The sequence below is a fragment of the Pseudomonas sp. FG35 genome, from assembly GCF_057809295.1.
Genome location: NZ_JBMDJR010000008.1, coordinates 113,193 through 167,221, shown reverse-complemented (window position 1 = coordinate 167,221; position 54,029 = coordinate 113,193). Strand labels below are relative to the sequence as shown.

General features: G+C 61.0%; 59 protein-coding genes and 1 tRNA gene (2 of these 60 cut by a window edge). 37 read left to right on the top strand and 23 right to left on the bottom strand.

Annotated elements, in window-relative coordinates; genetic code table 11:
* Positions 1-559, top strand: the 3' portion of a protein-coding gene (ung, locus tag ACODTD_RS17490) for a uracil-DNA glycosylase (RefSeq protein WP_201819588.1). It extends 137 nt beyond the left edge of the window; only the last 559 of its 696 coding nucleotides appear in the window; its start codon lies off the left edge, out of view; its stop codon occupies positions 557-559.
* A gap of 3 nt (positions 560-562) precedes the next feature.
* On the opposite strand, the gene ACODTD_RS17485 is transcribed toward ung, so the two are convergent.
* From ACODTD_RS17485 to ACODTD_RS17470, 4 genes are read right to left on the bottom strand one after another with little or no spacing between them, the layout of a single operon-like run.
* Positions 563-1,594: an AbrB family transcriptional regulator gene (locus tag ACODTD_RS17485; protein ID WP_201819586.1), complete on the bottom strand. Its 1,032-nt coding sequence runs from the start codon at positions 1,592-1,594 to the stop codon at positions 563-565.
* Positions 1,587-3,101, bottom strand: coding sequence for a tripartite tricarboxylate transporter permease (locus tag ACODTD_RS17480; protein ID WP_011332894.1), 1,515 nt, complete (start codon positions 3,099-3,101; stop codon positions 1,587-1,589). The genes ACODTD_RS17485 and ACODTD_RS17480 overlap by 8 nt, the downstream gene beginning before the upstream one ends.
* 1 nt (position 3,102) lies before the next feature.
* Positions 3,103-3,561: a tripartite tricarboxylate transporter TctB family protein gene (locus ACODTD_RS17475; protein ID WP_011332895.1), complete on the bottom strand. Its 459-nt coding sequence runs from the start codon at positions 3,559-3,561 to the stop codon at positions 3,103-3,105.
* Positions 3,562-3,617: 56 nt separating this feature from the next.
* Positions 3,618-4,595, bottom strand: coding sequence for a Bug family tripartite tricarboxylate transporter substrate binding protein (locus tag ACODTD_RS17470; RefSeq protein ID WP_011332896.1), 978 nt, complete (start codon positions 4,593-4,595; stop codon positions 3,618-3,620).
* 450 nt (positions 4,596-5,045) lie between these two features.
* Here ACODTD_RS17470 and ACODTD_RS17465 point away from each other — a divergent pair, with 450 nt between their 5' ends.
* Positions 5,046-5,717, top strand: a complete 672-nt coding sequence (locus ACODTD_RS17465) for a response regulator (protein WP_007957980.1) — start codon at positions 5,046-5,048, stop codon at positions 5,715-5,717.
* Positions 5,710-7,095: a sensor histidine kinase gene (locus tag ACODTD_RS17460; RefSeq protein WP_011332897.1), complete on the top strand. Its 1,386-nt coding sequence runs from the start codon at positions 5,710-5,712 to the stop codon at positions 7,093-7,095. The genes ACODTD_RS17465 and ACODTD_RS17460 overlap by 8 nt, the downstream gene beginning before the upstream one ends.
* Here the strand turns inward: ACODTD_RS17460 and ACODTD_RS17455 are convergent, their stop codons facing one another.
* Positions 7,096-7,917: an HDOD domain-containing protein gene (locus tag ACODTD_RS17455; protein ID WP_011332898.1), complete on the bottom strand. Its 822-nt coding sequence runs from the start codon at positions 7,915-7,917 to the stop codon at positions 7,096-7,098.
* 35 nt (positions 7,918-7,952) lie between these two features.
* Complete coding sequence (gene ygfZ, locus ACODTD_RS17450; protein WP_011332899.1) at positions 7,953-8,894, bottom strand: CAF17-like 4Fe-4S cluster assembly/insertion protein YgfZ; 942 nt, start codon at positions 8,892-8,894, stop codon at positions 7,953-7,955.
* A gap of 149 nt (positions 8,895-9,043) precedes the next feature.
* Between ygfZ and ACODTD_RS17445 the strand changes: the two genes are divergently transcribed.
* Both ACODTD_RS17445 and ACODTD_RS17440 read left to right on the top strand, forming a co-directional pair.
* On the top strand, positions 9,044-9,298 hold the full coding sequence (locus tag ACODTD_RS17445) for an FAD assembly factor SdhE (protein WP_007957989.1): 255 nt from the start codon (positions 9,044-9,046) through the stop codon (positions 9,296-9,298).
* On the top strand, positions 9,282-9,734 hold the full coding sequence (locus ACODTD_RS17440; protein ID WP_011332900.1) for a protein YgfX: 453 nt from the start codon (positions 9,282-9,284) through the stop codon (positions 9,732-9,734). The genes ACODTD_RS17445 and ACODTD_RS17440 overlap by 17 nt, the downstream gene beginning before the upstream one ends.
* Here the strand turns inward: ACODTD_RS17440 and nadB are convergent.
* Complete coding sequence (gene nadB, locus ACODTD_RS17435) at positions 9,703-11,319, bottom strand: L-aspartate oxidase (protein WP_011332901.1); 1,617 nt, start codon at positions 11,317-11,319, stop codon at positions 9,703-9,705. The genes ACODTD_RS17440 and nadB overlap by 32 nt on opposite strands.
* 559 nt (positions 11,320-11,878) lie before the next feature.
* Here nadB and rpoE point away from each other — a divergent pair.
* The 4 genes from rpoE to ACODTD_RS17415 all read left to right on the top strand — a co-directional run bounded on the left by rpoE (position 11,879) and on the right by ACODTD_RS17415 (position 15,705).
* Positions 11,879-12,460 carry an RNA polymerase sigma factor RpoE/AlgU gene (rpoE, locus tag ACODTD_RS17430; protein ID WP_003172477.1) on the top strand — a complete coding sequence of 194 codons (582 nt, stop codon included), beginning with the start codon at positions 11,879-11,881 and terminating at the stop codon, positions 12,458-12,460.
* A 31-nt stretch (positions 12,461-12,491) separates the two neighbouring features.
* A complete protein-coding gene (locus ACODTD_RS17425; RefSeq protein ID WP_011332903.1) occupies positions 12,492-13,079 on the top strand; it encodes a sigma-E factor negative regulatory protein in 588 nt (195 codons plus the stop codon).
* Positions 13,080-13,087: 8 nt separating this feature from the next.
* Positions 13,088-14,050: a MucB/RseB C-terminal domain-containing protein gene (locus tag ACODTD_RS17420; RefSeq protein ID WP_011332904.1), complete on the top strand. Its 963-nt coding sequence runs from the start codon at positions 13,088-13,090 to the stop codon at positions 14,048-14,050.
* Positions 14,051-14,256: 206 nt separating this feature from the next.
* Positions 14,257-15,705 (top strand): DegQ family serine endoprotease, encoded by a 1,449-nt coding sequence (locus ACODTD_RS17415; protein WP_011332905.1) that lies wholly within the window; start codon positions 14,257-14,259, stop codon positions 15,703-15,705.
* A gap of 78 nt (positions 15,706-15,783) precedes the next feature.
* Here the strand turns inward: ACODTD_RS17415 and ACODTD_RS17410 are convergent, their stop codons facing one another.
* A complete protein-coding gene (locus ACODTD_RS17410) occupies positions 15,784-17,217 on the bottom strand; it encodes a M48 family metalloprotease (RefSeq protein WP_285356858.1) in 1,434 nt (477 codons plus the stop codon).
* Positions 17,218-17,314: 97 nt separating this feature from the next.
* On the opposite strand from ACODTD_RS17410, the gene ACODTD_RS17405 reads away from it, so the two are divergent.
* Together ACODTD_RS17405 and ACODTD_RS17400 are read left to right on the top strand one after the other, a co-directional pair.
* Positions 17,315-17,554, top strand: a complete 240-nt coding sequence (locus ACODTD_RS17405) for a sulfurtransferase TusA family protein (protein WP_011332907.1) — start codon at positions 17,315-17,317, stop codon at positions 17,552-17,554.
* A 32-nt stretch (positions 17,555-17,586) separates the two neighbouring features.
* A complete protein-coding gene (locus ACODTD_RS17400; protein ID WP_085700599.1) occupies positions 17,587-18,657 on the top strand; it encodes an AI-2E family transporter in 1,071 nt (356 codons plus the stop codon).
* Positions 18,658-18,691: 34 nt separating this feature from the next.
* On the opposite strand, the gene ACODTD_RS17395 is transcribed toward ACODTD_RS17400, so the two are convergent.
* Positions 18,692-19,165: a peroxiredoxin gene (locus tag ACODTD_RS17395; protein ID WP_011332909.1), complete on the bottom strand. Its 474-nt coding sequence runs from the start codon at positions 19,163-19,165 to the stop codon at positions 18,692-18,694.
* A gap of 11 nt (positions 19,166-19,176) precedes the next feature.
* Positions 19,177-19,737: a glycine cleavage system transcriptional repressor gene (locus ACODTD_RS17390; protein WP_007958014.1), complete on the bottom strand. Its 561-nt coding sequence runs from the start codon at positions 19,735-19,737 to the stop codon at positions 19,177-19,179.
* 313 nt (positions 19,738-20,050) lie between these two features.
* Between ACODTD_RS17390 and dapA the strand changes: the two genes are divergently transcribed.
* From dapA to ACODTD_RS17365, 5 genes are all read left to right on the top strand, one after another.
* Positions 20,051-20,929 carry a 4-hydroxy-tetrahydrodipicolinate synthase gene (gene dapA / locus ACODTD_RS17385; RefSeq protein WP_007958015.1) on the top strand — a complete coding sequence of 293 codons (879 nt, stop codon included), beginning with the start codon at positions 20,051-20,053 and terminating at the stop codon, positions 20,927-20,929.
* Between the two features lie 17 nt (positions 20,930-20,946).
* Positions 20,947-22,062 carry an NlpB/DapX family lipoprotein gene (gene bamC / locus ACODTD_RS17380; protein ID WP_221615174.1) on the top strand — a complete coding sequence of 372 codons (1,116 nt, stop codon included), beginning with the start codon at positions 20,947-20,949 and terminating at the stop codon, positions 22,060-22,062.
* Positions 22,063-22,066: 4 nt separating this feature from the next.
* Complete coding sequence (locus tag ACODTD_RS17375) at positions 22,067-22,828, top strand: MBL fold metallo-hydrolase (protein ID WP_011332911.1); 762 nt, start codon at positions 22,067-22,069, stop codon at positions 22,826-22,828.
* 28 nt (positions 22,829-22,856) lie between these two features.
* The gene (gene purC, locus ACODTD_RS17370; RefSeq protein ID WP_007958019.1) at positions 22,857-23,570 is read left to right on the top strand and encodes a phosphoribosylaminoimidazolesuccinocarboxamide synthase; all 714 of its coding nucleotides are present in this window, start codon (positions 22,857-22,859) and stop codon (positions 23,568-23,570) included.
* Between the two features lie 84 nt (positions 23,571-23,654).
* A tRNA-Ser gene (locus ACODTD_RS17365) sits at positions 23,655-23,744 on the top strand.
* A gap of 74 nt (positions 23,745-23,818) precedes the next feature.
* Here ACODTD_RS17365 and ACODTD_RS17360 read toward each other — a convergent pair.
* Positions 23,819-24,715, bottom strand: a complete 897-nt coding sequence (locus ACODTD_RS17360; protein ID WP_489105048.1) for a DUF2950 domain-containing protein — start codon at positions 24,713-24,715, stop codon at positions 23,819-23,821.
* Positions 24,712-26,112 (bottom strand): DUF3300 domain-containing protein, encoded by a 1,401-nt coding sequence (locus tag ACODTD_RS17355; RefSeq protein WP_489105047.1) that lies wholly within the window; start codon positions 26,110-26,112, stop codon positions 24,712-24,714. Before ACODTD_RS17355 ends, ACODTD_RS17360 begins: the two co-directional genes overlap by 4 nt.
* 257 nt (positions 26,113-26,369) lie before the next feature.
* On the opposite strand from ACODTD_RS17355, the gene ppk2 reads away from it, so the two are divergent.
* Positions 26,370-27,194, top strand: a complete 825-nt coding sequence (gene ppk2, locus ACODTD_RS17350; RefSeq protein ID WP_285356870.1) for a polyphosphate kinase 2 — start codon at positions 26,370-26,372, stop codon at positions 27,192-27,194.
* A gap of 59 nt (positions 27,195-27,253) precedes the next feature.
* On the opposite strand, the gene ACODTD_RS17345 is transcribed toward ppk2, so the two are convergent.
* Positions 27,254-27,445: a YegP family protein gene (locus tag ACODTD_RS17345; protein ID WP_011332915.1), complete on the bottom strand. Its 192-nt coding sequence runs from the start codon at positions 27,443-27,445 to the stop codon at positions 27,254-27,256.
* Positions 27,446-27,721: 276 nt separating this feature from the next.
* On the opposite strand from ACODTD_RS17345, the gene ACODTD_RS17340 reads away from it, so the two are divergent.
* The 6 genes from ACODTD_RS17340 (at position 27,722) to ACODTD_RS17315 (ending at position 33,303) form a co-directional block, all read left to right on the top strand.
* Positions 27,722-28,690 (top strand): glycosyltransferase family 2 protein, encoded by a 969-nt coding sequence (locus tag ACODTD_RS17340; RefSeq protein WP_041475168.1) that lies wholly within the window; start codon positions 27,722-27,724, stop codon positions 28,688-28,690.
* A 3-nt stretch (positions 28,691-28,693) separates the two neighbouring features.
* Positions 28,694-29,404, top strand: a complete 711-nt coding sequence (locus ACODTD_RS17335) for a class I SAM-dependent methyltransferase (protein ID WP_011332917.1) — start codon at positions 28,694-28,696, stop codon at positions 29,402-29,404.
* Between the two features lie 20 nt (positions 29,405-29,424).
* Positions 29,425-29,787 carry a GtrA family protein gene (locus tag ACODTD_RS17330; RefSeq protein WP_011332918.1) on the top strand — a complete coding sequence of 121 codons (363 nt, stop codon included), beginning with the start codon at positions 29,425-29,427 and terminating at the stop codon, positions 29,785-29,787.
* A complete protein-coding gene (locus ACODTD_RS17325; protein ID WP_285356874.1) occupies positions 29,784-31,880 on the top strand; it encodes a DUF6311 domain-containing protein in 2,097 nt (698 codons plus the stop codon). Before ACODTD_RS17330 ends, ACODTD_RS17325 begins: the two co-directional genes overlap by 4 nt.
* Positions 31,881-31,953: 73 nt before the next feature.
* Entirely contained in the window at positions 31,954-32,880 is a 927-nt protein-coding gene (locus tag ACODTD_RS17320; protein WP_011332920.1) for a LysR family transcriptional regulator, read from the top strand.
* Positions 32,881-32,937: 57 nt separating this feature from the next.
* Complete coding sequence (locus ACODTD_RS17315; RefSeq protein WP_285356876.1) at positions 32,938-33,303, top strand: 5-carboxymethyl-2-hydroxymuconate Delta-isomerase; 366 nt, start codon at positions 32,938-32,940, stop codon at positions 33,301-33,303.
* Between the two features lie 3 nt (positions 33,304-33,306).
* Here the strand turns inward: ACODTD_RS17315 and ACODTD_RS17310 are convergent, their stop codons facing one another.
* Together ACODTD_RS17310 and ACODTD_RS17305 are read right to left on the bottom strand one after the other, a co-directional pair.
* Positions 33,307-34,242, bottom strand: a complete 936-nt coding sequence (locus ACODTD_RS17310) for a LysR family transcriptional regulator (RefSeq protein WP_236192108.1) — start codon at positions 34,240-34,242, stop codon at positions 33,307-33,309.
* 198 nt (positions 34,243-34,440) lie between these two features.
* Entirely contained in the window at positions 34,441-35,625 is a 1,185-nt protein-coding gene (locus ACODTD_RS17305) for a cyanate transporter (protein ID WP_489105046.1), read from the bottom strand.
* Positions 35,626-35,922: 297 nt separating this feature from the next.
* Between ACODTD_RS17305 and ACODTD_RS17300 the strand changes: the two genes are divergently transcribed.
* The 4 genes from ACODTD_RS17300 to ACODTD_RS17285 all read left to right on the top strand — a co-directional run bounded on the left by ACODTD_RS17300 (position 35,923) and on the right by ACODTD_RS17285 (position 40,165).
* A complete protein-coding gene (locus tag ACODTD_RS17300) occupies positions 35,923-37,572 on the top strand; it encodes a phosphoethanolamine transferase (RefSeq protein WP_285356882.1) in 1,650 nt (549 codons plus the stop codon).
* Positions 37,573-37,702: 130 nt separating this feature from the next.
* Positions 37,703-38,836: a ribonuclease D gene (rnd, locus tag ACODTD_RS17295; protein ID WP_007958043.1), complete on the top strand. Its 1,134-nt coding sequence runs from the start codon at positions 37,703-37,705 to the stop codon at positions 38,834-38,836.
* Positions 38,833-39,126: a YcgL domain-containing protein gene (locus ACODTD_RS17290; RefSeq protein ID WP_039772642.1), complete on the top strand. Its 294-nt coding sequence runs from the start codon at positions 38,833-38,835 to the stop codon at positions 39,124-39,126. Before rnd ends, ACODTD_RS17290 begins: the two co-directional genes overlap by 4 nt.
* A gap of 106 nt (positions 39,127-39,232) precedes the next feature.
* The gene (locus ACODTD_RS17285) at positions 39,233-40,165 is read left to right on the top strand and encodes a D-2-hydroxyacid dehydrogenase (protein ID WP_007958054.1); all 933 of its coding nucleotides are present in this window, start codon (positions 39,233-39,235) and stop codon (positions 40,163-40,165) included.
* 53 nt (positions 40,166-40,218) lie between these two features.
* Here ACODTD_RS17285 and ACODTD_RS17280 read toward each other — a convergent pair whose 3' ends face one another.
* Positions 40,219-40,812 (bottom strand): nitroreductase family protein, encoded by a 594-nt coding sequence (locus ACODTD_RS17280; RefSeq protein WP_221615185.1) that lies wholly within the window; start codon positions 40,810-40,812, stop codon positions 40,219-40,221.
* Between the two features lie 279 nt (positions 40,813-41,091).
* Here ACODTD_RS17280 and ACODTD_RS17275 point away from each other — a divergent pair, with 279 nt between their 5' ends.
* Positions 41,092-41,541 (top strand): YcgN family cysteine cluster protein, encoded by a 450-nt coding sequence (locus tag ACODTD_RS17275; protein WP_007958058.1) that lies wholly within the window; start codon positions 41,092-41,094, stop codon positions 41,539-41,541.
* Between the two features lie 20 nt (positions 41,542-41,561).
* Positions 41,562-42,791, top strand: a complete 1,230-nt coding sequence (locus ACODTD_RS17270) for a hypothetical protein (protein ID WP_285356888.1) — start codon at positions 41,562-41,564, stop codon at positions 42,789-42,791.
* 3 nt (positions 42,792-42,794) lie between these two features.
* Here the strand turns inward: ACODTD_RS17270 and ACODTD_RS17265 are convergent, their stop codons facing one another.
* The 4 genes from ACODTD_RS17265 to ACODTD_RS17250 form a co-directional block, all read right to left on the bottom strand.
* Complete coding sequence (locus ACODTD_RS17265) at positions 42,795-43,172, bottom strand: YgaP family membrane protein (RefSeq protein WP_011332928.1); 378 nt, start codon at positions 43,170-43,172, stop codon at positions 42,795-42,797.
* A gap of 81 nt (positions 43,173-43,253) precedes the next feature.
* The gene (locus tag ACODTD_RS17260) at positions 43,254-43,724 is read right to left on the bottom strand and encodes an RNA methyltransferase (protein WP_007958066.1); all 471 of its coding nucleotides are present in this window, start codon (positions 43,722-43,724) and stop codon (positions 43,254-43,256) included.
* Between the two features lie 98 nt (positions 43,725-43,822).
* Positions 43,823-44,194: a YajD family HNH nuclease gene (locus ACODTD_RS17255; protein WP_007944009.1), complete on the bottom strand. Its 372-nt coding sequence runs from the start codon at positions 44,192-44,194 to the stop codon at positions 43,823-43,825.
* Between the two features lie 48 nt (positions 44,195-44,242).
* Positions 44,243-44,929 (bottom strand): spermine/spermidine synthase domain-containing protein, encoded by a 687-nt coding sequence (locus ACODTD_RS17250; protein WP_011332930.1) that lies wholly within the window; start codon positions 44,927-44,929, stop codon positions 44,243-44,245.
* Between the two features lie 79 nt (positions 44,930-45,008).
* On the opposite strand from ACODTD_RS17250, the gene ACODTD_RS17245 reads away from it, so the two are divergent.
* On the top strand, positions 45,009-45,293 hold the full coding sequence (locus ACODTD_RS17245) for a hypothetical protein (RefSeq protein WP_039772629.1): 285 nt from the start codon (positions 45,009-45,011) through the stop codon (positions 45,291-45,293).
* Here ACODTD_RS17245 and ACODTD_RS17240 read toward each other — a convergent pair.
* On the bottom strand, positions 45,290-45,763 hold the full coding sequence (locus ACODTD_RS17240) for a cyclic nucleotide-binding domain-containing protein (RefSeq protein WP_007956482.1): 474 nt from the start codon (positions 45,761-45,763) through the stop codon (positions 45,290-45,292). The two genes, ACODTD_RS17245 and ACODTD_RS17240, sit on opposite strands and share 4 nt — an antisense overlap.
* A 108-nt stretch (positions 45,764-45,871) precedes the next feature.
* Entirely contained in the window at positions 45,872-47,926 is a 2,055-nt protein-coding gene (locus ACODTD_RS17235) for a S9 family peptidase (protein ID WP_011332931.1), read from the bottom strand.
* A gap of 99 nt (positions 47,927-48,025) precedes the next feature.
* Here ACODTD_RS17235 and ACODTD_RS17230 point away from each other — a divergent pair, with 99 nt between their 5' ends.
* From ACODTD_RS17230 to ACODTD_RS17220, 3 genes are read left to right on the top strand one after another with little or no spacing between them, the layout of a single operon-like run.
* On the top strand, positions 48,026-48,526 hold the full coding sequence (locus ACODTD_RS17230; RefSeq protein ID WP_011332932.1) for a hypothetical protein: 501 nt from the start codon (positions 48,026-48,028) through the stop codon (positions 48,524-48,526).
* A 16-nt stretch (positions 48,527-48,542) separates the two neighbouring features.
* A complete protein-coding gene (locus ACODTD_RS17225) occupies positions 48,543-49,319 on the top strand; it encodes a class II glutamine amidotransferase (protein ID WP_011332933.1) in 777 nt (258 codons plus the stop codon).
* A gap of 13 nt (positions 49,320-49,332) precedes the next feature.
* Entirely contained in the window at positions 49,333-49,875 is a 543-nt protein-coding gene (locus tag ACODTD_RS17220) for a DUF2937 family protein (RefSeq protein ID WP_011332934.1), read from the top strand.
* 34 nt (positions 49,876-49,909) lie between these two features.
* Here ACODTD_RS17220 and ACODTD_RS17215 read toward each other — a convergent pair whose 3' ends face one another.
* Entirely contained in the window at positions 49,910-50,821 is a 912-nt protein-coding gene (locus tag ACODTD_RS17215; RefSeq protein WP_011332935.1) for a LysR family transcriptional regulator, read from the bottom strand.
* A gap of 146 nt (positions 50,822-50,967) precedes the next feature.
* On the opposite strand from ACODTD_RS17215, the gene ACODTD_RS17210 reads away from it, so the two are divergent.
* The 4 genes in view from ACODTD_RS17210 to ACODTD_RS17195 are tightly spaced (at most 60 nt apart) and all read left to right on the top strand, a layout consistent with a single transcriptional unit that may run on beyond the window.
* Complete coding sequence (locus tag ACODTD_RS17210) at positions 50,968-52,254, top strand: MFS transporter (protein ID WP_102685983.1); 1,287 nt, start codon at positions 50,968-50,970, stop codon at positions 52,252-52,254.
* Between the two features lie 60 nt (positions 52,255-52,314).
* Complete coding sequence (locus ACODTD_RS17205; RefSeq protein WP_011332937.1) at positions 52,315-53,067, top strand: 5-oxoprolinase subunit PxpA; 753 nt, start codon at positions 52,315-52,317, stop codon at positions 53,065-53,067.
* Positions 53,064-53,768, top strand: a complete 705-nt coding sequence (locus tag ACODTD_RS17200; RefSeq protein ID WP_011332938.1) for a 5-oxoprolinase subunit B family protein — start codon at positions 53,064-53,066, stop codon at positions 53,766-53,768. Before ACODTD_RS17205 ends, ACODTD_RS17200 begins: the two co-directional genes overlap by 4 nt.
* Positions 53,765-54,029: the start of a 5-oxoprolinase subunit C family protein gene (locus ACODTD_RS17195; protein ID WP_221615188.1), read on the top strand. The gene runs 650 nt beyond the window's last position; 265 of the gene's 915 nt are visible here — the first part of the coding sequence; the start codon lies at positions 53,765-53,767; its stop codon lies beyond the right edge, outside the window. The genes ACODTD_RS17200 and ACODTD_RS17195 overlap by 4 nt, the downstream gene beginning before the upstream one ends.

Here is a 54,029-nt window from a genome sequence, read left to right as displayed (position 1 = left end):
GGGCCCGATGATCTTCAACGCGCTGAATTCGACGCCGCTGGACAAGGTGAAAGTGGTCATCCTCGGCCAGGACCCGTACCACGGCCCGGGCCAGGCCCACGGCTTGTGCTTCTCGGTGCAACCGGGCGTGCCGGCGCCACCGTCGCTGGTCAACATCTATAAAGAGTTGAAGCGCGACCTGAACATCGACATCCCCAACCACGGCTATCTGCAGAGCTGGGCCGATCAGGGCGTGTTGATGCTCAACACCACCATGACCGTCGAGCGTGCCAACGCCAACGCGCACAAGGACAAGGGCTGGCAGTTCTTCACGGACCGGATCATTGAGGTGGTCAGCCAGAAACAACCGCATCTGGTATTCATGCTGTGGGGCGCTCATGCGCAGAGCAAGCAGAAGCTGATCGATGCCACCAAACATCTGGTGCTGACCTCGGTGCATCCGTCGCCACTGTCGGCCTATCGCGGCTTCCTCGGTTGCGGGCATTTCAGCCGCACCAACAAATTCCTCGAGCAGAACGGCGAAGCGCCGATCGAGTGGCGCCTGCCGCCGGTGGTCTGATGCTCAGGGCTGGCGGTTCCAGTATTTGAATAACGGTTCCGCCAGAAACAGCACGAACAACAACCGCATCACCTGCATTGCCGTCACCAGCGGCACCGACAGTTGCAGGGTTTCCGCCGTCAGGCTCATCTCTGCGATCCCGCCGGGCATCATGCCCAACGTCAGCGAGCGCAGGTCCAGATGGGTCAGCGCACTCAAGCCCAGCGCCGCCAGCGTCGCGATCAACATGGTCAGTGCCGTGCCGATCAACGTGCGTCCCATGAACGATGGTGCGCGGCGGAAGAACTGGCGGTTGAAGTGGCAACCCAGGCCGCTACCGATCAACCACTGGCCAATCTGACTGCCGCCATTGGGCAAACCGATGTGCAGATCCCAGCCGATGCTCACCGCCGCGCTGACCAGCAGCGGGCCGAACAGCCAAGGGTTGGGTTGACGCAAACGTTGCCAGAGCCAGGCGAGCAAGCCGCCCGCCGGAAAAAGAATCGCCAGCCAGCGCCAATCGACGCTGCCGGCGTGTGAAATCGGTGTGCCGTCACCCAGCAGATATTTGAACGCCGCCGGTACACACAACACCACCACCAGCACCCGCAGACTCTGCCCGGCCGCGACATGGCTGAGCAGCGCGCCGTTGCGGGCGCCGAGGTTGACCATCTCGCCGGAGCCGCCGGGCATGCTGGAGAAAAACGCTGTGGCGCGATCCTCGCCGGTGCGGCGCATCAGCCACACGCCGACCACCGCCGAGAGGCTGGTGACCAGTGCGCCGAAGAAGATCAGGCCGAAGTGGCCGAGTACCTGCTCCATCACCAGCGGGGTGAAGTGTAGGCCGATACCGATGCCGACGATCCACTGGCCGCACTTGCGGCCGCCAGGGATTTCTGTCAATTGCCACGGGGTCAGGCAGCGCACCAGGATGATCGCCAGCAACGAGCCGACCATCCACGGCAGCGGCCAGCCGATCTGGCTGGCGATGAAACCGCCAAGCAGACCGACCAGCGGGGTTCCCCACCAGGTTTTGAGGGAGAGCCGATCAGACATCGGCAACGGCGCGTTGCGCGGCCGAGCGTTTGCGCCAGATGCGCAGCAGCGGCATCAGCAACATGATCGCGGTCAGCACCCAGACGCCGAAGGTGATCGGGCTCGACCAGAGAATCTCCAGCGCACCGTTGGAAATCGACAGCGCCCGGCGCAGGTTCTGCTCCATCAGGCCGCCGAGGATGAACCCCAGCAGCACTGGCGACAGCGGGAAGTCCAGTTTGCGCAGGATGTAGCCGAAGATGCCGATGCCGACCATCAGGAACAGATCGAACGTGGTCGCGTGCACGGCGTAGACGCCGATCCCGGTAATGATCGCGATCACCGGCACCAGTGCCCAGTTCGGCACGGCGAGGATGCGGGTGAAGATGCGGATCATCGGGATGTTCAGGATCACCAGCATGATGTTGGCGATGAACAGCGAAGCGATCAGGCCCCAGACGATGTCCGGCTGTTGCTGGAACAGCAGCGGGCCGGGGGTGATGTTGTACAGCGACAGAGCGCCGATCATCACCGCTGTGGTACCCGAACCCGGAACACCGAGGGTCAGCATCGGTACCAGCGCGCCGCAAGCGGAGGCACCGATGGCGGTTTCCGGCGCAGCGAGACCGCGGGCGTCGCCCTGGCCAAACTTGCCGCTGGCACCGGCGATGCGTTTCTCGGTCATGTAGGCCACGGCGCTGGCGAGGGTCGCACCGGCACCCGGCAACACGCCCATGATGAAACCGAGCAGGCCGCAACGGATGTTCACCACGAACACCGACGCCGCTTCCTTGAAGTTGAACATCATCCGCCCGGTGGCTTTCACCGCTTCCTGGCCGCGGTGGGTTTTCTCCAGCAGCAGAAGAATTTCGCTGACCGAGAACAGGCCCAGTACCAGCACCACGAACTGAATGCCGTCAGTCAGGTGAATGTTGTCGCCGGTGAAACGGTACACACCGCTGTTGGCGTCGATGCCGACGCTGGACAGGAACAGACCGATCAACGCCGCGATAAAGGTTTTCACCGGCCGGTCACCGGCCATGCCGCCGAGACAGACAATCGCGAACACCATCAGTACGAAATATTCCGCGGGTCCGAAGGCAATCGCCCATTTCGCCAGCAGCGGGGCGAACAGCACCATGCCGCAGGTGGCGATGAAGGCGCCGATGAACGAACTCCACGCCGACAACGACAGCGCCACGCCGGCCAGGCCTTTGCGGGCCATCGGGTAACCGTCGAGGGTGGTCATTACGGTGGAGGCTTCGCCCGGAATGTTCAGCAGGATCGAGCTGATCCGGCCGCCGTATTCGCAGCCCAGATAGACCGCCGCCAGCAGGATCAGGGCCGATTCCGGCGGCAGTCCGAGGGCGAACGCGATCGGGATCAGCAGCGCCACACCATTGATCGGGCCCAGGCCCGGCAACAAGCCGACCACGGTGCCGATCAGCGTGCCGGTCAGGGCGGTGACCAGGTTGTACGGACTCAGCGCGACGCCGAAGCCCTGACCCAAATAACCGAGAGTATCCATATCAGTTCTCCAGAACGTCGAGCAGGCCGAGGGGCAGCGGTACGTCCATCACGCGGTCGAACAGCACGTACAGACCGATCGCCATCAGCGTTGTGACGATGACGCTCGGTAACCAGCGCCCGCCATACAGGCGCGCCATCGGAATGCCGATCAGAATGCTGCTGAGAATGAAGCCCAGCGGCTCGAACAAGCCGGCAAACACCAGCAGCAGGGCGACGCAGATCGCGATCTTGGTCAGGGTTTCGCGATCCAGCGGCGGTTCGTCATCGCTGTGTTTGATCGGCGCCGGGCGAAACACCATGTACAGCAGCGCCAGGCTCATCAGACCCAGCATCAACAGAGGGAATGCCCGAGGACCGACCGGTTCGTAGGAAAAAGCCGCCTGATACGGCCACGCCATCAGCGCCAGGCCGGCACAGGCCAGCAACAGCACCGAGGCAAAAATGCGTTGAATAAGCATGAGGGAACTCCTGCCATGGCCCCGCTGAAAGGGCCATGGACGCTAGACCGAGACGATCACTGAATCAGGCCGAACTCTTTGGCCAGTACCTTGTAGTCCGCCACTTGCTTCTTGACGTAGGTGTCCAGCTCGGGACCGGTCATGGCGAACGGGAAGAGTTCACGCTGATCACGCAGCTTGGCGAAGTCTTCCGAGGCCAGCAGTTTGTCGAAGGAGTCTTTCCACCAGGCGTAGTCTTCATCGCTGACTTTTGGCCCGAGGTAGAAGCCGCGCACCACCGGCCAGACGATGTCGTAGCCTTGCTCGCGAGCGGTAGGAATGTCCTTCATTTCCGGCTCGTCCAGGCGTTTCTCGGCAAACACGGCCAGCAGGCGCATGTCACCACTCTGGATGTGCGGCATGGAGTCGGAGATGTCGGTACTGCCGACCTGGATATGACCGCCGAGCAGCGCGGTAGCGATCTCGCCACCCCCTTCGAGGGCGACGTAGCGCAGGTCGCGCGGGTTGATCCCGGCGGCTTTGGCGATCAGCGCAGTCTGCATCCAGTCCTGGCTGCCGACGGTACCGCCGGAGCCGATGACCACGGAGCTCGGATCTTTCTTCAGCGCCTGCACGAGATCATCGAGGGTTTTGTAGGGCGAATCGCTTTTCACCGCGATGGCGCCGTAGCTGGTGCCGACCGCGGCCAGCCAGCGTACGTTGGTTTCATCGAACCGACCGAACTTGCCCTGAGCCAGGTTGAGCAGCGAGCCGCTGGACCACGCCACCAGCGTGCCGGCATCGGCGGGACGCTGCGCTACCACCGCGTTGTACGCTACCGCACCGACGCCGCCGGGCATGTAGGTCACGCGCATCGGTTTGGTCAGCAGTTTTTCGTTGACCAGCGCGCTTTGCGCCAGTTTGCAGGTCAGGTCGAAACCGCCGCCGGGGGAGGCGGGGGCAATGCATTCCGGACGTTTCGGTTCGGCCATCAGTTGGCCGGCGAACAGCACGCAACCGGCGGCGAGGGCGAAACGGCGCAGGGATCGGTTCATGAGTGTCTCCACGGGAGTTGTTGTTTTTGGGGATGTTTCAGGTGCGGCGGTTTCGCGCGCGCAGGCTAACAGGCTCAGACCCGGACGGGTTGAACGCCGCGCAGCCGAGGATGGCGCTGACAAGCGAAAACGGGGAAATTCGAGAGGAAGAATGAAACGGGTCAACCTGAAGCTGTGTCGACAGCATGGTGCAGTACCTCGTTATTGTTCTTATTGGCGAAAACGCATCGTGGCGTTTTTCGAGAGCTACGTTTTGAAGCTACGGTGCAAGTACAGGCAAAACGGCGAAGGTCGGCAGTCGGGACCTTCGGTGAAACGACTCTAACGGCCCAACCTTTCGCTAACCTTTCAGTATTCTTTCGCATGTTTTCGGGCTTCACAGTGGCGGTTGCGGCTGTAAACTCCGCCGCAAAGAATGGCGTCGGCCATCCCTGAATGAGGTAGAGATCCATGCGTGTCCTGCTCGTCGAAGACCATTTGCCGCTGGCCGAAAGCGTTGCCCAGGCGCTCAAGAGCACCGGTCTGACCGTGGACGTCTTGCACGATGGCGTGGCTGCCGACCTGGCTCTGGGCAGCGAGGAATACGCGGTGGCGATCCTTGATGTCGGCCTGCCACGCATGGACGGTTTTGAAGTGCTGGCGCGCCTGCGGGCTCGGGGCAAGAATCTGCCGGTGCTGATGCTGACCGCTCGTAGCGACGTCAAGGATCGGGTCCACGGGCTCAATCTCGGCGCCGACGATTACCTCGCCAAACCGTTCGAACTCACCGAACTCGAGGCGCGGGTCAAGGCCCTGTTGCGCCGCAGCGTGCTCGGCGGCGAACGCCAGCAGCGTTGCGGTGTGCTGGCCTATGACCTCGACACCCGGCGCTTCACCCTCGGCGATGAATTGTTGACGCTGACTTCTCGCGAACAGGCGGTGCTCGAAGCGCTGATTGCCCGTCCCGGTCGGGTGATGAGCAAAGAACAGCTGGCTGCGCAGGTGTTCGGTCTCGACGAAGAGGCCAGCCCCGACGCCATCGAAATCTACGTGCATCGCCTGCGCAAAAAGCTCGACGGCCATTCGGTGGCTATCGTGACCTTCCGCGGTCTGGGCTATCTGCTGGAAAGCCGCGATGCATAAGCCCAGCAGCTTGCGCTGGCGGTTGCTGTGGAACCTCGCGTTGCTGCTGGTGGTGTTGATGCTCGCCAGCGGATTGAGCGCCTACTGGAACGGTCGCGAGGCCGCCGACACCGCCTATGACCGCACGCTGCTGGCCTCGGCGCGGACCATCGCCGCCGGTCTGTCGCAGCGCGATGGCAGTCTCAGTGCCGACGTGCCGTATGTGGCGCTCGATACGTTTGCTTACGACAGCGCGGGTCGTATCTATTACCAGGTCAACGACATCAACCAGAAGTTGATTTCCGGCTATGAAAATCTGCCGGGCCCGCCGCCAGGCACGCCGAGAACCGACAGCTATCCCGCCCTCGCGCGCTTTTACGACGCGAAATATCAGGGGCAGAACGTGCGTGTGGTGAGTCTGCTCAAGGCGGTCAGCGAGCCGAACATGAACGGCATGGCGGAAATCCGCGTCGCCGAAACCGACGAGGCGCGTGTCAGCATGGCTCGGAGTCTGGCCGCCGACACCTTGCTGCGATTGGGCATGCTCGCGATTGGCGCGTTGTTGCTGGTGTGGTTTGCGGTGAGTGCGGCGCTGCGGCCGATCGAACGTTTGCGCACGGCAGTGGAAGAGCGCCAGCCCGATGACCTGCGGCCGTTGCCGTTGGTCGAGGTGCAACACGAGTTGTGGCCGCTGGTGCGGGCGCTCAATCACTTTACCGAACGCCTGCGCGGGCAATTCGAGCGACAGGCGCAATTCATCGCCGATGCGGCCCATGAACTGCGCACCCCACTGGCAGCGCTCAAGGCTCGTCTTGAACTGGGCTTGCGCTCGAACGAGCCGCAGACCTGGCGCGACACACTGGAATCCTCGGCGCAAAGCACGGATCGCCTGACCCATCTGGCCAACCAGTTGTTGTCGCTGGCGCGGGTGGAAAACGGCGCCCGGGCGATCGCCGAGGGCGGGGCGCAGTTGCTCGATCTGAGTCAGCTGGCGCGGGAACTGGGCATGGCCATGGCGCCGCTGGCCCATGCTCGCGGCGTTGCCTTGGCGCTGGAAGCGGACGAGCCGGTGTGGCTGCGCGGCGAGCCGACATTGCTCAACGAGTTGCTGAGCAATCTGGTGGACAACGCACTGGCGCACACGCCGCCGGGCGGCAACGTGATTCTGCGGGTCACTGCGCCCGCGGTGCTGGAGGTTGAAGACGATGGGCCGGGCATTCCGCTGGAAGAGCGGGATCGGGTGTTCGAACGTTTTTACCGGCGCAACCAGCAGGTCGCTGGTTCCGGGCTGGGGCTGGCGATTGTCGGGGAGATCTGCCGCGCGCATCTGGCGCAGATCAGTCTGCACGATGGTGAACAGGCGGGTTTGAAGGTACGGGTGAGTTTTGTCGCCGGTTGATCAGTAGAACATCGACCGCGATTCTTCCAGATCGGTGCACAGCGCCTTGTTCTCCGGGTCGATGCCGAGCTTGCGGAATGCCGGCACGCTGAACGGATCGATGCGGGCCAGCGGGTGATCGGTGTCCTTGTGGCAATACAGGCTGGCCACTTGCACGATGTCGACGTAATCGATCTGCTGCGATTCGCGCTTGAGGTCCTGATACAGCCCCGGCAATTCCACCAGACGCTCCGGAAACTCCCAGACCCGCAGTAATTTGTCGCCGAGCAACGGGTGAATGTGATCGATCACATGGTTGAGGCTTACCGGATCGGACAGCAGTTCGTAGTGATCTTCGGCATAGGTCAGGATCGGCAGCACGCCGATCTGATGAACCAGTCCGCCGAGCGCGGCCTGATCGGGCTTGAGCTGGGTATACCGACGGCACAGGGCGTAGCTGACGCCGGCGATTTCCAGGCTTTTGCGCCAGACTTCGCGCATCTTCTGTTCGACCACGTCGGAACGGGCGTGAAAGATCTGCTCCATCACCAGACCGATCGCCAGGTTGCTGCTGTAATTGACGCCGAGCCGGGTAATGGCGGTGTGCAGGTCGGTGACTTCCTGGGTGGCGCGCAGCAGCGGGCTGTTCACCACTTTGATCAGGCGCGCCGACAGCGCCGTGTCGCGGCCGATCACTTTGCTCAGGTCGCTGACGCTGATATCCGGATCTTCAGCGGCCTTGCGAATCTGCAGGGCCACTTCCGGTAACGTTGGCAGAACCAGGTCATCGTTATCGATGGCCTCAACCAAATCCTGTTGGACCTTATCCGCCAGCTCACTCATGTCGTTTCTCTAGGGTGTTGCAACAAATGCTGCGATCAACGCTGGATTTCGCGGTCGCGATCCAGTTCGTATGGCAGGTCGAGCAAGTGCAGCGCCGGACCTTCGGCCGAGCCCAGATGCAAGTCGCCCGCTTCGGCAGCTTCGGCCTGCAACACCGCCAGCAGTTCAATATTCTTTTCGGTACGGGCGGCCAGCACCACTTCGCCGATCGAACTGCCGTGGCTCGGGGCGAACAGCGCGGTGCCGGGCTCCGGCAACTCAGCGGCATCCAGTTTCACGCGATACAGGCGACGTTTGAGTTTGCCCAGGTACTGCATGCGCGCGACGATTTCCTGGCCGGTGTAGCAGCCTTTCTTGAAGCTCACACCGCCGACGGCCTGCAGATTGAGCATCTGCGGGATGAACAGCTCACGGGTGCTCGGCATGACCTGGCCGATACCGGCGCGGATCTGGCCCAGCAGCCATTGATTGAGTTCGGCTTCGGTCAATTGCGCGCACAGCTTGCCTTTGACGGTGTCGGCCTGATCGGCAGGCACCCAGAGTTCGGCACGATTAGGGGAGACGCGAATCGCGATCAGCCCTTCGTGGCGGGCCACGCTGTCTGTTTCTGCCGGCAGTTCCAGACCCAGGCTGCTCAGGGCCGCATCGCCATGATCCAGACCGAAGCGCACCCAGGAGGCGCTTTCGTCGGTCAGTTTCGATTTGGAGAACACCGCGTACTTCTTCAGATCCGCCAGTTGCGGTTCCAGCAGCGCGCCGGCCATCGCCAGCAGCACGCCGTCGCCTTCAAGCACGATGCGGAAACTCGACTGCATCCGGCCTTTCTGTGTGCAACGGGCACCAAGGCTGGCCTGGGTTTCACTCAGGTAATTGATGTTGCAGGTCAGCTGGCCTTGCAGGAATTTGCCGGCATCCGCGCCGCGAACCGCGAGAACGCCTTCATGAGACAGGGTGCAGAAAAAAGCAGAATCGGCCATGGGTCATCGCAGGGTAAATAGACTGGGGCACATCATAAGGGGGTGGTGTTGAAATGGGTAGTTGATAAAGGATCGATGGCGCCCGACCAAAGCCGACTGTTCGGCCCGCTTCGGGCCTGTATACTTGCGGCCTATTTCAGGAGGGCTCCATGGTCGAACAAGTTGAACTGAATCGCCTCTTTTGGCACAGCCGTCGCGGCATGCTGGAACTCGACGTGTTGCTGGTGCCGTTCGTGAAAGAGGTCTACGCCAATCTGAACGAGGTGGATCGTGCGCTGTATGTCCGCCTGCTCGAGTGCGAGGATCAGGACATGTTCGGCTGGTTCATGGAGCGCAGCGAATCGGAAGATCCCGAGCTGCAACGCATGGTTCGCATGATTCTGGATCGTGTCCAGCCCAAGTAACACGTTCGAATGCCGCTGGCATGCCTCACGGCAGTTGCTGGCGGCGTATCTTCTGGCCCAGGCATTCGCGCTGGGTTCCCTGTTTCTATTGTCGATTTCTTTCTGGGCCGGTTTGCTCGGGGCTTTCGCGTGTCTCGGCCATGCTGCCTGGGTGTTGCCGCGGCAGATACTGCTGAGTCATCCCAAGGCATTTTGCGGATTGCGTCGGGACGCGGATGGCTGGCAGCTGTGGAACAAGGCCGATGGCTGGCAAGCGGTGCAGTTGCGCCCGGACAGCCTGGCGCTGCCACTGATCGTGGTGCTGCGCTTTAGATTGCGTGGTGAACGGCGGGTCAGGTCGATCTGTGTAACGCGGGACTCGCAGGCGGCGGATCTGCACCGACGCCTGCGGGTACGCCTCAAGTTCAGCCGACGTAGGTGGGCGGCACCAGAATAGTGTCGAGTGCTTCGGGCAGCAGGTCTGGGTAGTCGAGTGTGTAATGCAGGCCTCGGCTTTCCTTGCGCTCCATGGCCGAGCGGATCATCAGTTCCGCTACTTGCGCCAGGTTGCGCAACTCGATCAGGTCGCGACTGACTTTATAGTTGCTGTAGAACTCGTCGATTTCATCCAGCAGCAGACGCACGCGGTGTTGTGCCCTTTGCAGGCGCTTGTTGGTGCGCACGATGCCCACGTAGTCCCACATGAAGCGCCGCAATTCGTCCCAGTTGTGGGCGATGATCACGTCTTCATCGGAGTCGGTCACCTGGCTGGCGTCCCAGGCGGGCAGGGCGCGCGGGATCAAGACGTCGGGCAGTTGCTCGAGAATGTCCGCCGCTGCCGATCGGGCGTAAACGAAGCATTCCAGCAGCGAGTTGCTGGCCATGCGGTTGGCGCCATGCAGGCCGGTGAAGCTGGTTTCGCCAATGGCGTACAGGCCGGGCACATCGGTGCGGCCCTGTTGATCGACCATCACTCCGCCGCAGGTGTAATGCGCAGCCGGTACGACCGGGATCGGTTGCTTGGTGATGTCGATGCCGAATCCGAGGCAGCGTTCGTAGACGGTCGGGAAGTGCGATTTGATGAAGGCTTCGGGTTTGTGGCTGATGTCGAGGTAGACGCAATCGACACCCAGGCGCTTCATTTCGTGGTCGATGGCGCGGGCGACGATGTCCCGTGGTGCCAGTTCTGCGCGTGAGTCGAAGCGCTGCATGAAGCGTTCGCCGTTCGGCAGCTTCAAATGGGCACCTTCACCGCGCAGGGCTTCGGTTACCAGAAAACTCTTGGCTTGCGGGTGGTAGAGGCAGGTGGGGTGGAACTGGTTGAACTCCAGGTTCGCCACTCGGCAGCCCGAGCGCCAGGCCATGGCGATGCCGTCACCACAGGCGCCGTCGGGGTTGCTTGTATATAGATAGACTTTCGCGGCGCCGCCGGACGCCAGGATCACGAAGCGTGCACCGAAGGTATCGACTTCCCCGGTTTTGCGGTTGAGTACGTAGGCGCCGAGGCAGCGTTCGCCTTCCAGCCCCAGCCGACGCTCGGTGATCAGATCGACCGCTACCCGCTGTTCGAGCAGTTCGATGTTCGGGCGTTCTTTGGCCTGGGCCAGCAGGGTCGTGAAGATCGCAGCGCCAGTGGCATCGGCGGCGTGGATGATCCGTCGATGGCTGTGACCGCCTTCGCGGGTGAGGTGAAATTCGAAGCCGCCGTCTTCGGTGCCGGACTGTTCGTCGCGAGTGAACGGCACGCCCTGGTCGATCAGCCATTGGATCGCTTCCTTGCTGTGCTCGACGGTGAAACGCACCGCGTCTTCATGGCACAAACCGCCGCCAGCATTGAGGGTGTCATCGACATGGGATTCGACAGTGTCGGTGTCGTCCAGCACGGCTGCGACGCCACCCTGTGCCCAATAGGTCGAGCCGTTGGCAAGATCGCCTTTGCTCAGTACGGCGATGCGCAAGTGACCGGGCAGGGTCAGCGCGAGACTCAAACCGGCAGCGCCGCTGCCAATCACCAGAACATCGTGTTGAAACTGTTGGCTCATTTCAGGATTCCGCTCAAAGCGACCCGGGTCGGGGTTGGCGCAGGACAGGCGGATGGGCGAGTCGAGACAGCCACACAGCCCACTAGTATATAGAGGGGTTGGGCGGCACAATAGTCGGGCCGATATGGCATTGTGAAACTACCGTGACGAAAAAATACGGACGCTTTGTCGGGAAGTTTTTTTCATCGGTTTTAGGAAAAAGCGACTGTATCGCAGATGAAACACGCTTTTTCAGCTCACGGTTGCACAATGTCGGCGCGGCACGTCTATAAATATTTGGAACTTTTGCCAAAGGCCCAAGATCAATAGACAGTTGCCCGAAACAAGGGACAGTGTCGGCTTCAATGCGGAACCTGCGGTTGGGTTCTTGCCGGCGAGCCGATGACAAGATTATTCGCGCAGCCGGTTCATCCCGCGCTGCGTTTTTCGTGCGTGCCAAATCAGAGCCCGCAGGAAACTTGCTTGGAGGGGGAGAACTTTTGCGAAAAGCCCGAGTCTATGTTTGCAAGTCCGGTCGTTTGGTCATGCAAACCTCCTCCGAGTTTATCGAGGAGTGTTCATGCTAACCCAGGAAGAGGATCAGCAGCTGGTCGAACGCGTTCAGCGTGGCGACAAGCGAGCTTTCGATCTGCTGGTGCTGAAGTATCAGCACAAAATTCTCGGGTTGATCGTGCGTTTTGTGCACGACACCCATGAAGCCCAGGACGTCGCACAAGAAGCCTTTATCAAGGCGTATCGAGCGCTTGGAAATTTCCGTGGCGACAGTGCGTTTTATACGTGGCTGTACCGCATCGCCATCAACACGGCGAAGAACTATCTGGTTTCACGCGGCCGTCGGCCGCCGGATAGCGATGTAAGTTCCGAGGATGCAGAGTTCTATGACGGCGATCACGGCCTGAAAGATCTCGAGTCACCTGAACGTGCATTGCTGCGGGATGAGATCGAAGGCACCGTCCATCGAACCATTCAGCAACTGCCAGAGGATTTGCGCACAGCGTTAACTTTGCGCGAATTCGATGGTCTGAGTTACGAGGACATCGCGAGCGTCATGCAATGTCCGGTTGGTACCGTGCGCTCCCGGATTTTCCGCGCCCGGGAGGCCATCGATAAAGCCCTGCAGCCGTTGTTGCAGGAAAACTAAAGACAGCGGCGACAGCCAAGAGAGGAACGCCATGAGTCGTGAAGCCCTGCAGGAATCGCTGTCCGCAGTGATGGATAACGAAGCGGACGAACTGGAATTGCGTCGAGTGCTCAATGCACTGGACGATGTTGAAACCCGTGAAACCTGGGCTCGTTATCAGATCGCTCGGGCAGCCATGCACAAGGATCTGTTGCTCCCACGTCTGGATCTTGCTGCGGCCGTTTCTGCTGCGCTGGAAGACGAAGCAACTCCTGCCAAAGTGTCCCGCGGCCCATGGCGCAGCCTTGGTCGTCTGGCCGTAGCTGCCTCGGTGACCGTTGCCGTACTGGCGGGTGTTCGTCTGTACAATCAGGACGAAATCGCTGGCGTCGAACTCGCTCAGCAATCCAATCAGCCAGTGCTGGCTACCCCTCAGGTAAAAGGCCCGGCGGTATTGGCAGGCTATAATGAGAGTTCTGAAGCTACTGGCCCAATGGCCAATGGTGTACTGCAAGGTCAGCCAGGCTGGCACGATCAGCGTCTGCCAGGTTACCTGCGTCAACACGCTCAACAGGCTGCCTTGAAAGGCACCGAGAGCGCGCTGCCATATGCACGTGCAGCAAGCCTGGAAAACCGTTAAGGGGGATCATGCGCGCCATACCTCTACTTTCGCTTCTGCTCAGCGGCTGGTTCATTGTTCCAGCCCACGCCGACGAGGCTCAGGACTGGTTGACCCGCCTGGGCCAGGCCGAGCAGCAGCAAAGCTTTCACGGCACATTCGTTTACGAGCGTAACGGTAGCTTTTCTACCCACAACATCTGGCATCGCGTACAGAATGGCCAGGTCCGCGAGCGTTTGCTTCAGCTCGACGGTTCGGCTCAGGAAGTCGTGCGCATTGATGGACATACTCAATGCGTCAGCGGCACTCTGATTGCGGGGCTTGGGGATTCTCCCAATTCCGCCGCTCGCCCTCTCGATCCCCAAAAGCTGAAGAACTGGTATGAGCTTGCCGTCATTGGCAAGTCACGTGTGGCAGGACGCGAAGCGGTGATCGTATCGCTGACGCCCCGTGATCAGCACCGCTACGGCTTCGAACTGCATCTGGACAAGGAAACGGGTCTGCCGCTCAAGTCGCTGCTGTTGAACGACAAGGGGCAGTTGCTTGAGAGGTTCCAGTTCACGCGGCTGGATACTTCTGAAATTCCGTCCGATAAAGACCTGCAAGCCAACTCCGATTGCAAGACAGTCACTCTCGACAGCGACAAGGCTTCTGCGGTCAAGACCGCACAGGTCTGGCGTTCTGACTGGCTGCCTCCTGGCTTCGAACTCACCAGTAGTTCCTCGCACAAGGATCCGGAAACCAAGACCCAGGTCAACAGCCTGATGTATGACGATGGTCTTGCCCGCTTCTCTGTTTTCCTGGAGCCGCTGAATGGCGCAACCGTCACCGATACCCGAACTCAACTGGGCCCGACCGTTGCCGTATCCCGTCGTTTGACTACGCCTCAAGGCGAAATGATGGTGACGGTCGTCGGCGAGATTCCAATCGGGACCGCCGAACGGATTGCCCTGTCGATGCGCAATGATGGCGCTGCAACCAGCAAGCAGTGAGCTGATTCCAGCTATCTCCACTTCGTCGTCGAGACGTGAAATGTTTGCTGAGCATTTTCATTTGCAAAACACCCGAAAATTTTTTATAGGTCAGAGCCTCTCGGCTCTGGCCTTGTTTGTTGTTCCCGGAACAAAAATGCCGGCCTGTGGTTTCCGGTGTTCCTTGCTCCATATCGCTTAACCCTGCTCGTCGTAACGGGAGCTGTATGTCGATACCAAGCTTGAAGTCTTATCTCTCCATTTTCGCCACGGTGCTGGTGCTCGGTCAGGCTGTTCCTGCAGTCCATGCGGCTGAGGCGGCCAGCCCGGCCAACCTGCCGGATTTCACCCAGCTGGTCGAACAGGCCTCGCCTGCGGTGGTGAACATCAGTACCACGCAAAAGCTGCCGGATCGCAAAGTGAACCAGCAAATGCCCGACCTGGAAGGCTTGCCGCCGATGCTGCGCGAGTTCTTCGAGCGCGGCATGCCGCCGCAACAGCGTTCTCCGCGTGGTGATCGCCAGCGTGAAGCGCAGTCGCTGGGGTCGGGCTTTATCATTTCGCCGGATGGCTACATCCTGACCAATAACCATGTGATCGCCGATGCCGACGAAATCCTCGTCCGTCTGGCTGATCGCAGTGAAATGAAAGCCAAGCTGATCGGCACCGACCCACGCTCCGACGTGGCGCTGCTGAAAATCGAAGGCAAGGATCTGCCAGTGCTGAAACTCGGCAAATCCCAGGACCTGAAAGCCGGTCAATGGGTGGTGGCAATCGGTTCGCCATTCGGCTTTGATCACACCGTGACTCAAGGCATCGTCAGTGCCGTCGGTCGCAGCCTGCCGAATGAAAACTACGTGCCGTTCATCCAGACCGACGTACCGATCAACCCGGGTAACTCCGGTGGCCCGCTGTTCAATCTGAACGGTGAAGTGGTCGGGATCAACTCGCAGATCTACACCCGTTCCGGTGGCTTCATGGGCGTGTCGTTCGCCATTCCGATCGACGTGGCAATGGACGTTTCCAATCAGCTGAAAAGCGGCGGCAAAGTCAGCCGTGGCTGGTTGGGCGTTGTCATCCAGGAAGTGAACAAGGATCTGGCCGAGTCGTTCGGTCTGGATAAACCGGCCGGTGCACTGGTCGCACAGATTCAGGATGACGGCCCGGCTGCAAAGGGCGGCCTGCAAGTGGGTGACGTGATCCTGAGCATGAACGGTCAACCGATCGTCATGTCTGCTGACCTGCCACATCTGGTGGGTGCGTTGAAGGCTGGCGCCAAGGCCAACCTCGAAGTGATTCGTGACGGCAAGCGCAAGAATGTCGAGCTGACTGTCGGCGCCATTCCAGATGAAGACAAGGAACTGGATGCTCTGCCGAAATCTGGTGCTGAAACCAACAGCAATCGTCTGGGGGTATCGGTTGCCGAGCTGAGCGCCGAGCAGAAGAAAACCTACGACCTCAAAGGTGGTGTGGTGATCAAGGAAGTGCAGGACGGTCCTGCAGCCCTGATCGGTCTGCAACCGGGCGACATCATCACCCACCTGAACAATCAGGCCATCGGTTCTTCCAAGGAGTTCGCCGAGATCGCCAAGGCGCTACCGAAAAACCGTTCGGTGTCGATGCGCGTTCTGCGTCAGGGCCGTGCCAGCTTCATCACGTTCAAACTGGCTGAATGATCCAGTTGTCCAAGCAGTAAAAAAAACCGCCTCGAAAGAGGCGGTTTTTTTGTATCCGGAATTTGTCTCGGCGCGGGCTTAACCCATCATGTCCTTGACCATACGCTCTTGCTCCATCAGCTCGCGCTGACGGGCATCGATACGCGACGACAGCGGGAAGTTGCTGCCGGCCTTGCGTTTGGCGAAGTCCAGTTGCTGGATGGCCTGGCGATAATCGCCGACCAGCGCGAAATACTCGGCACGGGCCTGATGCAAGCCAATGATATTGCCGGACAGTCCGCGGGTTTCTGCAACCTGGTACCAAACGTCTGGATCGTCCGGACGCGATTTCAACAAGCCCTCGAGTGCCTTCTCCGCATCGGCGGTTCGGTTCTGTTTCAGCAGCAGATCGACACGCACCTGATTCAGCGGATAGTTGCCAGGATACTGGCTGAGCATCCGGTCAACCCGGGACTGAGCATCGGGCAGTTTGTTGTTGGTGATGTCCAGGTCGATCTGCGCGAGGTTGTAGATGATCTCGTTCGGCGATTTCTCCAGCAGTTGCTTGAGATTCTCCCGTGCTTCGTTCAACTGACCACCCTTGATCTGGGCGATCGCCAGACCATAGCGAGCCACGTCGTTTTTAGGGTTCTCATCCAGTTGCGCGCGGAAGCGCTTGGCACCAAGGCCCGGCGTTTCTTCATAGGTCAACTGCACCCGCGCCCGGATCAGTTGGTAGCGCTTGCTGTCTTCGATACCGCCGGGTTTAGCCTGTTCGGCGCGGTTGCGGGTGTCGGCGATCCGCGATTCGGTGACCGGGTGGGTCAGCAGGAATTCCGGCGGTTTGGCATCGAAGCGGTACTGGCGCATCAAACGCTCGAACATGGTCGGCATCGAGCGCGGATCGTAGCCGGCCTTTTCCAGGTTGAGGATGCCGATGCGGTCGGCCTCCTGCTCGTTCTGGCGCGAGAAACGTCGTTGTTCCTGAATTGCTGCCGCCTGGGTACCGGCAATCGCAGCAATCCCGGCATCGCCTGCGCCTGCCGCGGCGATCACGATGCCGGCCAGCAGCGCCGCCATCATCGGCACCTGCATCCGCTGGGAAGCCTCGACGCCACGGGCGAAGTGGCGTTGGGACAAGTGCGCCAGCTCGTGAGCCAGTACCGAAGCATATTCGCCCTCGGTCTGGGCATTGAGGAACAGGCCGCCATTGACCCCGACAATCCCGCCCGGTGCCGCGAATGCGTTCAGCTGCGGGCTGTTGATCAGGATGAATTCCAGGCGTCGGTCATTGACCTGGCTGGTTTCCACCAGCTTATAGACGCTGGATTCGACGTAGTCTTTGAGCTGTGGATCGTTGAGCTGCGAAACCTGGCTGCGCAGCAACGCCAGCCAGGCGCGACCCAATTGATATTCCTGTTGTGGCGAGACGATGGCAGAACTGGCGTCACCGAGTGACGGCAGGTCGTCGGCGAAGCCCGGTGAGGCGAGCAGGCAAGCGAGCGTCAGCAGGGTAGGGCGCAGAAATGTCATGCACAAAGCCTTAGTCGACAAAGACCTTACTGTAGCCGGACACCGGGCCTGCGACCAGATATTCTAGGCAGCCTGACCACCTGATCCGGAGTGACGCATGACCGACGCTGTAGCCCATGACTGTGAACTGGACGCCAGTGGCCTGAATTGTCCGTTGCCGTTGCTCAAGGCCAAGATGGAGCTGAACAAGCTGCCTAGCGGCGCGATACTCAAGGTAATTGCCACGGACGCAGGCTCGCAACGCGACTTTCGCACCTTTGCCAAGTTGGCCGGTCATACGCTGCTGCGTGAAGAAGACGAGGCGGGTGTCTACCGTTACTGGCTGAAAAAAGCCTGAAACCGACCGCGTAAATGACCTAAGGAAAATTGATGTTCAAAGTGTTGCGCGACTGGATTCAGCGCTACTTCTCCGATGAGGAAGCAGTGGTGCTGGCGGTTTTGCTGTTTCTCGCCTTCACCGCGGTGCTGACACTGGGCGGAATGCTTGCGCCGGTGCTGGCCGGGATGGTGCTGGCGTATCTGATGCAGGGGCTGGTGGTCACGCTCGAACGTCTGCGCGTGCCCGGAGGGGCGGCGGTCGGTCTGGTGTTTGCGCTGTTCATGGGCGTGCTGATGGTGTTCATCGTCGTGGTGCTGCCGCTGCTCTGGCACCAGTTGATCACCCTGTTCAACGAGTTGCCGGGCATGCTCGCCAAGTGGCAATCGCTGCTGTTGCTGCTGCCCGAGCGCTACCCGCATCTGGTTTCCGACGAGCAGGTGCTGCAAGCGATCGAAGCGGCGCGGGGCGAGATCGGCAAGTTCGGCCAGTGGGCGCTGACGTTCTCGTTGTCGAGCTTGCCGCTGCTGGTGAACATCATGATCTATCTGGTGCTGGTGCCGATCCTGGTGTTCTTCTTCCTCAAGGACCGGGCAATGATCGGCGAGTGGGTGCGCGGCTATTTGCCGCGCGAACGGGCGCTGATCACCCGGGTTGCCGAGGAAATGAACCGGCAGATCGCCAACTACATTCGCGGCAAGGTCATCGAGATCGTGATTTGTGGTGGCGTGACCTACATCGCGTTCGTCGCGCTGGGGCTCAATTATGCGGCGCTGCTGGCCCTGTTGGTGGGCGTGTCGGTGGTGGTGCCGTATGTCGGGGCGGTGGTGGTGACCGTGCCAGTGCTGCTGATTGCGCTGTTCCAGTGGGGCTGGAGCGATCAGTTCATCTATCTGATGGCGGTCTACGGGATCATTCAGACCCTGGACGGCAACGTGCTGGTGCCGTTGCTGTTTTCCGAAGCGGTCAATCTGCACCCGGTGGCGATCATCTGCGCGGTGCTGTTGTTCGGCGGGCTATGGGGATTCTGGGGCGTGTTCTTCGCGATTCCGCTGGCGACCCTGTTCAAGGCAGTGCTGGATGCGTGGCCGCGCAAGGAGCCGGCGGTAGCGCCGCTGCTTTGAAAATGAAACGGCGCCCGCAAGGGCGCCGACAGCATCAGGCCTTGTTCAGCGCCTGAGCAGCAGCCAGCACTGCATCGACATGTCCTGGCACCTTAACGCCGCGCCATTCCTGACGCAGTACGCCGTTCTTGTCGATCAGGAACGTGCTGCGATCAACGCCCAGGTATTCCTTGCCGTAAAGTTTCTTCAGCTTGATCACGTCGAACAGCTGGCAGACGGCTTCGTCCTTGTCGCTGATCAACTCGAACGGAAACTCCTGCTTGCACTTGAAGTTCTCGTGGGACTTCAGACTATCGCGAGAGATGCCGAAGATTTCCGTGTTGGCAGCCTTGAACGCTGTGTATTGATCGCGAAAGCCTTGGCCTTCGGTGGTGCAGCCCGGGGTGCTGTCCTTCGGATAGAAGTAGATCACCACTTGCTTGCCCTTGAGGGCCGACAGGCTGACAGTCTGCCCGCTGGTGGCAGGTGCTTCGAAATCCGTAACCGGTTGGTCGATGACAACGGCCATGTAAAGCTTCCTTACATTGGGTTCTGTGGGCGCCAAGGTTCGATCAGTGCATCCAGGTTCATGGCGTCGGCGAAATCCAGGAACTGGTCACGCAGCCAGCTGATCTGGGTGCCGGCGGGCAGGGTCACGGTGAACGTGGCGTTCAGCATGGTGCCGCCGGTCTGCGGTGCCTGATAGGTATCGCACGTCAGGTTTTCCAGCTCGACGTTGTGATCCATGAAGAACTGGCACAGCTCGTTGATGATGTCCGGACGGTACGCCGAAGACACGTAAGCCACGTACGGCAGGGCTTGCGGACGGTTTTCCAGGGCGGCGCTGCGCACCACATTGACGGTGAACGCATGACGCTTGGCCAGCACGGGCAGGCTGCCTTCAAGGCGAGCCAGTGCGTCCCAGCTGCCGGAGACTTCGAGCACCAGCGCGCTGCACTCGCCGTGGCGGGTCAGGCGCGAGGTGACCACCGCGCAGCGGTTTTCATGGCTGGCGCGGCACAGGACGTTGGTCAGCTCCATGGGATTGGCGCCGAGGGCACTGATGACAAGGAATTGTTCGCGAACTGTGGGGGTGGACATGCAGCATTCCTAAAGCGATGAGCGGTCGGTAGGGAGAGGGCGTTGATTGCCGGGGCAATGCCTGTCCGGAAGACCCGATTCGTGTGGCGCTACGGCTCCATGAACAAGCAAGCGTACGGCAACGACACTGGAACGGGGCCCGGGAGGCCGAAACGGGAGACTGGAACCCGGCGTACAAGCTGATCAGTACCGATCAAAGTCTGAAGGGTAGCGAAAAGCGGCGCCAAGGGGAATGGCGGCACAGTACTTCGCTTGTGCAAGCATCTTGGCGCCAGTACCATTACCGCTCTCTTTTTCCGGCAGGAGCGGTTTCATGATTGCGGGCAGTATGGTGGCACTGGTCACACCCATGGATGCACAAGGGCGTCTTGACTGGGACAGCCTCAGCAAACTCGTGGACTTCCATCTCAAGAACGGCACCCATGCCATTGTCGCGGTCGGCACCACCGGCGAGTCGGCAACCCTTGATGTAGAAGAACACATCGCCGTCATCAAAGCCGTGGTCAAACAGGTTGCCGGTCGTATTCCGGTGATCGCCGGTACCGGCGCCAACTCGACCCGCGAAGCTGTCGAGCTGACCCGCAATGCCAAGGAAGCCGGCGCCGATGCCTGCCTGCTGGTAGTCCCGTACTACAACAAGCCGACCCAGGAAGGCCTGTACCAGCACTTCAAGCACATCGCCGAAGCGGTCGACATCCCACAGATTCTCTATAACGTTCCCGGCCGCACCTCCTGCGACATGCAGGCCGAGACCGTGATCCGCCTGTCCACCGTGCCGAACATCATCGGCATCAAGGAAGCTACCGGCGACCTGAAACGTGCCAAGGCGATCATCGACGGCGTGAGCAAGGACTTCATCGTGCTGTCCGGCGATGATCCGACCGCCGTAGAGCTGATCTTGTTGGGCGGCAAGGGCAACATCTCCGTCACCGCCAACGTCGCGCCACGCGAAATGGCCGACCTGTGCGAGGCCGCGCTCAAGGGCGACGCCGAGACCGCACGGGCCATCAACGAAAAACTGATGCCACTGCACAAGGACCTGTTCATCGAAGCCAACCCGATTCCGGTGAAGTGGGCTTTGGTCGAAATGGGCCTGATGCACCAAGGCATCCGCTTGCCGCTGACCTGGCTGAGCGCTCCTTGTCATGAAACGCTGCGCTCGGCCCTGCGCCAGTGCAACGTCCTGGTTTAATTGAGGAAGTACAACGCATGAAGCGAATGGCCGGACTTTCCGCACTTGCCTTGATTATCTCCAGCACCAGTGGCTGCGGATGGATCTGGGGCCCGGAAGGTTATTTCCGTGACCGTGGTAGCGATTACCTGGAAGCGCAACAGACTGCACCGATGCAACTGCCACCGGACGTCAGCACCTCCAAGCGCCTGGATCCGTTGCTGCCGATCCCGCGCAACGTGGCCGACGACACCGCCAAGGGTGAATACATCGTTCCGCGCCCTCAACCGCTGTCGACCGTTGCCGATGCCAGCGACTACTCGCTGCAGAAGAGCGGTGATTCGCGTTGGGTCATGGCCCAGCATCCACCGGCCGAAGTCTGGCCAGTGGCGGTGCAATACTTCCAGGACAACGGTTTCCGTCTGGATGAACAGCGCCCGCAAACCGGCGAATTCACCACCACCTGGCAGCATTCCGACGAACTGTCCGCCGCCATGGCCAAGCGCCTGAGCGCCGCCGGCGTCAGCACCGACAGCGAAACCCGCGTGCGGGTACGCATCGAGCCGGGCGTGCAGCGCAACACCAGTGAAGTCTACGTGGTCAGCGCCGAGCGTCCTGCCGGCAGCACCGCCGATGTGGCCTTCACCAACCGTTCGGTCAACACCGGTCTCGACGCTGCGCTGGTCGACGACATGCTCGCGAGCATGAGTCGTACTTCCGAGAAGGGTGGTTCGGTGTCGATGCTGGCTTCGCGTGATTTCGACACCCCGAGCCGTGTCAGCCTGAGCGAAGACGGCAGCGGCAACCCGGTACTGAACGTCGGTACGGACCTGGATCGTGCCTGGTCGAGCGTCGGTCGTGCGCTGGAGCAGGGTGAATGGCGCGTTGAAGACATCAACCGCAGCCTGGGTCTCTACTACATCAACTTGTCCGAAAAGGCCGAGAAGAAAGACGAGAAACCTGGTTTCTTCAGCAGCCTGTTCGGCAGCGCGCCGACCAAGGAAGAAGTTGAAGCTCGCGCCGAGCGTTATCAGGTTCGCCTGAGCAAGGTCGGCGAGAACGTTCAGGTCACCGTCGAGAAAAACATCAACACCGTTGCGCCGGCCGATGTGGCCCGCAAAGTGTTGAGCGTGATTCAGGACAACCTGGGCTGATCCAATGCGTTTTGCCGTTCTCGGCAGCGGTAGCCAAGGGAACGGCACGCTGATCGCCAGTGCTGATACGTATGTGCTGGTGGATTGTGGTTTTTCCCTGCGGGAAACCGAAAAACGCCTGTTGCGCCTGGGTGTGAACCCGGCGCAACTGAGCGCGATACTTGTAACCCACGAACATGCCGACCACGTGCATGGCGTGGGTTTGCTGTCTCGGCGCTACAATCTGCCTGTCTACCTTAGTCGCGGCACACTGCGCGGGATGCGCAAACCGATTGAACCTGCCGGTTTCGTGACCGGTGGCGAGCAGTTGCAGATCGGTGCTCTGAACATCGGGGTCATTGCCGTGGCCCATGATGCACAGGAACCGACCCAGTACGTATTCAGCGATCAAGAGCAGCGGCGCTTCGGCCTGCTGACCGACCTGGGTTCATACTGCGAGCGGGTGCTGGACGGCTATCGGGACCTCGATGCGTTGATGATCGAGTCCAATCATTGTCGCGACATGCTGGCCCGTGGTCATTACCCGTACTTTCTCAAGCAGCGGGTGGGCGGCGAGCTGGGGCATTTGAACAACCATCAGGCGGCATTCCTGGTGGCCGAGTTGGGCTGGCAAGGCCTGCAACACCTGGTCCTGGCCCATCTGAGCAGCAAGAACAACCTGCCGCAGCTGGCCCGGCAATGTTTTGTCGACACCCTCGGGTGCGACCCGGACTGGCTGCAACTGGCCGATCAAGATTCAGGGCTCGACTGGCGCCACATCGCCTAGCCCATCTACTTAGCAAGCGGAGCCCATCATGGAAAAACGTGAAGAACTCTACCGCGGCAAAGCCAAATCGGTTTACAAGACCGACGACGCTGACCGCTTGATCCTGCTGTTTCGCAACGACACTTCGGCGTTCGACGGCAAGCGCATCGAGCAGCTCGACCGCAAAGGCATGGTGAACAACAAGTTCAACGCCTTCATCATGCAGAAACTCGAAGCGGCCGGCATTCCGACCCAATTCGACAAACTGCTGGCCGACAACGAAGTGCTGGTGAAAAAACTCGACATGATCCCGGTCGAGTGCGTCGTGCGTAACTACGCCGCCGGCAGCCTGGTCAAGCGTCTGGGCGTCGAGGAGGGCATGAAGCTCAACCCGTACACCTTCGAACTGTTCCTGAAGGACGACGCCAAGGGCGACCCGTTCATCAACGAATCCCACGTCGTGGCATTCGGCTGGGGCACTGCCGAGCAACTGGCACGCATGAAAGAACTGTCGCTCAAGGTCAACGAAGTCCTGAGCAAACTGTTCGACGACGCCGGCCTCTTGCTGGTGGACTTCAAGCTTGAGTTCGGCGTGTTCAGCGACGGCTCCATCGTCCTGGGCGACGAGTTCAGCCCGGACGGCTGCCGTCTGTGGGACAAGGACACCAAGAAGAAGATGGACAAGGACCGCTTCCGCCAGGGCCTCGGTGACGTCATCGAAGCCTACGAAGAAGTCGCCAACCGTCTGGGCGTACCGCTTTAATCGACGCAAGCATCTGATAGCACGGAAAAAATTTCGTCTGGGGGTTTCCCATTCAGCGAAAGTGTTGTTATGATGCGCGCCGTTGGAGAGATGCCAGAGTGGCCGAATGGGACGGATTCGAAATCCGTTGTACCTTCACCGGTACCTAGGGTTCGAATCCCTATCTCTCCGCCATACATAGAAAAAGCCCCGTAGCTGAGAAGCTACGGGCTTTTTCGTTTCCGATCCCGCCTAATTCGATACCCCAACTACTTCTGCCCCAAATCCACCACCTCCCAACTATCATCCGGATCAAACCGCTTCATCGCCTTCGCCACTTTCTCCCCATCCGGCCCGAGGTCCTTCTGAAACACCTGGCCCTCATGGCTGATCATGAAGCTCATCACTCCGGTGTCGGCATACTTCGCTGGCCACGCGATTAAGGCGAACCCGCGACTCATCTTGTCTCCAATCAGATAGCTGTAAGCGCCGCCCGGGGCTGACGGGCCTTGGGCGTCGAGGATGCGGAAGTGGTAGCCGTGCCAGTCTTCGTCGTTGATGGCCTGGCCGAAGGCCGGGCCGAGTGGGCTGATCTGGCCGCTGTCGTCTTCTGGCCAGTAGAGGCCGTCGTGTTTGCCGGGGGAGCTGAAGATTTTCTGTGCGTATTCGAGGGCGCCGTCGCCGTCGCGGTCTTCCGAGGCGTAGTCCATTTGCGCGTCGTGATAGGCCAGCGCCGATTGCACTGCCGCCAGTTCGTTACGGCCGATGCGGCGGGCGCGGATTTCGACCTGGGCGGCTTTCATGTCGAAGCGCCAGCCGGTTTTGTCTTTGATGAGCGGGATGGGCAGCGTCCAGTGATCGGGCCCGACGGAGAGCACGGCCTTGCTGTCGCCGGTCTTTTCCAGCGTGTGCTGTTCGCGGTATTGCTGCAGGAAGGCATCGACATCGCTGCGCTGCACGCCTTCACGGGGAATGAAACTGTGCCATTCCTCGCCCAGCAATTCCGTCAGGCGTTTTTGGTCGGCGTGTTGCGTGCCGAGGGCTTCGACGAAAGCTTCAGCAGCTTTTTCCGGGGTTGGAAATACCTGCTGGGCCAAGGTGAGGCTCGAAAATGCGAGGCCGGCCGCGAGGGTCAGGCAGCTCCTGAGCAGAGAATGAATGTTCATCGACGGCCACCTCCTCTCTGACGCATGCCCCCGCCGGATGGCCGGCTGATCTGATGTCCGGCGGCACGTGAGGGGTTGGGACGTTGCGCAGAAATCTGGCTGGCCCGGCCGCGATCAGCCTGGACTCGGGTCTGTGACGGGGAGCGCGCGCCGGCGAAGGCGTTGTTCCGTGCGCTGCCTGCTGCGGGTCGGGCTTGAGATGCACGGGTATCACGTTGATTCGCGCCCGGTTGCCGCGCTTCCCGCGTGTTGCCTTGAGCGCGGTCGGCGGCTCTGGGTCTGTCCGCGCCGCCTTGCATGCGATTGCCAACATTGGCGGATTGCGCTTCGCGGACTTGATTGCGGGCTTCCCGATTGCTGGTGGCGGGGCGTTCGAAACCGGCTCTGTCCATCGAACTGCGCGCCCGTTCGCGGGCCTGCGCCCGCTGCGCGTTGTCCCCGCGATAGGCGTCACGCTGAGCCGCGCCGTCCAGCTGCCGGCCATACTGGGCGCGACTGCGGTTGTCACGATAAGGCACGCCATCGCGATGCACGGTGTTGTGCTGCCACTTGTTCTGGTTGTTGGTGATCCGGTTGTTGGCGTTGATGTTGTTGTAACGGTTCACATCGATGTCGATATCGTTGTTGCCCCAATCACAGTCGCCCCACAACGATGCGACGACTGCCACGCCCGTACCGAAGGCCAGCCCGGCTACCAGTGCCTGACCCGGGTAGTAAGCGGGTGGCGGCGGGTAATACACCGGCGGCGAGGCGGGATAAGGCCAGGTGCCATAAGTGGTGGTCGGGTTATAGGTCGGGACGTAGACCACCTGCGGATCGGCGGGCTGAATGATGATGGTCGTGTTGTCGGCCGGCTTGGTTGTCCCGGCAGAGATGGGCGGCGTTACGTTCTGCACTGTCACATTCTGATATTGATTGCTCTGCAGATTGCCCGCCGCCTGGGCCTGACGCCGCAAGCGCTGAACGCCGGCCATGAGTTCGTCAGGCTGGGCCAGGAAGGCATCCCCCAGACGCTGCACCCAGACCGGATCCTGACCCAGTGTCGCCAAGACCTGCGGGAACGCCACCAAGGCCTGCACGCTCGGATCCCACGTCTGGCTGGCCACTTGCTTGACCGCATTATCGCCCTTGGCGTCCGGATGCGCCTTGGACCAGGCTGCGGCTTCGGCGACTTCTCCCGGATAGGTGGCGGCCATCAGCACTTGAGCGAGCAGTGGATCGGGATACAGGGCAATTGACGCGAGCATCTGGTCGAGCTGCTCCGTGGTAAACACGGCATCTTTGGTCGCAGCGCTGGCAGCCGTCGGGGCCGCAGGCGCATCGGCGGCCTGCAACAAGAGCGGTGCAGCGCTCAAGGCGAGCAGGAGCGACGCGGCACGCAAGAGCGAACTGTGCATGACCTTTTCCCCACATCCAGATGGCAGGTTTGCATCCAGCGAGACATCCACGGCCAACATCGGACGCTGCGCCGTGAAGGAGGATGGTTGGCGATTGGCGTTCCGTCAAAAACTGCACAGGCTTTTTCGAAATAAGCACGTTGTCTGTGACTTACTGCACGTTTCCTTGCGTTTTGCGATAAATGACTAAACTTTCCGGTTCCAGGCCATGCATTGCCAACGAGCCTGGCTGTCGTTCCAACCCGAGAGGTCTGGTCATGGCAAAGGGAAAGAAGAAAGACTCGCCCCGAGAAAAAACTGACGAACATACAAAACTGTCGAACAAGAACTACCTTGCCGAGCTGCGCCGCCTGCATATCGAACTGGTGAAAATGCAGGAATGGGTCAAGGCCGAAGGCATCAAGATCTGCATCATCTTCGAAGGCCGTGACGGTGCGGGCAAGGGCGGCACGATCAAGGCGCTGACCGAGCGGGTCAGCCCGCGGGTGTTTCGCGTCATCGCGTTACCGGCGCCGACCGATCGCGAGAAGAGCCAGATGTACATGCAGCGCTACTTGCCACATTTGCCGGCGGCCGGCGAAGTGGTGATCTTCGATCGCAGTTGGTACAACCGTGCCGGCGTCGAGCGGGTGATGGGTTTTTGCACGGACAAGGAGGTCGACAAGTTCCTCAAAGCCGTGCCGCTGGTGGAGCGCGCAGTTGTCGGTTCGGGGGTGATCCTGCTCAAGTACTGGCTGAATGTCAGTCAGGAAGAACAGACCCGGCGCTTGGAGGCGCGCATTGTCGACGGGCGCAAGATCTGGAAGCTGTCGCCGATGGACCTCAAGTCCTACAGCCGCTGGTATGACTACTCCCGGGCGCGGGACGACATGATCGAAGCGACCGACACCGATTACGCACCGTGGCTGGTGGCCGACTCGAACGACAAGCGCAGGGCGCGGCTCAATATCATCTCCGACCTGCTCAGTCGCATCCCCTATAAAGAGGTGCCGCGAGAGAAGGTGACATTGCCCAAGCGGCAGAAACCGGGGGGATACAAAGAGTCGGATTATCCCTTCAGGCACATTCCCGAAAGATTCTGAAGCAACTTCAGAAGTCGCCGGAGCTGCCAACTCAGGCAGCCCGGCGTCCTGGACAGTCCTCAGATCTCCTTGACCGGGGTCTCTCCCTGCACACTCTTGATCAACTCGATCACATGCAGACAATCCGCCTTGTTCACATACGATTCGCCACTGGCGACCGTCTCGTGGTTGCCCGCGCGTAGCCGCCAGCGCCATTGGCCCTTGCCGGTGCTCGGGGTGCCTTTGGATTGCCTGTAAATCTCGAAATACATTCAGTTCGCTCCATGCGATTTATGTGCGACAGCCTGTGTGACGCCTCGACGCAAGCCTAGCGGAGCGAGGGTGTTTGGCTATCGGGGATTTGTTTCCAATCGTTCGTGAATGTTTCTGGAAGGCGCGGGCCAGAGCGCAGGGATCGTCCTCCGGATTGGCCGGAACGCCCTCGTTTCACCCTTGCATGACGTTCCGGGCTGCTGCTTAATACGGAGCGGCTCATGGCGTCGAACAGCGTTCGGCGACCGACAATCACTATAAGAAAGAGCAGTCCATTGACCCATCCGCACGGAACGCAACACGCGGGCCCGGTGAAGTTGTCGCTGGTGATCCCCGTATTCAATGAAGAGGACAGCCTCGACGGTTTTCTCCTGCGCATTCGTCAGGTTTTCGAGCAAGAGACGCTGGTCGAACTGGAACTGGTGTTCGTCAATGACGGCAGTTCCGATACAACGCTGGAGCGCTTGCTGAACTGCCAGCAGAGCGACTCGCGCATCCGTATCGTCGATCTGAGCCGCAATTTCGGCAAGGAAGCGGCGCTGTCCGCCGGTTTGCAGACGGCCACCGGGCAAATCGTGGTGCCGATCGATGTCGATCTGCAGGATCCGCCCGAGGTCATCCTGCAAATGATCGAGCGCTGGCGCGAAGGGTTTGAAGTGGTGCTTGGCCACCGCATCAGTCGGCGCAACGACTCCTGGGCCAAGCAGACTTCCGCCGGTTGGTTCTATCGCCTGCACAACAAAATTGCCGAACAGGCATTACCGGAAAACGTCGGTGATTTCCGGCTGATGGATCGCTGCGTGGTCGACGCGCTGCTGACACTGCCCGAATCCCGACGCTTCATGAAAGGCCTGTTCGCCTGGGTCGGATTTCGCACCACCCAGGTCGAGTACGAACGCCCGGAGCGGGCGGCGGGGCAGAGCAAGTTCAATGGCTGGCGGCTGTGGAATTTCGCCCTGGAGGGCATCACCAGTTTCAGCACCGAACCGTTGCGGATCTGGACGTATCTGGGAGCGCTGGTCTCTCTGGTGTCGTTCGCCTTTGCGATGTTCATTGTGGTGCGCACGCTGATCCATGGCGTCGACATGCCCGGTTACGCCTCGCTGATGGTTGCCGTGACGTTTCTCGGCGGTTTGCAGTTGATTGGCATCGGTGTGCTCGGCGAGTATCTGGGCCGCACTTATATCGAAGCGAAGCGCCGGCCGGTTTTCCTGGTGCGCCGCATCTACGAATCCAAGGACTGACAGATGGATCTCAAGGAAACCGACATCCTCGGCGACAGCATCGGCGAACATTGGTATTACTGCTCCAAAGCGGCCGCGACCCGTCGTTTGCTGGGTGAAGCGCCGATCCAACGAATTCTCGACGTCGGCGCCGGTTCAGGATTTTTCTCCCATCATTTGTTGACCCACACGGCGGCGCGCGAAGCGTGGTGCGTGGACATCAGCTACCCGGCCGATTCGAGCGCCATCACTGCTGGCAAACCGGTGCATTACCGCCGGTCCATCGACACCGTGGACGCTGATCTGGTGTTGCTGATGGATGTACTGGAACACGTCGAAGACGACCTCGGCCTGCTCAAATCGTACGTCGACAAGGTACCGTCCGGCAGTCGCTTTCTGATGACCGTGCCGGCGTTCCAGTTCATGTGGAGCGGGCACGATGATTTTCTCGAACACAAACGTCGCTACACCCTGGGGCAATTCGAGGCTCTGGCGGGTGACGCCGGATTGACGGTGGAGCGGGGCGCCTATTACTTCGCAGCGGTCTTCCCGCTTGCGCTGGCGTCGCGCCTGTTACCCGGCGGCGCTCGAGAGGCGGCCCCGCGTTCACAGCTGAAAAAACATCATCCGTTGGTCAATACACTGCTCAAAACCCTGTGCAGTCTTGAGTTGCCGTTGATGGGCATCAACCGTGTGGGCGGTCTGAGTGTGTTCGTGCTGGCGCGCAAGCCGTGACGATACCCCGGAGATCCGCTTTGATTCAGCGCGGCCTGCGCTTCGCCGTAACCGGCCTGTTCGTCACGGCGCTGCATGCTTTGGTGGCGGTGCTGTTCATCAACTTCGTCAGTCCCCAGCCGCCGTTGGCCAACGGCGTGGCTTTTGCCGTGGCGACGGTGGTGTCCTATGTGATCAACACCACCTGGAGCTTTTCTGCGCGCCTGCACGGCAAGACCCTGCTGCGCTTTCTGATGGTTTCGGCGGGCGGCTTTCTGTTGGCGATGTTCGTGGCCTGGGCGGCGCAGATGGCCGGGCTGCATTATCTGGCGGGTATCGGTGCGGTGGCGCTGACGATTCCGGCGTTCACGTTCGTACTGCATAACTTCTGGACGTATCGATGAAGGATTCACGCGAGCAGCCGGCTCTATTTCTATTGCCCTTGTTATTGGGTGTTCTGGTGTTTTTTCTGGTGGTCGGGCCGCAGGCGCTGAACCCCCAGAACATCGCCTGGCTGGAGCAGGGCGATCCGGCGACGCATTATCTGGGCTGGGCATTTTTCCGGCATGCGCCGTGGACATTTCCTCTCGGGCTCAACCCGTACTATGGGTTGGAGCTGGGCAGTGCGATCATTTTTTCCGACTCCATTCCACTGCTGGCGCTGTTGTTCAAACCATTCAATGCCTGGTTGCCGGACACCTTTCAGTATTTCGGTTTGTGGCTGTTGGCGTGTTGCGTGTTGCAAGCCTGGTTTGGCTGGAAACTGATTGGGCTGATGACGGCCAATCCCTTGATTCGACTCCTGGGTGCAGGGCTGCTGGCGTTCTCGCCAGCAATGTTCTTGCGCATGGGCGGGCACCTTTCACTGGCCGGCCATTTCCTGATCCTGGCCGCGCTGTACCTGACGTTGCTGCCAAATCTACGCCGACGGCGCCTCGCCTGGGGAGCCTTGCTGGCGGTGACGGCATGGGTGCACGCCTACCTGCTGGCCATGGTTGCCCTGATCTGGGTGGCGGATCTGCTGGGCAAGACTTTCAATCAGTCTTTGAGCCGGCGTCAGGGGTTGATCGAGGGCGGTACGCTTTTCGCTCTGGTGAGCGTGTGTTGCTGGCAGGCCGGTTACTTCAGCATTGCCGATGGTGCGGCCTCCGGCGGTTTTGGTTTGTACCGGATGAATCTGCTGTCGCCTGTCGACCCGGCTGGCTGGTCATTGATCCTGCCCGATCTGCCGAAGGGGAGTGGGGACTACGAAGGTTTCAACTACCTTGGCCTGGGCGTTCTCTTGTTGATGCCGCTGGCGCTGATAGCCTGGTTTCGGAACCGCCAATCGCTGAACCATCAGGTGCGCGCACGTCCATGGCTGTTGATGGCCCTGTTTGGTTTATGGCTGTTCGCGCTGTCGAATCAGATCGGCATCGGGGCGTGGAACCTCGGTTATCCGCTGCCGAAAAGTCTTGTCGCGCTGGCCAATATCTTTCGTGCCTCGGGCCGGATGTTCTGGCCGGTTCTGTACGTCTGCATCCTGGCTGCGATTTTTCTGGTGGCGCGCGGTTATCGACCGCGTATCGCCATCGGTCTGCTCGCGGTGGCGCTGCTGATCCAGGTCGCCGATAGCCGCAACGGCTGGATGGGGCTGCGGCAGGGAAAATCGGTGGCACCTTCGTCGGTCTGGGCCAGCCCGATGAAGGATCCGTTTTGGGCAAGTGCCGCTGCGCGTTATGCCAATGTCCGCAGCCTGATGCCACAGAACCAGGGTGAGCGTTGGCAGATGATTGCCGGTTTCGCAGCGACTCACGGGATGAAAACCGATGCGGTCTATCTGGGACGCATGAGCACTTCGGCGCTGGCGCGGGCACAGCAGAAAGCACGCGCGATGCTCGATTCGGGGCAATACGACGCGGACTCTTTGTACCTGCTGGACGACGATGCGCTGGTCGATGCCGCCAGAACCATCAACAGTGAAACCGATCTGCTGACACGCGTGGATGGGGTCGCGGTGCTGGCGCCGGGCTGGAAACGCTGTGTGCAGTGTCTGTCAGTACAGGATGAGGGGCGGCGGATGTCACTGATCCCCCTCACCCGCCCGGGACAAACGCTCACCTTCAATTATCGAAATCGACAACTGGCCAGCGGCTGGTCGACGCCGGAAAGCTGGGGGACGTGGACGGAAGGGCAACAGGCGAAGATCGAATTGCGGGTGTTGCCGCCGGCGCGTTCGATCGTGATCGACGCATTGGCATTCATCCAGCCCCGGCACCCCGGCCAGCGGGTGATCGTCAGTCTGAACGGCCAACAGGTACTGGATACCCGTTTGACGCAGTTTCAAGGCAATCGCCTGGAAGTTCCGATCAGCGCCGCGCTCAACCAGCGCCTCGGCAATGATGACCGGCTCGATATCGAATTACAGTTGCCGGATGCCGTCAGCCCTCGGCAGCTAGGTATCAACGACGATTCGCGGATGATGGGCCTGGGGCTGAAGACGTTGACGGTGCAATGACGCAGCGTTTCGATGGACGCCGCCCCCGCGGCCTTTCTACACTGCCCGCAATCTGGGGATCGGGGGGCAATGGATGAACCGCAATGAACTACGCAAGGCCGACATCAACCTGATGGTGGTGTTCGAGACCTTGATGCTCGAACGCAACGTGACCCGGGCCGCCGAGAAGCTGTTTCTCGGCCAGCCGACCATCAGCTCGGCGCTCAATCGTCTGCGCACCATGCTTAACGATCCGTTGTTCATCCGCGTCGGCCATCGCATGGAACCGACCGCCCGTGCCGAAGACATCTATCGCCATCTCAAGCCTGCGCTCGACTCGTTGTCGGTGGCCCTTAGCCTGACCCGGGATTTCGATCCCGCCGTCAGCACCATGACCTTTCGCATCGGGCTGTCGGATGACGTCGAATTCGGCCTGCTGCCACCGTTGTTGCGCGCCTTGCGCCAGGAAGCGCCGAGCGTGGTGTTTGTGGTGCAGCACGTCGATTACTGGCGGATTCCCGACCTGTTGGCCGCCGGCGACATCACCGTCGGCATCAGCCAGACCCGCGGCCTGCCGGCCAACGCCAAGCGCAAACTGCTGCGGCACATTCAGCCGAGCATCCTGCGCGCCGACAAGTCCGACACGCCACTGACCCTCGATGAATATTGCGCACGACCGCACGTCCTGGTTTCCCACACCGCCAATGTCAGTGGCTACGCCGATGAGTGGCTGGCGGACATCGGTCGCACCCGTCAGGTGGTGCTGTCGGTGCCGCAGTACAGTTCGTTGCCGGCGCTGCTGGCCGGCACCGATCTGATTGCCAGCCTGCCGGACTACACCGCCGACGCCATGGCCGCTTCCGGACTGCTGTTCAAGGAGCCGTTCCCGTTCAAGACTCCGACCCTCGATCTGTCGATGGTCTGGCTCAGCCACGTTGACAGCGACCCGGGCGAGCGCTGGCTGCGTTCGCGGCTGGAGCAATTCATGAGTGAGCGGCCGGTGATGTCGTCGCTGGAGTGAGTCAGGCATTGCTGTGTTATATGTACGACCTTTCCGCCGAACCACTGGAGCACCGAGATGCCGCACCTGCACCTGGAATACACCGCCAACCTGCCGCAACTGAACGCCGATGTTGCGTTGATCCGGCTCAACAACACCCTGGTGGGTTCCGGTCAATTCGGGGCGGAATTCGATATCAAGAGCCGTGCGTTCAAAGTTGAAACCTTCAAGGTCGGCACCGCCATGAACGAGCGCGCCTTTGTCGCGGTCAGGCTGGCGCTGCTCAGCGGGCGTTCCCCGGAAATCAAGAAGCAACTGTCGCAGAGCCTGTTGGCGGTATTGCAGGAATTGTGCGAATGGCCGGCCGGGGTCGAGGTGCAGTTGAGTGTGGAACTGCTCGACATCGACCGCGAGTCCTACAACAAGACCGCCATCGGCGTGTAGGACTCAGGCCGCTTCCAGCTCCGCGCAGGTCTTGATGACCTGCTCGCGCAACCAGAGGTTGGCGCTGTCCTGATCGACGTTGTGACTCCACTGCATGTCGAGGGTGAACCCCGGCAGACCGTTCGGCGCCTCGCAGTGATTGAACACCGCGTCGTTGGTCAGCAAACGCTGAATGCGCCGGGGCAGGGTCAGGATGAAATCGGTGCCGGTGATCATCTTCAACGCCGCGCTGTAACTGTTTGAACGGGCGACGATCTGGCGTTTCTGCGCCTGGCGCGCCAGCCAGCCGTCGACCATGTTGGTGGTCGACGTCCACGGTGTCGGGAACACATGCCGGCGTTCGGTGAAGGCTTGCAGGCTGAGGCGCGGCTCAAGCGGTGTGGCGCGTTTGTCGAAGACGCAGACCAGGTCATCTTCCAGCAACATCCTTGATTTCAGGTCGGCGTGGCTGCGATGGAAGTGCGGGCCGAAACAGATCACCAGATCGAGGCTGCCATCGCGCAATTCTTCGACCGGCACGTCGGTTTCGAACTTGTGCATGTTGACCATCACCGGTAAGTCATCGAAGTCGAAGCGTTTCAACATTCGCGGCAGGATCAGTTGTTCGAAGTATTCCGGTGCGCAGATGTTGAAGGTCACCGGTTGTGCCATCGGGTCGAAGGTCGGGGCGCCGGCGTGGCACAGGTTGATGCTTTCGAGGATTTTCTGCACATGGCCGTACATGCTGCTGGCCTTGTAGGTCGGGCGCATGCCCGTGCGGGTGTTGACGAACAACTCGTCCTCAAAACTGGTGCGCAGTTTTTTCAGGCAGTAACTGACGGTGGACTGGCTGACGAACAGCGCCTCCGACACATCGGTGACGCTGCTTTGCTCATACACGGCGACAAACACCATGAGATCCTGCATGTCGAGCTTTCTAAGCAAGTTACTGTTCAGCATCCGTTCTGTCTCGCTGTGCTCCTTGCGCCGAATCCGCGCAAACGTGTGCGCATGATCGTAACGGAACGATGGTGCCAGGACAAAGCCCTGTAGGACTTTTCACGGTCAGTTGTGGGACAGAAAGTTTTAGTAACACGACGTACACAATCAAACCCGGAAAAGGTGGCCAGAAGCCTTTATCCAGACGGCTCGGCCAGATTAGTCCATGTGTTGCGCGTAATGCCGTGGGTTGAAGCGCAGCACCATCAGCAACATAAGCACCATCACTGCCGTCAGTGACCACCAGGCCCACTCGAAGCTGCCCAGTCGATCGCGAACCACCCCGGCCATGAGCGGCGACAGCCCGGCAATCAGGTAACCGATACCTTGTACGAATGCGGTCAGACCGCCGGCACGCTGCGGTTCGTCGAGATGATCAAGGGACACGATCAGGCTCATCGGGAACAGTCCGCCGATGCCCAGCCCGAGCAGGCAGGGCCACAGTAGGCTCAGGTGCTGCGGGCTGAGGATCAGCCCCAGAAATCCGGCGATGATCAGGCCGAGCAGTGCCCCAAGCACCAGACGTCGGTCACGGCTGCGATTGGCGATGGCCGGCACCACCAGCCCGGAAATCACCTCCATGGCCGTCAGAAAACCCAGCATCAGACCGGCATTTTGTTCGCTCCAGCCCTTTTCCACGTAGTACGGTGCCAGCCAGGCGAGCACGCAGGTGTAGGACGCGGTGCCCAGACCGAAGAAGATCGCGAGCAACCAGGCGCGGGAATTCGTGATGAAGGATTCTTTTCTGACGACGGCCCGGGTGGTGTCCGGTGGTGTGGCACGGGTTGCCCACCACACAGGAATGGCGAGCAGTGCCAAAACCGCCCAGACGGCAAGCCCTGCCCGCCAGTTACCGGTTTGCATCAACACCCACGGTGCGAACGATGCGGCCAGTGCCGCGCCGCCCATGATCGAAGTGACGTAAAGCCCCATGCGCAGCGCCACGTTGTCGGGAAACCGCGATTTGATCAGCGCGGGCATCAAGGCCTGGATCAGGGCAATGCCGATCCCGGCCAGCACGGCGCTGGCGATCAATCCGCCCGCCGAGTCGAGAAACAACCGTGACAGCGTCGCCAAGCCAATGATCAGCAACGACAGCAGTACCGTGCGCTGTTCACCGAGGCGCCGACTGACCTCCATGCCGAAAAACATCGCCAGCCCCATCGCCATCACCGGCAGCAGGGTCAGCAATGCCGCGAGACTGAAACTCAGCGCCATATCGCCGCGAATGGCCGAGAGCAAGGGCCCGACCGCCGCCATCGACGGGCGCAGGTTGAGGGCGACCAGGATGATGCCGAGTATCAGCCAGACAGCGGGGCGGGCAGTGGCGCGTACGTTTTCCATCGTCAGACCTTTGAACCAGGGGCGGTCGATTAGGCGGGCAGGCGAGCGGGGTGGCAAATCAGAAAGTCGGGAGCGGTATCGAGAAATTCGATACGGTCCCTCGTCGCCAGCGACTGAACCACAGCTGAACCATTCTCAAATACTCCAAAAGTTTCATGGTTATTTCATGGGCCAACTAATCGTTGGCTTCTTTTTCACAAAAAATTGATGGTTGCGTGCTTAAAGTTTGTGCGGTCTGAGTCAATGAAATTTTCACAATTGACGACGGCACTTCTATCAAGGAAATCGCCCCTCGCCATGCTCAAGTTAAAAGCCGTGCGCCCGGAATGGGTGACGTTGTTTGCCAGCGCCTTTCTTTTGGCCGGATTCAATTTCGTTCTCTGGCAGCACCTGTTCGATATCACTGCTGCGGACGGCAAGGGCATTGCCATGCGTATTGCGTTCGGGGTGATGATCTTCGCGGCGTATAACATCGTGCTGACGTTGCTGGCGTTTCGACCCGTGTTGAAACCGGTGTTGACGTTGTTGTTCATGGTCAGTGCCGGCGTGGCTTATTTCATGAGCCAATACGGGGTCATGATCGATGCCGGCATGTTTCGCAACTTTGCCGAAACCAACGCCACGGAAGTTCGCGACCTGCTGTCTTTGAAGTTGCTCGCTTATATCTTTTTTCTGGGTGTCTTGCCGTCCTGGTTGTTGTGGAAAGTTCCAGTCAATTATCGTCGCTGGCATCGCGAGTTATTAAGTAAAGTTGTGGTGAGTGTCGCGTCGGTTGCAGTCATTGGCGGCGTGGCGCTGGCCAATTATCAAGGGCTGTCGTCGCTGTTTCGCAATCACCACGAAATTCGCTTGATGCTGGTGCCGAGCAACTACATCGGCGCCTCGGCCGGTTATCTGCGTGAGCAGGTGGCTTCGGTGCATCAACCGTTCGTCACAATCGGCGAAGATGCCCAGCGCAACGCCGCCGTGCAGAACCATCCGCGCAAATCCCTGACGGTGCTGGTGGTGGGGGAAAGTGCCCGGGCGGAAAACTTCGGCATCCTTGGTTATGGCCGCGACACCACGCCGAAACTGGACAAGGAAGCCGGCCTGATCGCTTTCACCGACGTGCATTCCTGCGGCACGGAAACCGCCGTGTCGGTGCCGTGCATGTTCTCCAACATGGGCCGCAAGGATTACGACGCCAGCAAGGCGAAGAATGAAGAAGGGCTGCTGGACGTGCTCAAGCGTGCCGGGATCGACGTGATCTGGCGCGACAACCAGTCCGGCTGCAAGGGCACCTGCGATCGCGTCACCCTGCAGGATGTCAGCAATCTGAAAGACCCGGCGCTGTGCGCCAACAGCGAATGCCGCGATGAAATCCTCTTGCAGGGCCTGCAAAGCTTCATCGATCACCTGGACAAGGACACCGTGCTGGTCCTGCATCAGATGGGCAGCCACGGCCCGGAGTATTTCAAGCGTTATCCAAAGGAATACGAACACTTCACTCCGGTATGTGAGAGCAACGCACTGAACAATTGCAGCCGCGAGAGCATCGTCAACGGTTACGACAATACGTTGGTGTACACCGACCATGTGCTGTCGAGCCTGATCGATGTGCTGCGCAGCAATCAGGACAAGGTCGATACCGCCATGCTGTACCTGTCCGACCACGGCGAGTCGTTGGGTGAGTACAACCTGTTCCTCCACGGCACGCCGTACATGCTGGCGCCGGAGCAGCAGAAACACGTGGCGATGCTGGCCTGGTTCTCCGACAGCTATCAGAAGTCCTACTCGGTCGACACCCATTGCCTGCAAATGAGCCGCGACAAGCCACTGAGTCAGGACAACCTGTTTCACTCGATGCTCGGTCTGCTGGAAGTGCAGAGCAAGGTCTACCAGCCCGATCTGGACATGTTTGCCGGCTGCCGGGGCGCGGTGATCGACGGGGTGTTGGCCAAGGACTGAGCCGGCAGACTCACTCTGTAAGACTATTCTTTCCCACAGGCAGGAGATTTCATCAAGCTCTTGCCCTGTAGAGGCGCGGAAAGCGCCGGTGGCGATATATACTGCGCGCCATTCTTGAAGGGAGAGCCGTGTGGCCATCGATATTCACTGGATTCGCGACAACGATAGCCTCGCGCAGTTTTGCGCCGAGTGGCAGCAGCTGCCGTTCGTTGCCCTCGACACCGAATTCATGCGGGTCGACACCTTCTATCCGATTGCCGGCCTGTTGCAGGTCGGCGACGGCAAACGCGCCTACCTGATCGACCCGCTGACCATCAACGCCTGGCAACCCTTGGCCGCGTTGCTGGAAAACCCGGCGGTGCTCAAAGTCCTGCACGCCTGCAGCGAAGACCTCGAAGTCCTGCTGCGCCTGACCGGCAGCCTGCCGGCGCCGCTGTTTGACACCCAACTGGCCGCTGCCTACCTGAACCTCGGGTTCTCGATGGGTTATTCGCGTCTGGTGCAGGAAGTGCTGGGCATCGAACTGCCGAAGGGCGAAACCCGTTCCGACTGGTTGCAGCGTCCGTTGTCCGACACGCAAATCAGCTATGCCGCCGAAGACGCCGTGCATCTGGCGGAGGTTTTCGTACAACTGCGTCCGAAACTGTCCGACGACAAATTCGCCTGGGTGCTGGAGGACGGCGCCGAACTGGTCGCCAACCTGCGCCGCGAGACCGATCCGTACGAGGTGTATCGCGAGGCCAAACTGGCGTGGAAGCTGTCCCGCGCCCAACTGGCTGTGCTGCGCGAATTGTGCGCCTGGCGTGAGCGCGAGGCCCGCGCCCGCGACCTGCCGCGCAATCGCATCGTGCGTGAACACTCGCTGTGGCCGCTGGCCCGGACCCAACCGGACAACCTCAGCGCGCTGGGCAAGATCGAAGACATGCACCCGCGTACCGTGCGTCAGGACGGCGAGTTTCTGCTTGATCTGATCAAGCGCTCTGGCAGTGTGGGGCCTGATCAATGGCCGCCAGCCGTGCCGGAGCCATTGCCGATCGAAGCCGCCGCGCTGATCAAACAGCTGCGGGCGCTCGGTCAGGCCGAAGCCGAACGTCTGGGCATCGCGCCGGAACTGATGCTGCGCAAGAAAACCCTCGAAGCGCTGGTCAAAAGCGGCTTCCCCGAGGGCCCTTACCAATTGCCTGATTCGCTGCGTGGCTGGCGCCGCGAATTGATGGGCCAGAAGCTGCTCGACAGCCTGGCCACCGCCGGAGAACAGCCTTGAAACGTATTTGTTCCATTTATCAAAGTTCGAAGAAAAGCGGCATGTACCTGTACGTGCTCAAGAGCGATGCGCTGGAGCGCGTGCCGGAAGGCCTGATGGCGGCGTTCGGCAAGGCCAGGCATTCCTTCGATCTGGTACTGACTCCCGAGCGCAAGCTGGCCAGCGAAGACATCGCCGTGGTCCTGGAAAACCTCGAAAAGCAGGGCTATCACCTGCAAATGCCACCGGCCGAGGAAGAGTACATCGAGCACTTGCCCGAAGAGTTGCTGCGACGCAACGACCCCGTCTGATCCGCGAGGCCCTGTCCTGGGCCTCTGGTAACCCCTGGAACGGTTTTTACGGCGACGGCTGCCACGAAGTGGACGGCCGCCTGCACGGTTTGCGAAAGGTTTGAAGATGCGCGTTCTGATTGCTGAACACGACCACGCGATATACGCCCGACTGCTGCGTCAGGCAGCCCCGGAGCTTGAAGTGCTGACCAGCGGCGACTCCGCCGAACTGGCCCGCCAGGCCGTCGATTGCCCGGTGTGGCTGGGGCAGCCGGATCTGCTGGCGACCCTGCTGCGTCAGGGCCACCAGCCCCAATGGCTGCAATCGACCTGGGCCGGGATCACACCGCTGCTGGCCGACGGCCTGCGCCGGGATTACCGCCTGACCCGGGCGGTCGGCATTTTCGGCCAGGTCATGGCTGAATACGTGTTGACCTACATGCTCGGCCACGAGCGCGAAGTACTGGCGCGGCTGGTCAGCCAGGTCGAGCGCAAGTGGGACAACCGCACCGGCCAGAGTCTGGTCGGGCGCAAGGTGCTGATCGTCGGCACCGGTGACATCGGCCAGAGCGTGGCGCAGTTCCTGCTGCCGTTCGGCGTCGAGTTGTACGGCATCGCCAGCAGCGCCCGTGAGCAGGCGCCGTTTGTCGAAGTCGGTTCGATGGCGGACTTGCCGCGTCTGGTGGGCGAGGCGGATTACGTGGTCAACCTGCTGCCCAACACCGAGCACACCCACGACATTTACGACGCGGCGCTGTTCAAGCAATTCAAGCCGACCGGGTTGTTCATCAACGCCGGACGCGGTGTCGCAGTGGTCGATGCGGATCTGGTCGAAGCGTTGAAGGAAGGTCATCTGGCGGGCGCGGTGATCGATGTCTGCCGTCAGGAACCGTTGCCGCAACGGCATCCGTTCTGGACTGCATGGGGCTTGTTGCTGACGGGGCACAGCTCGGCGCCGACCTCGCCGCCGATGATGGTGCAGTTGTTTCTGGATAACTTGCGAGCGTATCAGGCGGGAGAGGCGTTGCGCGGGGAAGTGGATTTCGCACGCGGTTACTGAGCTCTTCGAGATCGTTCCCACGCAGAGCGTGGGAACGATCATGTGGTGAAGCTTTAAAGGGTGAAATCGCCTTCAGCTGCCAGCTCGCTCAGCGGACGACGCGGGCTCGGCGTTTCCCGTGCTTGCAGGTAATCCGCCAGGGTTGCCTTGTCACCCAGCTTGCCCACCGCCACGGCGGCATGCAGCGCATAACCTTCTGGAATGTTCAGCTCCTTGCGGGTCAGTTCCTGATCGAAGCCGGCCATGCCGTGGGTGTGCCAGCCGCTCAGGCTCGCTTGCAGCGCCAGATGGCCCCAGGCGGAACCTGTGTCGAAGGTGTGCCACAGCGCCGGCGTTTCCTCGGTCGCGCCCGGTGCGGTGAAGGTGGTCTTCGAAATCACGATCACCAGCGCCGACGCGTGCTGCGCCCAGCTGCGGTTGAATTCATTGAGCAGGCCCAGGTAACGCTCCCAGTTCGGCGTGTCGCGACGGGCGTAGAGAAAACGCCACGGCTGCGAGTTGTACGCCGATGGCGCCCAGCGCGCGGCTTCGAAGAAGCTCAGCAGGGTTTCTTCCGGGATCGTTTCGCCGGTGAAGGCGCGCGGCGACCAGCGATCGGTGAACTGCGGGTGAATGGCGTATTCGGCAACGCGAGGGTTGGCACTCATCGAAAGATTCCTTGCTACGTTTGAGGACAGGTTGGAAGCGAAACCCGGCGGGATCAGTTGAGCTGAACGATGGGGTTGTGGCGCAAGCCTGCAGTTCACCGGATGCAACGCGGTCGAGCGTTAATGGCATCCGGCAGAGGCCTGGTGTGACCGGCAAAGCTACTTGGCCGCGCAAAAACTGACAAGCCCCGCACAACCGGCAGTCGCCAGCGCTTGGCCCACGGGGCCTTGGGCACTAGACTGGCGGCCTTTTCACCACCTGATGTTGATGCTTGAGCCATGGCCGCCAAAGTCGAACCGTTCTGGATACGCAAAACCCTCGATCAACTCGATCACGAGGAATGGGAATCGCTGTGCGACGGTTGCGGCCTGTGCTGCCTGCAGAAGCTCGAGGATGAAGAGGACAACAGCGTCTATTACACGCGTATCGCCTGCAAACTGCTGGACCTGAAAACCTGCCAGTGCAGCGATTACCCGAACCGCATGAAGTTTGTCCCGGACTGCATCCAGCTCACCCCGGGCCAGGCCGAAGAGTTCAAATGGCTGCCGCCGACCTGCGGTTATCGGTTGGTCAGCGAAGGCAAGGATCTGCCGCTGTGGCATCACCTGGTCTGCGGTGATCGCGACGCGGTGCACCACGAACGGATTTCCCAGTCCGGGCGCATGCTCGCCGAAGGCAGCGTGCCGGAAGACGACTGGGAAGATCACCTGATTTTCCGCGCAGGTTAACGATTGACCCAGGAGCAGGTATGGCGACGGGATTGCGCCGGGCGCTGATCGTCACGCTGCTGGCGCTGAGTGCGCCGGTGTGGGCGGCGAAGAAAGTCGATCTGGATTATCAGGTACGCCTGCTGCCGCAGAGCGATCAGGCCGAAGTGCGCCTGACCCTTGCCAAGGGCGAAGCGGTGCGCAGCCTGGATTTTGATCTTGGCGATGGCAGCCACTACAGCGACTTCAAGGCCGACGGCCAGTGGCAACTGACACCGGGCAAAGCGGCGCGCGGGGTGTGGCGCCCGACGGCGGACAAGGCCAGCCTGACCTATCGCGTGCGCATCAGCCACGGCCGCAAGAACGGCAGCTTCGACACGCGCATGACCCCGACCTGGGCGTTGATGCGCGGCGATGAACTGGTGCCGCCGGCCAGGCTTGATCAGCAGGACGGTATCGAACTGGTCGCGCGCCTGCACTTCGAATTGCCCGACGGCTGGAAAAGCGTCGAAACCGCCTGGCCGCGCATCGGCAAGAACAAATTCCGTATCGACAATCCGTCACGCCTGTTCGACCGCCCGACCGGCTGGATGCTCGCCGGCCACCTCGGCAGCCGCCGCACCCGGCTGGGCGAAACCGAAGTCACCGTGGCGTCGCCGCAAGGTCAGGGCATGCGCCGGATGGATGTGCTGACGCTGCTGACGTTTGTCTGGCCGCAGGTGCAGGCGGTGTTTCCCCGCCATCCGAGCAAACTGCTGATCGTCGGCGCCAATGACCCGATGTGGCGCGGCAGTCTGGCGGCGCGGGAGTCGATCTACCTCAACACGCGGTTGCCGCTGGTCAGCGAAAGCGGCAGCAGCGCCCTGGTGCGCGAGCTGGCGCAGGTGTTCGGGCGGATCAACGACGAGCAGCGCAGCGACTGGATCAGCGAAGGGTTTGCCGAGTATTACGCCATCGAACTGGTGCGCCGTGCCGGCGGCATGAGTGACGAGCGTTATCAGAGCTTGCAGGCGAAACTTGCGAAGGACAGTCAGAAAGTCACGACCCTGCGCGGCGAGCAGATCAGCCCGGCGCAGCTGTCGAAAGCGGTGCTGTTGTTGCAGGAGCTGGACGGCGAGATTCGCCTGAAGACCCGAAACAAGCGGTCGTTGGATGACGTGCTGCGCGGGGCGATGCACTTGGGGACTGTCGATACAAAAGAATTTGTGCAACTCGCCGAAAGCATTCTCGGCGAGTCGTCCAAAGTCCTTGATACCGGGTTGGTCCGGTAGCGGTCAGCCCCCGGCTTTCGGCGATTTCACCGAGTCATTGCCGGTCACGGTGGCAGTGTTGGTCGCCGCCTCGGCATTGGCCTTGAGCTTGCTCAGTTCTTCACCGGCCCGCTCGATCTTCGCCCGCACGTTGTTCATGTCCTGACGGCTTTTCTCCAGCAGGCTTTTCACCGAACTGTGACCGGTAATGCCGCGGGCCATGGCCACGCCGCCAATCGCCACCTGAATCAGCCCGAATACCCCGCCACGGCGCAGGCCCTTGCCGACCATGATCACGCCGCCGGCCAGCGAGCCGATGCGCTCCCAGCCTTCGACGTTCTGCTCAGGACGGCTCTGGAACGGGGTGGATTCGATACGCTCGACGCGTTTGAGCTCGGTCATGATCTTTCTCCAGGCAATGAGTAATGGATAAACAAGCTGACTGCGCAGGCGGTCAGCTCGTTCCATCGGATGTGCGGCGTTTCAGCGGAATTTCGGTCCGGAGCGGGTATTCAGGCCTTTGGCCATGCGGTCGTAGAGCACAACGTTGACCGTGGCGGCGAGGTTCATGCAGCCGGTGGTCGGGATGTACACGACGTCTTCGCACCAGTCGCGGATCTCCTGATCCAGCGAGCCGTCTTCGGGGCCGAAGATGTACAGGGCGCGATCCGGGTGGGTGTATTCCGGCAGCGGGCGGGCGCCATCGACCAGTTCCACGGCGACCGGGACGCAATTGAGCGGCAGGATCTTTTTCAGGTCGTCGATGCCGATCAGCGGGATGTCGTAGTGCACGCGCTTGGTGTCGGTGACGAAGTCGGCGGCGCGTTCATAGCGCTTGCCGGTATAGAACACGGTCGACACGCCGTAGCAGCCTGCGGCGCGCATCACCGAACCGACGTTTTCCGGTGATTTGGGGTTATACAAACCAATGCAGCTGTACCGTTTGTCTGCCACGAGCGGGGTGCCTTCGGGAAAAAGAGGGCGATTATACGGGGATTGGGGGAGGGTGGAACCGATCATTCCCGCACGGGGCGGGAATGATCACGGACGACTCAGTCTTCTTTTTTCATGAGGCCGGCCAGCGCCGCAAACGGATTGTGCGTGGCCTTGGCGATTTTCGGCGTGCTCAGCGAGCCTTCGCCGAAGTATTGCTGGTCGGTGTAGCGCGAGTGTTCGTTGTCGTGGCAGTACAGGCACAGCAGTTCCCAGTTGGAACCGTCCTGAGGGTTGTTGTCGTGGTTGTGGTCGCGGTGGTGCACGGTCAGCTCGCTCAGGCGCTTGCCGGAAAACTCACGGGCGCAGCGGCCGCACACGTGCGGGTACATCTTCAGGGCCTTGTCGCGGTAGCCCATTTCCTTGTCGCGCTGGTTGTCGGCGAGGATGCGATCCAGCTTCGAAGTGTTGGTCGGGGTGGACGAACTCATGGGTTCACCTTTGCAGAAGACTAATGACGGTTATGGGGCAAGTTTAGCTCAGCCCTTGAGCTTCTCGGCAATCCAGATCGTGTGGCGCGTGCCCTTGTTGCCGTGGGCGAAGACCTGGACTTCCTCGGCCTTGAAACCGGCCTTCTTCAATTTGTCGGAAAACTGCCGGTCGGCGCTGGCCGACCACACCGCGAGCACGCCTTTGGGCCGCATGGCCTTGGCGCACGCGGCAAGACCGGCGGCGGAATACAGCCAACTGTTGGCCTTCTGGGTCAGGCCTTCGGGGCCGTTGTCGACGTCGAGCATGATCGCGTCGAAGCCGTTCGGCTCGCTTTGCAGCACCTTGGCCACGTCTTCCTGACGGATCACCGTGCGCGGGTCGAGCAACGGACGTCCGGACTTTTCACCGAGCGGGCCACGGTTCCACTCGACCACCCCGGGCACCAGTTCGGCGACCACTACTTCAGCACTCTTGCCCAGATGCTTGAGCGCCGAGGCGAGGGTGAAGCCCATGCCCAGACCGCCGATCAGTACCCGCGAATTCGGCCGGCCGGCGACCTTGCGGCACGGGATCTCTGCCAGCGCGTCTTCGGAGCCGTGCATGCGGGTGTTCATCAATTGGCCGCCGTCGCCGCCCTGGATCTTGATGACGAAATCCTCGCCATACTCGAACAGGCACAGGGCGCCGCCGTTGTCAGGGATCGGCGTGGTGTCGAGCAGAACGAAACGTTTCATGGAAATCTCTACAGGGGGGAAGGCAAGCCGGCGCGTTGGGAGTAGCCTGAAGGCAGACTTCAGGCCAACGGAGCCCTTGATGAAGCGCACCATTCTAACGGTCATTACCCTGGCCGCGCTCTCGATAACTGCCGTACAGGCGCAACAGACGATTCCCGTCAGTCCGACACCGCAACCGGGTTCGCCCGGTACGGCGACGCCAACCCCGTATCCGCAGATCAGCCCGGTGCCGATTCCCAAGGCCGGCCCCGGCAGTGGCGGCCCGCCACTGGTGCCGATCGAAATGCCCAGCCCGCCGACCAAGGATCAGCCATTGCCGGGCCTGGAACAGAACGACAGCAAACCCAAATCCCCGGGAGGCTAGATCTGCTGGGCGGCGAGCTGGCCGTCGGCCATGCGCAGGCGTTTGGAGAGGGAGACGGCGAGGGCGCGGATGATTTTGGCGGCGATCTTCGGCGCGTCGTTGAGCATTTTTTCCAGCGAATCCTTGCCGAGGTTGAGCAACTGACAGTTGCTCGCCGCCACGCAGGTCGCCGAGCGGCGTTCGCCGTCGAGTACGGCCATTTCGCCGAACGCCCGGCCGCTGCGCAGGGTGGCCATGGTCACGACCTGACCGTCGCCGCCGGTTTTCTGCACGGCCACCTGGCCGGTGTGGATGATGCACATGAAACTGCCGGCATCGCCTTCGCGAAAGATCGCTTCGCCTTCAGCCACGGTACTGATGCTGAAGTAGCCCGAAGCGGCGGCAAAATCCGCCAGCTGCAATTGATCGAACAGGCCGCAGTCCATCAGCCAGTCGCGAATTTCGTTGTTCAGTAGGGTTGGTTCTGACATGTCATGCAATCTTTTTGTTGTGTCGGGTGGCAGGCTCGCCACCGGGGGCCGATCTGCTTATCGGCTCCCGGTGCCCGGAATTAAGACCTGACTGACCGGCGGAGTTCCTCAGACAATGCCCAGAACCTTGAAAACAAATGCATATTCGAGCGCTACGTCACGTAATCCCTGATAACGCCCGCTCATGCCACCGTGGCCGGCGCCCAGTTCAGTCTTGAGCAGCAGCGGATTGTCATCGGTCTTGGTCGCGCGCAATTTCGCCACCCACTTGGCCGCTTCCCAATACTGCACGCGGCTGTCGTTGTAGCCGGCGATCACCAACGTTGCGGGATAGGCCTGCGCGGTGACGTTTTCGTACGGCGCGTAGGCCTTGATCCGCTCGTAGACCTCCGGCTCTTCGGGATTGCCCCACTCGTCGTATTCAGTGACGGTCAGCGGCAGGTCCGGGTCGAGCATGGTATTGAGCACGTCGACGAACGGCACTTCGGCAATCGCCACACCGAACAGATCCGGACGCTGGTTGAGCACCGCACCGATCAGCAAACCACCAGCGCTGCCGCCACTGATCGCCAGCTGTGGCGCGGTGGTGATGCCGTTGAGGATCAGGAATTCGGCGCAGGCAATGAAGTCGCTGAACGTGTTGTGCTTGTGCTCCTGCTTGCCGGCGCGGTACCAGGCTTCGCCCAGTTCACCGCCGCCGCGCACATGGGCGATGGCGAACGCCATGCCGCGATCCAGCAGACTCAGGCGGGCGTGGGAGAACCACGGGTCGAGGCTTGAGCCGTAGGCGCCGTAACCGTACAGGTACAGCGGCACCGCTTTGCCGACCATTTCCCGTTTCATCACCAGACTGATCGGCACCTGGGTGCCGTCCGGCGCGGTCGCCCACAGGCGCTGGCTGACGTAGGCGTCGGCGTCGAACGGGCCGAGCACCGGGGTTTCCTTGAGCACAGTCTGCTCGCCGGTGGCGAGGATCAGTTGCCGAACCTGAGCCGGACGATTCAGCGCTTCATAGCGCAGGCGAATGCGGTCACTTTCGAATTCCAGGCTGTTTTGCACGTAGAGGCTGTAGGCCGCGTCCGGTAGTTGCACGCGATAAGGCGCCAGACCGTGTGGTCGAACTTCGATGATTGGCAGACCACCCTCGCGCAGGCTCAGGGTCAGGGCTTCGGCGTTGAGGGTCACGCCATCGAGCATCACCGAATCACTGTGCGGAATCAGGTTCTGCCAGTCGGCTTCGCTCGGTGCAATACCGGTGTCCGGCGCCTGATACAGGGCGAAGTTGATGCCGTCGCGGTTGGTGCGGATGAACCAGGTCCATTCGCCATCGAGCTTGCCGTGATCGACGTCGTACTCGTGATCCTCGACCCGTGGCGCCAGGCAAGTGAATGGCTGCTGCGGCTGATTGGCATCCAGCGCCCAGACTTCGCTGGTGGTCTTGCTGCCCAGGGACAACAGCAATTGCTGCTCGGAGCTGGCGCGGTAGCAATGCAGGAAGAAACGCCCGTCCGGCTCGTGGAACACCTCTTCGGCGGCGGTGCCGTCCAGGCGGTAGCGGAACAGTTTGTGCGGGCGGTGGGTGTCGTCGAGCACGCCGAAGAACAGCGTGAGGCTGTCGTTGGCCCAGGTCATGCTGCCGTCGCAGTCCTGGAATTCCAGTTCGCTGACGCGCTCGCTGGACAATTCCTTCACGAACAGCGTGTAAATCTCGTCGCCCGAGGCATCGACGCTGTAGGCCAGACGCTGGTGATCCGGGCTGATGCTGAACGCGCCCAGGGAGAAAAAGCCGCCATTGGCCAGGGCGTTCGGGTCGAGCAGCAATTGTTCGCGGCTTTCGTCGAGGGTCAGGCTGTCGTCGGCCGGACGCGGGCAGCGGTAGTGGCGGGCGTATTCGTCACCCGCTGTGGTGCGGGTGTAATACAGGTACGGGCCCCATGGTGATGGCAGCGACAGGTCGGTTTCGAGGATCCGGCCCTTGATCTCTTCGAACAGGGTTTCACGCAGTTCGGCCTGATCGGCGGTCTGCGCCTGCTGATAGTCGTTTTCAGCCTTGAGGTAGTCGAGCACCGCGTCGGTGTCGCGTTCCTGCAGCCAGGCGTACGGGTCGTGACCGGCGGCCTTGTGGGCAATCGGGGCGCTGATGACGTTGGCGGATACGGGCATGGAAAGCTCTCGGACATGACAAATAAGGGCCGCACGGACGGCGGGGAAGCCTGACGTGCGAAAAGTCGTTACTATAAGCGCCTATTTGCCTGCCTTGCCATGGACACCATGACCGAGAACGACTATCTGATCGCCTGGGGTCTTTACGCCTTTGCCGCCGTGGGCTGCCTGCTGGTGTGGATGCGCATGACCCGCTGGATGTGGCGCTGGCTGCGCGAGCCGCTGCGTGTATTGATGGTGGTGCTGCTGTTCAGCCCGACCATCATTGATCCGGTGAAGGAAAAATTCGCCCCGGCCATCGCCATCACCGCGCTGGATCTGGCGTTCAAGGTCGGCAACAACGCCTGGCGCGCCATTTCCGAACTGCTCATGTACGCCATGATCGCGTTCGGCCTGTACCTGATTTTCGTGCTGATCCGTTTCCCGATCGAGCGCGCTTCGAACGCTCGCAAGGAACAGGCCGAAGCGGCTCGCGCAGCCGCCCGCGCCGAAGACGAGCGTGACGCCGATCAACCGTTCGGCGGCGCCGGCGATGACCGCTACGGTCGCCCGCCGGTACCGAGCAATCCGCAGCGCATGCGGGTCGAGCCGCGCCTGTAATCACGAGAGTCCGCACATGTGTGAATTACTGGGCATGAGTGCCAACGTGCCGACCGACATCGTGTTCAGCTTCACCGGGTTGATGCAGCGCGGTGGTCGCACCGGGCCACACCGCGACGGCTGGGGCATTGCCTTCTACGAAGGGCGCGGCTTGCGCCTGTTCCAGGACCCGGCGGCCAGCAGCGAGTCGGAAGTCGCCAATCTGGTGCAGCGTTATCCGATCAAGAGCGAAGTGGTCATCGGTCACATCCGCCAGGCCAACGTCGGCAAGGTCTGCCTGTCCAATACCCACCCGTTCGTCCGCGAGCTGTGGGGGCGCAACTGGTGCTTCGCGCACAATGGCCAGCTCGCCGATTTCTCCCCGATCAAAAGTTTCTACCGCCCGGTCGGCGATACCGACAGCGAAGCGGCGTTCTGCGATTTGCTCAACCGGGTACGTGCAGCGTTTCCGGAACCGGTCGATATAGAAGTGCTGCTGCCGGATCTGGTCGCAGCCTGCGCCGAATATCGCAGCAAAGGCGTGTTCAACTGCCTGCTCAGCGACGGCGACTGGCTGTTCTGCTATTGCTCGACCAAACTGGCGCAGATCACCCGTCGTGCACCGTTTGGCCCGGCGCGGCTCAAGGACGTCGATGTGATCGTCGATTTCCAGGCCGAAACCACGCCCAACGACGTGGTGACGGTGATTGCCACTGAACCCTTGACCGAAAACGAAACCTGGACCCGCTACGAACCGGGCCAATGGAGCCTGTGGCGACGCGGCGAATGCGTAAGCCAAGGCACGACCGAATAAGGATTGCACCCCCATGTTGCTCAGTTATCTACGGCTGGTGTTGTTTGCGGCGGGCCTGTTGATCGGTGTCCAGGTGCCGGGCTTCATCAACGATTACGCCAAGCGGGTCGAAGCGCACCTGATCGAGGCGCAGACCGGTCTGCGCGGCTTCCAGGGCACCGCCGAGCAGTTCTTCAAAGGGGATATCCAGGCGCTGGTCGCCCATTACCGTGCCAGCGAAGATCCGGTGTTTCGCAGCGATGCCGACAGCTTGAGCACTTTGCTCAACCGTCAGCTGGCGCTGGACAAGCAATTCCAGGCGATGCAGGGCCCGTGGTACATCCGCTTCCTGCAGGTGGTGCTGGCCGCCGATCCGGACATCCGCAAGGAAACCTGGAATGGCTACAGCTACCAGATCCTGCTGACGCCTGAGGCGATGATCTGGGGCATGAGCGGCGCGATGTTGCTGTCGTTCGGCCTTGAATGCCTGTTCCGTCTGATCGACTGGGTGGTGCTGGGCGGCAAGCGCCTGCGCCAGAGCCGGCCGATCGAAGACCGGGATGTGCGAGGGCTGTAAGCTTCGATGCATCGTTCCCACGCAGTGGGAACGATCAACTTAAAGCGATGTAATCCTTGCCCACCTTGCGCGTATACCCCTCCAGCACCTGCTGACACAGCGTCACAATTTCCTCGACCCATTCCACGCCGACCCGCCACGACACCACGACCTGGAGGTTCGGCGGGCGCTGTTCGATGTCGAGCAGGGTCAGTTCGCCCCGCGTCAGCTCCTCGGCCACCAGCACCGGCGGCAACGCGCCAATGCCGAACCCGTCGCGTAACAGCCGGGTAATCGCCGATACCGAATTCACACAGTTCAACCGTGGCGCCAACACACCTTGGGCCTGCATCAACGCCAGGATGTCCTGGTGCGGCCGGGAGTTTTTCGAGTAGGTGATGATCCGTTCCTGGGCCAGGTCGGCGAGGCTCTGGTAATCGCGGTTGTAGATCGAGTTGCTGGCGACGATCCAGCCGATGGGGTGGCTGGCCAGCTCCAGGCTGCGCACGCTTTCCTGGCGCACCAGATCGGTTTGCAGGATCAGATCGAGAAAGCCTTTTTGCAGCTGATCGCAGAGGTTCAGCGAGGTATCCGCCACCAGCTCGATTTCCACCCGTGGGTACAGATCGGTCATCTGCGCCACCAGCGGGCTGAGCCAGGTGTGGATCACTGTGTCCATCACCCCGATGCGCACCCGGCCGACCTTGCTCGATCGGGTCTCGATCGACTGCTTCAGCGCCTGCATCGTGTCGAGCATCTGCTCGGCATAGTCCAGCACTTTCAAACCTTCGGGCGTCAGGCTGACGCCGCGTGAATCACGCAGGAACAGCTTCACCCCGAGCTCGCCTTCGAGCACCGCGATCCGGCTTGAGATCGAGGCCTGAGTGGTGAACAGCTTGTCGGCGGTCAGGCGAAAACTTTTCAGCCGGGCGACCCAGACGAACGTTTCGAGAAACTTCAGGTTCATGGCAACAAATTTTTCTTATGTCTTGGGCGGGTTTTTATTCGTTGGACGCGACCGGGTGACGCACCCAAGAATCGACGCATCCGGTTCCCACGATAGGCGTCGTCGGAGCTTCGAACAAGACCAATAAAAGCCTGCGGAGACATGCCATGAGTGCGCCCGACACCCTCGACCTCCCCAAGACTGCGGCCCGTCCCGGCCCGTTCGACTGGTATCGCAACATCAATCAGCAGGAGCGCCGGACCTTCTGGAGCTGCAAGATCGGCTACGGTCTGGACGGCATGGACACCCAGATGCTCAGCTTCGTGGTGCCGACCCTGATCGCAATGTGGGGCATCACCACCGGCGAAGCCGGCCTGATCCACACCAGCACCCTGATCGCTTCGGCCATCGGCGGTTGGGTGGCGGGAATTCTCTCCGACCGCATCGGCCGCGTGCGCACCCTGCAACTGACGGTGCTGTGGTTTGCCTTCTTCACTTTCCTTTGCGGCTTTGCCCAGAACTACGAACAGCTGTTGATTGCCCGCACCTTGATGGGCTTCGGTTTCGGCGGTGAATGGACCGCCGGTGCGGTGCTGATCGGTGAAGTGATCCGGGCCAAGGACCGCGGCAAGGCGGTGGGCATGGTGCAATCCGGCTGGGCCTTGGGTTGGGGCCTGACGGCGATTCTGTATGCGCTGCTGTTTTCGGTGCTGCCACCGGAAGACGCCTGGCGCGCACTGTTCATCCTTGGCATCGTGCCGGCGGTGTTCGTGATTTTCGTCCGCCGTCTGGTGAAAGATCCGGAGATCTACCGCGAAGCCAAGGCCAGACAAACCCCGGAAAGCCCTTCGAAGTTCTACGAGATTTTCGCCCCCGGCATGCTCTTCACCACGATTCGTGCCTCGCTGCTGACCACCGGCGCCCTCGGCGGTTATTACGCGATTACCTCCTGGCTGCCGACTTTTCTGAAAAACGAACGCGGTTTGAGCGTACTCGGCACCGGCGGTTATCTGGCGATGGTGATCATCGGTTCCTACGCCGGTTATGTGATCAGCGCCTATTTGACCGACCTGTTGGGCCGCAAGAAGAACTTCATCCTGTTCGCCGTCGGCTCGTTCACCATCGTTCTGCTCTACACCCAATTGCCGGTCAGCAACGGCGTGATGCTGTGGCTGGGTTTCCCGCTGGGCTTTTTCGCCTCGGGGATTTTCAGTGGGATGGGCGCGTTTCTCACCGAGTTGTTTCCAACCCGGATTCGTGGCTCGGGGCAGGGCTTCTGCTACAACATCGGTCGGGCGCTGGCGGCTTTGTTCCCGCTGCTGATCGGCCTGCTCAGTCAGAAGGTGCCACTGAGCGTAGGCATCGGTGCCTTTGCGGCGGTGTCCTACGGGGTGGTGATCCTCGCGGCGTTGAGCCTGCCGGAAACCCGTGGCAAGCAACTGGACGCGCAGTAACTGATAACCTGCGACAACGCCCTACGATAAAAAAAGACAAAAGCTACAGGAGTGTTCACCATGAGCCGCCTGCTATTGAACTGTGACATCGGCGAGAGCTTCGGCAGCTGGACCATGGGTCTGGACGCGGAAGTCATGCCCTTCATCGACTGCGCCAACATTGCCTGCGGTTTCCACGCCGGCGACCCGAGCATCATGCGCAAGACCGTCAGCCTGGCGTTGAGCCACGGCGTGAAGATCGGCGCGCATCCGGCCTATCAGGATCTGGTGGGGTTCGGCCGACGTTCCATGGCCTACACGGCCCAGGAACTGCAGGACATCCTGCATTACCAGATCGGCGCTCTCGACGGCATTTGCCGTGCCCAGGGTGGCAAAGTCAGTTACGTCAAACCCCACGGCGCGATGTACAACGACATGATGGCCAACCCGGCGCAGTTGCGCGCGGTGATTCAGGCCGTCGTGGCTTACGATCGCAGCTTGCCGTTGATGCTGATGGCCACCCGCGACAACACGGCAGCCCAGCAACTCGGCGACGAATACGGCGTGACGCTGTGGTTCGAAGCCTTCGCCGACCGCGCCTACGACAGCGCCGGCCGACTGGTCTCGCGACAACTGCCGGGCGCGGTGCACCACGATTGCGAAACCATCATCGGGCAAGCGCTGACCATCGCCCGTGGCGACAACCTCACCGCCAGCGACGGCAGCGCGCTGCACCTGCAAGCCAACACTTTGTGCGTGCACGGTGACAACGCCAGCTCAGTGGCGGCCGTGCAGCGCATTCGTCAGGCCTTGAACGAGCAGAGCGCGCCATGAATCCGCGGGTGGAAGTGGTGGCGCTGGATTGCCTGATGCTGCGCTTGTTCGATGAAATCGCCGAAGCCAACATGCCGTGGATGCTCGCCGCCAGCGAGCGGTTGCGCGCGTTGTTCGGCGCACATCTGATCGATCTGGTGCCGTCGTACACCACGTTGATGGTGCATTACGATCTGACCGCGTTGAGCCCGAATCAGGCGCGGGAGTTGATCGCCGAAGCGCTGATCGACCTGTCGCCGAATGCGCGTATCGGCGGCCAGTGCCATGTGCTGCCGGTGTGGTACGACCTGAGCGTCGGACCGGAATTGAGTTTGCTGTCTCAACGCAGCGGCTTGGCAGTAGAGGAGGTGATCCGCCGCCACAGTGCCCGTGAATATCAGGTGTTCGCGCTCGGATTCGCACCGGGGTTTGCCTTCATGGGCCTGGTGGAAGAAGTCCTCGCGGCGCCGCGTCTGAATACCCCACGCAAGAAAGTCGCCGCCGGCAGTGTCGGCATCGCCGAGCGTCAGACAGCGGCGTATCCGGTGGTGTCCCCCGGTGGCTGGAACCTGATCGGTCGCACGCCGGCAAAGTTGTTCGACCGTGAACGCGATGGCTACAGCCTCATGCAACCCGGCGATACCGTACGTTTCGAAGCGGTAAGCCATGCCGAATTCATCCGCCTCGGCGGTGACGACACGCCTCTGGAGGCCCTCGCATGAGCCGACTGACGATTGAAGCGAGTACGCCGCTGTGCCTGTTGCAGGATGCCGGCCGGTTTGGCGTACGGCATCTGGGCGTGACCCAGGGTGGCGCGGCGGACTGGCGGTCGATGGCCTGGGCCAACTGGCTGCTGGGCAATGGCCTGGACTTGCCGGTGATCGAAATTACCCTCGGCGGGTTCACGGTGGTGGCTGAAGAAGATTGCTTGCTGGCATTGGCGGGTGCCGATCTTGGCGCGCAGATCGACGGTGAGGCGTTAG

Excerpts from the sequence above, each read along its gene's own strand:
- ACODTD_RS17485 (WP_201819586.1), bottom strand. The coding sequence starts at position 1,594 with ATGTCTGATCGGCTCTCCCTCAAAACCTGGTGGGGAACCCCGCTGGTC.
- ACODTD_RS17480 (WP_011332894.1), bottom strand. The coding sequence starts at position 3,101 with ATGGATACTCTCGGTTATTTGGGTCAGGGCTTCGGCGTCGCGCTGAGT.
- ACODTD_RS17475 (WP_011332895.1), bottom strand. The coding sequence starts at position 3,561 with ATGCTTATTCAACGCATTTTTGCCTCGGTGCTGTTGCTGGCCTGTGCC.
- ACODTD_RS17470 (WP_011332896.1), bottom strand. The coding sequence starts at position 4,595 with ATGAACCGATCCCTGCGCCGTTTCGCCCTCGCCGCCGGTTGCGTGCTG.
- ACODTD_RS17465 (WP_007957980.1), top strand. The coding sequence starts at position 5,046 with ATGCGTGTCCTGCTCGTCGAAGACCATTTGCCGCTGGCCGAAAGCGTT.
- ACODTD_RS17460 (WP_011332897.1), top strand. The coding sequence starts at position 5,710 with ATGCATAAGCCCAGCAGCTTGCGCTGGCGGTTGCTGTGGAACCTCGCG.
- ACODTD_RS17455 (WP_011332898.1), bottom strand. The coding sequence starts at position 7,917 with ATGAGTGAGCTGGCGGATAAGGTCCAACAGGATTTGGTTGAGGCCATC.
- ygfZ (WP_011332899.1), bottom strand. The coding sequence starts at position 8,894 with ATGGCCGATTCTGCTTTTTTCTGCACCCTGTCTCATGAAGGCGTTCTC.
- ACODTD_RS17445 (WP_007957989.1), top strand. The coding sequence starts at position 9,044 with ATGGTCGAACAAGTTGAACTGAATCGCCTCTTTTGGCACAGCCGTCGC.
- nadB (WP_011332901.1), bottom strand. The coding sequence starts at position 11,319 with ATGAGCCAACAGTTTCAACACGATGTTCTGGTGATTGGCAGCGGCGCT.
- rpoE (WP_003172477.1), top strand. The coding sequence starts at position 11,879 with ATGCTAACCCAGGAAGAGGATCAGCAGCTGGTCGAACGCGTTCAGCGT.
- ACODTD_RS17425 (WP_011332903.1), top strand. The coding sequence starts at position 12,492 with ATGAGTCGTGAAGCCCTGCAGGAATCGCTGTCCGCAGTGATGGATAAC.
- ACODTD_RS17420 (WP_011332904.1), top strand. The coding sequence starts at position 13,088 with ATGCGCGCCATACCTCTACTTTCGCTTCTGCTCAGCGGCTGGTTCATT.
- ACODTD_RS17415 (WP_011332905.1), top strand. The coding sequence starts at position 14,257 with ATGTCGATACCAAGCTTGAAGTCTTATCTCTCCATTTTCGCCACGGTG.
- ACODTD_RS17410 (WP_285356858.1), bottom strand. The coding sequence starts at position 17,217 with ATGACATTTCTGCGCCCTACCCTGCTGACGCTCGCTTGCCTGCTCGCC.
- ACODTD_RS17405 (WP_011332907.1), top strand. The coding sequence starts at position 17,315 with ATGACCGACGCTGTAGCCCATGACTGTGAACTGGACGCCAGTGGCCTG.
- ACODTD_RS17400 (WP_085700599.1), top strand. The coding sequence starts at position 17,587 with ATGTTCAAAGTGTTGCGCGACTGGATTCAGCGCTACTTCTCCGATGAG.
- ACODTD_RS17395 (WP_011332909.1), bottom strand. The coding sequence starts at position 19,165 with ATGGCCGTTGTCATCGACCAACCGGTTACGGATTTCGAAGCACCTGCC.
- ACODTD_RS17390 (WP_007958014.1), bottom strand. The coding sequence starts at position 19,737 with ATGTCCACCCCCACAGTTCGCGAACAATTCCTTGTCATCAGTGCCCTC.
- dapA (WP_007958015.1), top strand. The coding sequence starts at position 20,051 with ATGATTGCGGGCAGTATGGTGGCACTGGTCACACCCATGGATGCACAA.
- bamC (WP_221615174.1), top strand. The coding sequence starts at position 20,947 with ATGAAGCGAATGGCCGGACTTTCCGCACTTGCCTTGATTATCTCCAGC.
- ACODTD_RS17375 (WP_011332911.1), top strand. The coding sequence starts at position 22,067 with ATGCGTTTTGCCGTTCTCGGCAGCGGTAGCCAAGGGAACGGCACGCTG.
- purC (WP_007958019.1), top strand. The coding sequence starts at position 22,857 with ATGGAAAAACGTGAAGAACTCTACCGCGGCAAAGCCAAATCGGTTTAC.
- ACODTD_RS17360 (WP_489105048.1), bottom strand. The coding sequence starts at position 24,715 with ATGAACATTCATTCTCTGCTCAGGAGCTGCCTGACCCTCGCGGCCGGC.
- ACODTD_RS17355 (WP_489105047.1), bottom strand. The coding sequence starts at position 26,112 with ATGCACAGTTCGCTCTTGCGTGCCGCGTCGCTCCTGCTCGCCTTGAGC.
- ppk2 (WP_285356870.1), top strand. The coding sequence starts at position 26,370 with ATGGCAAAGGGAAAGAAGAAAGACTCGCCCCGAGAAAAAACTGACGAA.
- ACODTD_RS17345 (WP_011332915.1), bottom strand. The coding sequence starts at position 27,445 with ATGTATTTCGAGATTTACAGGCAATCCAAAGGCACCCCGAGCACCGGC.
- ACODTD_RS17335 (WP_011332917.1), top strand. The coding sequence starts at position 28,694 with ATGGATCTCAAGGAAACCGACATCCTCGGCGACAGCATCGGCGAACAT.
- ACODTD_RS17325 (WP_285356874.1), top strand. The coding sequence starts at position 29,784 with ATGAAGGATTCACGCGAGCAGCCGGCTCTATTTCTATTGCCCTTGTTA.
- ACODTD_RS17320 (WP_011332920.1), top strand. The coding sequence starts at position 31,954 with ATGAACCGCAATGAACTACGCAAGGCCGACATCAACCTGATGGTGGTG.
- ACODTD_RS17315 (WP_285356876.1), top strand. The coding sequence starts at position 32,938 with ATGCCGCACCTGCACCTGGAATACACCGCCAACCTGCCGCAACTGAAC.
- ACODTD_RS17310 (WP_236192108.1), bottom strand. The coding sequence starts at position 34,242 with ATGCTGAACAGTAACTTGCTTAGAAAGCTCGACATGCAGGATCTCATG.
- ACODTD_RS17305 (WP_489105046.1), bottom strand. The coding sequence starts at position 35,625 with ATGGAAAACGTACGCGCCACTGCCCGCCCCGCTGTCTGGCTGATACTC.
- ACODTD_RS17300 (WP_285356882.1), top strand. The coding sequence starts at position 35,923 with ATGCTCAAGTTAAAAGCCGTGCGCCCGGAATGGGTGACGTTGTTTGCC.
- ACODTD_RS17285 (WP_007958054.1), top strand. The coding sequence starts at position 39,233 with ATGCGCGTTCTGATTGCTGAACACGACCACGCGATATACGCCCGACTG.
- ACODTD_RS17280 (WP_221615185.1), bottom strand. The coding sequence starts at position 40,812 with ATGAGTGCCAACCCTCGCGTTGCCGAATACGCCATTCACCCGCAGTTC.
- ACODTD_RS17275 (WP_007958058.1), top strand. The coding sequence starts at position 41,092 with ATGGCCGCCAAAGTCGAACCGTTCTGGATACGCAAAACCCTCGATCAA.
- ACODTD_RS17270 (WP_285356888.1), top strand. The coding sequence starts at position 41,562 with ATGGCGACGGGATTGCGCCGGGCGCTGATCGTCACGCTGCTGGCGCTG.
- ACODTD_RS17265 (WP_011332928.1), bottom strand. The coding sequence starts at position 43,172 with ATGACCGAGCTCAAACGCGTCGAGCGTATCGAATCCACCCCGTTCCAG.
- ACODTD_RS17255 (WP_007944009.1), bottom strand. The coding sequence starts at position 44,194 with ATGAGTTCGTCCACCCCGACCAACACTTCGAAGCTGGATCGCATCCTC.
- ACODTD_RS17250 (WP_011332930.1), bottom strand. The coding sequence starts at position 44,929 with ATGAAACGTTTCGTTCTGCTCGACACCACGCCGATCCCTGACAACGGC.
- ACODTD_RS17245 (WP_039772629.1), top strand. The coding sequence starts at position 45,009 with ATGAAGCGCACCATTCTAACGGTCATTACCCTGGCCGCGCTCTCGATA.
- ACODTD_RS17240 (WP_007956482.1), bottom strand. The coding sequence starts at position 45,763 with ATGTCAGAACCAACCCTACTGAACAACGAAATTCGCGACTGGCTGATG.
- ACODTD_RS17235 (WP_011332931.1), bottom strand. The coding sequence starts at position 47,926 with ATGCCCGTATCCGCCAACGTCATCAGCGCCCCGATTGCCCACAAGGCC.
- ACODTD_RS17230 (WP_011332932.1), top strand. The coding sequence starts at position 48,026 with ATGGACACCATGACCGAGAACGACTATCTGATCGCCTGGGGTCTTTAC.
- ACODTD_RS17225 (WP_011332933.1), top strand. The coding sequence starts at position 48,543 with ATGTGTGAATTACTGGGCATGAGTGCCAACGTGCCGACCGACATCGTG.
- ACODTD_RS17220 (WP_011332934.1), top strand. The coding sequence starts at position 49,333 with ATGTTGCTCAGTTATCTACGGCTGGTGTTGTTTGCGGCGGGCCTGTTG.
- ACODTD_RS17215 (WP_011332935.1), bottom strand. The coding sequence starts at position 50,821 with ATGAACCTGAAGTTTCTCGAAACGTTCGTCTGGGTCGCCCGGCTGAAA.
- ACODTD_RS17210 (WP_102685983.1), top strand. The coding sequence starts at position 50,968 with ATGAGTGCGCCCGACACCCTCGACCTCCCCAAGACTGCGGCCCGTCCC.
- ACODTD_RS17205 (WP_011332937.1), top strand. The coding sequence starts at position 52,315 with ATGAGCCGCCTGCTATTGAACTGTGACATCGGCGAGAGCTTCGGCAGC.
- ACODTD_RS17200 (WP_011332938.1), top strand. The coding sequence starts at position 53,064 with ATGAATCCGCGGGTGGAAGTGGTGGCGCTGGATTGCCTGATGCTGCGC.